Here is a 56,957-nt window from a genome sequence, read left to right on the forward strand (position 1 = left end):
CGTCGACGGCTCGTTCAAGGGCATCTATATCCAGGGCGAGGATATCCTCCAATCCGATCCCGATACGAAGCATGTTGCGGCCGGGCTTGCGGCCATGGAATGTGTCGTGGTGCAGGATCTCTTCCTCAACGAGACAGCGAACTACGCTCATGTCTTCCTGCCGGGCTCGACCTTCCTTGAGAAGGACGGCACTTTCACCAATGCCGAACGGCGTATCAACCGCGTGCGCAAGGTGATGTCGCCGCGCAACGGCTATGGCGATTGGGAGGTAACGCAGAAGCTTGCCCAGGCGATGGGGCTCGGCTGGAATTATAAGCATCCGTCCGAGATCATGGACGAGATCGCCGCGACCACGCCGAGTTTCGCGATGGTCTCCTACGACTATCTCGACAAGATGGGCTCCGTGCAGTGGCCCTGCAACGAAAAGAACCCGCTCGGCTCGCCGATCATGCATGTCAACGGTTTCGTGCGCGGGAAAGGCAAGTTCATCCGCACCGAATATGTGGCGACCGACGAACGCACCGGCCCACGTTTCCCGCTGCTGCTCACCACCGGCCGAATCCTCAGCCAGTACAATGTCGGGGCGCAGACGCGGCGGACGGAGAATGTCGCCTGGCATGCCGAGGACCGGCTGGAAATCCATGCGCACGATGCGGAGCAGCGCGGCATTCGCGACGGCGACTGGGTGAAGCTCGTCAGCCGTTCCGGCGATACGACGCTGAGGGCACTGATTACCGATCGCGTCGCGCCCGGTGTCGTCTATACGACCTTCCATCATCCCTCCACACAGGCGAACGTCATCACCACCGACTTCTCCGACTGGGCGACGAACTGTCCGGAATACAAGGTGACAGCGGTGCAGGTGTCGCCTTCCAACGGGCCGAGCGAGTGGCAGCTCGAATATGACGAGCAGGCACGGCAATCGCGCCGCATCGCCGGCAAACTCGAAGCGGCGGAGTGACGATGCGGGGGTGGCTTGGGATTGTCGATGAGCGATTCACTTCTCCCCGCCGGGGGGAAGAGGAGCGTGCAGCATGACTTTCGCCACCACCGCGCGTGCCTCCGAAACCGCCCGCCGCAACGGCATTTTGCACAACGGTTCGCGCATCGTGCCGGAGGAAGTGCCGATCGCCTTTTCGTACGGCGGCAGTTCGCATGCAGTGATGATGGCGACACCCGCGGATCTTGAAGATTTTGCCGTCGGCTTCAGCCTGACCGAAGGGATCATTGCCGATCAGGCGGAGATATCAGGCATCGAGATCGTCGAGGGCGAGCAGGGCATCGACGTGCAGGTCAGCCTTGCCGACGACGTCGCCGATCGGCTGAGGGCACGACGCCGCAGCATGGCCGGGCCGGTCGGCTGCGGGCTCTGCGGCATCGAATCGATCGACCAGGCGGTGCGGCCGGTGCCAGACGTGACGACAGCGGCGCTGGCGCTATCGCATGCGGATATCGTTCGGGCGGTCTCGCTTCTGAACGAAGCGCAGCCCCTGCATCGGGAGACGCGGGCGGTGCATGGTGCCGGGTTTTATCTTCCGGCCAGGGGATTGGTTACCGTGCGCGAAGATGTCGGCCGGCACAATGCGCTGGACAAGCTCTGCGGCGCCGTCATCCGCGCCGGCGAAAGGGGCGGGAACGGCGCTGTCGTCGTCACCAGCCGGCTGTCGGTCGAGATGGTGCAGAAGGCGGCGATCCTCGGCAGCCCCGTGCTCATCGCCATTTCAGCGCCGACAGCTCTTGCCATCCGCACGGCCGAAGAGGCCGGCATGACGCTCGTCGCGCTGGTGCGCGGCGAAGATTTCGAAATTTTCACCCACCCGCACCGCATCTCGCCCGAAAGCATTGCCGATGTCGCATGATACCAAAAGCAAGCTCGTTTACATGGCAAATCAGATTGCAACCTTCTTCAAGAGCCAGCCGGCAGACGAGGCCGTTCAGGGCGTCGCCACGCACATCAATAAATTCTGGGAGCCGCGCATGCGGCGGCAATTGTTTGAAATTCTCGAGAAGGAGGAAAACGGCCTGGATGCTCTCGTACTTCAGGCCGCTCCCATGATCCGCAAGCCGGAGGCGGAGGTAAACCAGGTCCGGTAATCCAACGTGGCGTCTGTCGGAGGGGAGGCAGCAGCAAACTGCCTGCGCATGCGCCAATGCATACATCATGAAATCTAATCGATTTAAATAGATTAAGTTCGAATGTTACATCGTCCTTTGCGCGTCTGAACAACGGCGACGCGACAATCACAGCAAGGTCTGAAACAAGGAGGAGTTGTTCATGACTGCAGCGGAATCACGTACAGACGGAGCGTTGGCGGGCTCGGGCCTTCTTGATCGCGAAAGGATTATCGCAAGGCCCGGCTTCAACAGGTGGCTGGTGCCGCCGGCGGCTCTTGCGATCCACCTCTGCATCGGCATGGCTTATGGTTTCAGCGTGTTCTGGCTGCCGCTTTCAAAATCGCTCGGTGTCACGGCCCCGACCGCCTGCCCCGATCTGACGCTTGCCTCGGCGCTCTTCACCACGACTTGCGACTGGCGCGTCGCCGATCTCGGCTGGATCTATACGCTTTTCTTCGTTCTGCTCGGCTCGTCCGCCGCCATCTGGGGCGGCTGGCTGGAGCGGGCCGGTCCGCGCAAGGCGGGCGTCGTTTCCGCCTGCTGCTGGTGCGGCGGCATCGTGCTTGCCGCCGTCGGCGTCATCACCCATCAGCTCTGGTTGATGTGGCTCGGCGCCGGTGTCATCGGCGGCATTGGTCTCGGCCTCGGTTACATCTCGCCGGTCTCGACGCTGATCAAGTGGTTTCCCGACCGGCGCGGCATGGCAACCGGCATGGCGATCATGGGCTTCGGCGGCGGCGCGATGATCGGTGCTCCGCTTGCCAACCTGCTGATGAATGCCTTCAAGACCGATACCTCGGTCGGCGTCTGGCAGACCTTCATCGTCATGGCGGCGATCTATTTCGTCTTCATGATGGGCGGCGCCTTCGGCTACCGCATTCCGCCGGCCGGCTGGCGCCCGGAAGGCTGGACGCCGCCGGCGGCCAAGAGCACGATGATCACCACCAGGCACGTGCACCTGCGCAACGCCCATAAAACCAAGCAGTTCTGGCTCATCTGGGCCGTGCTGTGCCTCAACGTCTCGGCCGGTATCGGCGTCATCCGCATGGCCTCGCCGATGCTGCAGGAGATTTTCGCCGGTTCGCTGATCGGCCTGCCCGATGTCGGTTTCGCTCAGCTGGATGCCGGACAGAAGGCATCGATCGCCACGATCGCCGCCGGTTTCGCCGGCCTGCTGTCGCTCTTCAATATCGGCGGACGGTTCTTCTGGGCGTCGCTCTCCGACAAGATCGGCCGCAAGAACACCTATTATAGCTTCTTCATCATCGGCATCGCGCTCTATGCGCTGGCGCCGACCTTCGCCGGCATGGGTAACAAGGCGCTGTTCGTTCTCGCCTTCGGCGTCATCCTCTCGATGTATGGCGGCGGCTTCGCGACGATCCCGGCCTATCTTGCCGATATCTTCGGCACGCAGTTCGTCGGCGCCATCCATGGCCGGCTGCTGACGGCCTGGGCAACGGCCGGCATCGTCGGCCCCGTTGTCGTCAACTATATCCGCGAAGCGCAGATCGCCGCCGGCGTCGCACCAGGCCCGGCCCTCTATACCGGTACCATGTATATCCTCGCCGGCATGCTGGCGCTCGGGCTCGTCGCCAACGCGCTGGTCCGGCCGCTTCCGGACAAGTGGTTCATGGGAGATGACGAGGTCGCGGCGCTGCAGGCGAAGTCGGCGACCGTCAATGCCGGGCCGACCGGCTCCTTCGGCATTGGCACCGGCGGGCTGGACGCCAAGGCAATGCTCGCCTGGGCCGTCGTCGGCATTCCGTTGCTCTGGGGCGTCTGGGTGACGCTGAAGGCGACCTTCGCCCTCTTCGGGTAAACGAAAAGCGCGTCGCCCGGGCTCGGGGCGGCGCGCTCTATTTCCGAACGTCCAGCGGCAGGAAATCAGAATTCTTCCCAGCTCTGAGCATTTGCTGCTGCCGCGCCATGGGCTTTTGCGACGCGCGCAACGAGGTGCAGTGCCGGTGTAACTGTCTGCCTTGCCTCTGGTCTGCCGAGGGTCTGGGTCTGGCCCGGGAGGCGGAATTTCGCCAGCAGGACACGCAGCGTTTCGGCTTCCCTGGCAAGGCTGTGGCTGGCGGCGGTGCTCTCCTCGACCATCGCCGCATTCTGCTGCGTCGCCTGGTCCATGGTATTGACCGCCTGGTTTATTTCCTTGAGGCCGACGGCCTGTTCCTTCGATGCCTTGACGATCGCCTCGACATTGCCATCGATATCGCCGACCTGCGCGACGATCCTTTCGAGCGCCTGACCGGTCTCGCCGACGAGGCCGACGCCGTTCCTGACGAGCTCGCTCGACGCGTTGATCAGCGCCTTGATCTCCTTGGCGGCCTTGGCCGAGCGTTGCGCGAGCTCGCGAACCTCCTGGGCCACGACCGCGAAGCCCTTGCCGGCGTCGCCGGCCCGTGCCGCCTCGACGCCGGCATTCAGCGCCAGGAGATTGGTCTGGAAGGCGATGTCGTCGATGACGCCGATGATATTGTTGATCTCGCGAGAGGACTGTTCGATCTGGTCCATCGCCGCAACGGCGTTGCGGACCACGAAGCCGGATTGTTCGGCGCCTTGCTTGGTCTTGGCGACGAGCCGGCCGGCTTCGTCGGCGCGACGACTGGAATCATTGACGGTGGTGGTGATCTCCTCCAGCGCGGCAGCCGTCTCCTCGATCGATGCGGCTTGCTGTTCCGTCCGCTTCGAGAAGGTGTCGGCCGATGCGCCGATTTCGCGGGAGCCGGCGGCGATCGCACTGGCGTTTTCACCGATCGTCTTCATGGTTTGGGCGAGGTCGCCGATCGCGCTGTTGAAATCCTGGCGTAGCTGTTCCATCGACGGAACGAAAGGCGTGTCCACTGTCCGCGTCAGGTTGCCTTGTGAGAGATCGCGAAGCGCAGTGCCGAGCGCGGAGATGGCGCTCATGCGTTCCGTGACGTCGGTCGCGAATTTTACGACCTTGTAGACATTGCCGTTGACATCGACGATTGGGTTATAGGCTGCCTGTATCCAGATTTGCCGGCCGCCCTTGCCGAATCGGACAAATTCATTGGCGATGAATTCGCCCCGCGCCAGCCGCTTCCAGAAATTGGCATAGTCCCCGGTCTTGGCGTAGGCAGGATCGCAGAACATGCTGTGGTGCTTGCCAGCGATTTCCGCGAGCGAATATCCCATTGCGTCGCAGAAATTGTCGTTGGCTGTCAGGATCTCGCCCGTAGGGGTGAATTCGATCACCGCCTGCGAGCGCGAGATCGCCTCCAGCTTACCGGCATCTTCGACTGCCTTCCTTTTCGCGGCCGTGATATCGGCCGCGAATTTTACCACCTTGAAGGGTTTGCCGCCCTTGAACACCGGATTATAGGAAGCCTGGATCCATATTTCCCGGTTGCCCCTGGCAAAGCGTTTGTAGGGGCCGGCATCATATTCGCCGCGCCCAAGCCGCGCCCAGAATTCGCGGTAGTCCTGGGTTGCCGTATAGGCCGGCTCGCAGAACATGCTGTGATGCTTCCCGAGGATCTCGCTCAGGCTATAGCCAAGCGCGCGGCAGAAATTCTCGTTCGCCGCCAGGATGTTCCCTTTGAGATCGAATTCGATGATCGCCTGCGATTTGGAGATGGCGTCGAGTATGTATTTGGAATCGGCGGTCAGACCAAACATTACTGTCCCTTTGAGATGCACAGCTTCTGCTGTTTCAGCTGGAGAAGCGAGGGGCGGGTGAGATGTGCCGGGTAAAGGAGGAACCGGAACCCGGTTATCATTCCCTTGTGCCGGAGATTTATCATCCGATGCTTCACGATCATGCTGAGGGAACGTGATTAATATTGTGTATAAGCGGTATTACTAATATTTTAGGATCGAAATAAATCGCGGAGACTTGCTTGCCTCGGCAAGAAAAAGCCGCCCGAAGCGGACGGCTTTCCAATATAGGAATGAAGCCGGCCAGCTTAGGCCGCCAGTTCATCCGTCTCATTTTCCTTGAACATCTTGGCGAGGTTCAGGAAGCAGATCATGCCATTTTCCGAAGCGATAATGCCTTCGCAATAGGCGCGGTCGAAGGAAGCGGTTACCTCAGGCACAGGCTGGACCTGGCTGGACGAGATGGTGAGAATGTCCGAGACGCGGTCGACGAGCATGCCGATGACCATGCTGTGAACTTCGGCGACGACGATGGCGCTGCGTTCGTTGGCGACCGTGCTCTTCATGCCGAGCTTATAGGCGAGATCGATAATCGGGATGACCGAGCCGCGCAGGTTCATGACGCCGATGACATCGGCCGGTGCATGGGGGATCGGCGTCGAAGGCGCCCAGCCGCGGATTTCGCGAATGGTCGTGGTCTTGACGCAAAATTCCTGATCATGCAGGCGGAAGGCAATGATCTCGAGCGTATCGCCGCTGAAGCTAGTGGAATTGATCGTGGCCATTAGAATTCTTCCCAACTGTCGTAAGCCAAGGCAGAAGCGGGGCACCACCATTGGCGCGGACGAGCTTTGCCTTCACACCACGCGATGGCTTTGCGCGCGGCGAAGCATCGTTACGGTTTCGACCACATTAGCCGAAGAGTGTTGCCCAAATCTAAATCGGGAATGGCATTGCGAAGCTTTCAGTCGCGATCTACTTCAGCCGATCGTCTTTTCAATCTGCGAAACCGCCCAATCCACCTGTTCCCTTGTTATCACAAGTGGCGGAGCGAGGCGGATCGTGTGGTCATGGGTGTCCTTGGCGAGGAGCCCCCGCTCTTTCAGCGCATGACAATATTGCCGCGCGCCGCCGGCTTCGGGCTCCAGCTCGATGGCCACCATCAGGCCGCGGCCACGCACTTCCCTGACGATGTTCGAGCGGATCGACCTCAGGCCCTCGAGGAAATAATCGCCCATCGCGGCGGCATTCTCGATCATGCGCTCCTCCACGAGCACCTTGAGGGCGGTGCGCGCCACCGCACAGGCGAGTGGATTGCCGCCGAAGGTCGAGCCGTGCTGGCCGGGCTTCAGCACGCCCAGCACCTCGGAATTGGAAAGTACGGCTGAGACGGGATAGAAGCCGCCGGACAGCGCCTTGCCGATCAGCGTCACATCGGCCTCAATGCCTTCATGTTCCTCGGCCAGCAACTTGCCGGTGCGGCCGAGGCCGGTCTGGATCTCGTCGAGGATCAGGGTGACGTTGTTATCAGTGCAGAGTTCGCGGATGCGGGTGAAGTACCCGGCGGGCGGGATGATGACGCCGGCCTCCCCCTGGATCGGCTCGATCAGAGCAGCCACCGTATTGTCATTGATTGCGGCGGCGAAAGCCTCGGCATCGCCGAAGGGGATGATGCGGAAGCCCGGCGTGTAGGGACCGAAGCCGGTGCGGGCGTCGGGATCGGTGGAGAAACTGACAATGCTCAGCGTCCGGCCGTGAAAATTGTCGGCGCAGACGATGATTTCCGCCTTGCCTTCAGGCACACCCTTGACCTCGTATCCCCACTTGCGCACCGCCTTGATCGCCGTCTCCACAGCTTCCGCGCCGGAGTTCATCGGCAGGATCTTGTGCGAGCCCGTCAGCGCCGCAAGCTCCTCGTAGAGATAGGCGAGCTGGTCGTTGCGGAAGGCGCGGGAGGTGAGCGTCAGCCTGCCCGCCTGCTCGACCATGGCGGCGAGGATCTTCGGGTGGCAATGGCCCTGATTGACGGCGGAATAGGCAGAGAGGCAATCGAGATAACGGTTGCCGTCGGTATCCCAGACATAAACGCCTTCGCCGCGCGTCAGCACCACGTCAAGCGGCTTGTAATTGTCGGCGCCGAGCCGCTGTTCCGTGGCGATCAGTTTTTCCGAAGTGTTCATGGCGCTTCTCCCCCAGTTTTGTCTATGCAGCACGTGTCGGACGATCGAAGATGCGGCGGCCGAAGAGGCTTGCCGTCAGTTCCACCAGGATGCGGGCGCTCTTGCCGCGATCATCAAGAAACGGATTGAGCTCGACGAGATCGAGCGACGAGACGAGGCCGCTGTCCGAAAGCATTTCCATGACAAGATGCGCCTCACGGAAGGTCGCGCCGCCGGGCACCGTCGTGCCGACACCGGGGGCGATCTCGGGGTCGAGGAAATCGAGATCGAGGCTGACATGCAGCAGGCCGTTCGCCTTGGCGACGACTTCCAGAATATGGCGCATGATGGCGCCGATGCCTTGCTCATCGATCGCGCGCATATCGAAAACGTTGACGCCGTGTTCATGAATTTCCTCGCGCTCGCGCGCGTCGACGGAACGGATGCCGACCTGGAAGACATTCTTCGGGTCGACGAAGGAGCGATCTTTCGGCAGGATTTCGGCGAACTCCGCTTCGCCGCAGAAGAAGGCGACGGGCATGCCGTGAATATTGCCGGAGGGCGACGTCGCCGGAGAGTTGAAATCGGCATGGGCATCGAGCCACAGCACGAAAAGCGGGCGCCCTTTGCTGGCGGCATAACGCGCCATGCCGGAGACGCTGCCCATCGACAGGCTGTGATCGCCGCCGAGGATCAGAGGGAAGCGGCCGGAGGCGGCGACGTCATGGACGCTGCTTTCCAGCGCGCGCGTGAAGGCGCCGACGATCCTGAGATTATGCGCCTTCGTATGATTCGGCAGATCCATCGCAGGCACGATGGAGAGATCGCCGTTATCGGCGACATCATGGCCGAGATCGATCAGCGTCTGGTCGACACCGGCAATGCGCAGTGCCGCGGGACCCATGGCGGCGCCTCTGCGGCCGGAACCTTCTTCCAAGGGGGCGCCAATGAGGGTGACAGATCGCGTTTGGACATTCATTCGAGGGCTCCGTGGTGAGGCCTGTTTCGGCCGATAGTGGGATAAAGGGCTGGCAGCAAAAAGATGGAAAAAAGCCAGAAATGAATTATGATTGCGCAGATTGATAAAGCTATTTTGACAAAGTGATCAGCGTGGACGATCTCGACACCGAACTTCTGAGCGCCCTTCGTCACAATGCCCGGGTTTCCGTTTCGTCCCTCGCGGCATTGACGGGTGCATCGCGGGCAACCGTCGCCTCTCGTATCGACCGGCTGGTCGCCAGCGGCACCATCGTCGGCTTCACTATACGCACCGGTCACGAGACGCGATCCGCCGGTGTGCGCGCCATCGTCATGATCGAGGTGCTCGGCAAGCTCGCCGACCGGGTGGCCGATCAGCTCCGGGGTCTGCCGCAGGTGCGCGCGCTCCACAGCACCAACGGTAAATGGGATTTCGTCGCCGAGTTGGAGGATCGTGATCTTGCCTCCTTCGACGAGACGCTACGCCGCATCCGGCTGATCAACGGCATCAATTCGACCGAGACCAATATTCTTCTCAAGACCAGCAAGACAGGTTTTTAAACCGGCTTAGAACGGTTCAGCCTTTCACGGAAGCGCAGAACCGCTCTAACCTTTGGACTAGTATTCACGTTCATAGACGATGCCTGCTTCGCCGGCGCCGTTGCCGCCGGCTGCTCCCCGCAGTTTGACGCCGCGGCCGACATCAAGATTGATGATCGCCTTGGCCCCGGCCGATCCGCCCTGCTGCAGTTCGAAATAGGTGCGGTCGTTGAGATAGCGGCCGACGCTGACGCTTGTCTGGCCTTTGGAATCGGTGCTGATGTCGAAATCGTCGACGCCGAGCTGGTTGCGCAGGCCTTCGAAAAGCGAGGTGGAGCGGTTGCCGGCCAACTGGCTGACGGCATCGGCTAGCTGGGCAATCTGCACCGGCGAGAGCTTCGACATCGATTGGCCGAAGATCAGTTGCGCCAGCACCTCGTCCTGCGGCAGCTGAGGCGAGGAGGAAAAGGTGATCGACGGATCGGTGGCAAGGCCTGCCACGTCGACTGTCAGGGTGGTCGTGCCGGAGGTCGAGGTCGCTTCCATATCAAGTGCCGGCGTCAGATCGCCGGCAAAGGTGATTCTGCTCTTGTCGGAGAAATTCAGGCGGCGGTTGAGAATGGTCAGTCGGCCGCGCCGCATGGTAAAACCGCCGGTGACGATGGGTGCCGCCGCCGTTCCGCGAACCGTCACGCGGCCTCCGAGTTCGGCATCGATGCCGCGGCCGCGCACGAAGATCTGCGAGGGCGCATCGATTTCAAGGTCAAGCGTGATGACGGAGGGTTTTTCGCCCGGCTTTTGCTCGCCGTCATCCCGCAGCTGCGCCAGCACCGCCCGCGGCGCATTCTTATGGCGGATGTCGATTTCGCGGAGCGAGGTCGGCAATTTTTCGGGAACGGTGATCGAGGTCTTGTCCAGCCGGAGTTTGCCGCTCAGGGTCGCGCTCATGATCGGGCCGCGCAGGCCCACTGTCCCATTGATTGTGGAGACAACAAGCGTTCCGTCGACATAGACGGCCTTGTCGAGCTTGATCGAAATGTCGGCGGGGAAGCCACCGGCCGGCTGGATGCCGATGGTGCCGCTTGCCGAAATCGTGCCGCCGCCACCAAGATTGCCGCTGAGGCGCGATATGACGGCTTGCTTGCCATTGAAGGTGACGGTGGCTGCGAGATTGTTGACGGCAAGATTGCGCCTGACGTCGACAAGCTTGGCGCCTGATGTCGAGACAGTGCCGTTGATTATCGATGCCGCGGCCGTTCCGCCAATCTCAAGATTGACGTTGGCGACGCCGTCGGCGACGAAGCCTTGCTGAGCCAGCGGGGCACCAAGCACGGCGAAGGGAACATTGCCGTTGAAGCGCATGTCGATGGCGCGGTTGCCCGATATCACCAGGCTACCGCCGCCCTTCAGCGACATGCCGGCGTCACCGGCAAGGTCGGTGTCGACCGTCAGCCTGTTGCCGGCAAGCTTGCCGGATGCGCCGACGCTGAATGGCGAAAGACCGGCGCCTTTCGTCTGGCTCGTCGCGGCATTCTTCCAGTCGACCTTGAAGTCGACTTCTGGCGAGGAAAGCGTGCCGGTTGCTTTGGCCGTCGCCGAGACCGTGCCTTCGGCTCCGATACCCGGAACAAAACCGTTGGCGATGGCGGCCGGAACATTGGCAGCGTTCGCTGTGACATCGATCGATCGGATCGTTGTGCCTGCAATGGAAAGATTACCGGCGGCTTTCAGCGAGATGCCACCGCTGCCGGTGAGGTCGGCATCGAAATCCAGCCGGTCGTCGGCATATTTTCCCGTCGCCGCCAAGGCAAGGCGGGAGAGGCCGGAGTCCTTGGTGTGACTGGTCGCGGCATCTTTCCAGTTCAGCTTGAAATCGACGATCGGGTCTGCCGGCGTTCCCGATGTCTGGGCGCTTGCCGACAGAGTGCCTTCGGCACCAAGGCCGGGAACAAAGGCATTGGCAATATTTGCCGGCAGCGCCGGAATATCGGCATTGACCGAGAGATCCCGGATGGCGTTTCCGGCAATCACGGCGCCGCCCGCCGCCTTGGCCAATACGCCGTCCTTGCCGGCAAGGCTTGCATCGAAGTCGACTCTGTCATTGGCGAACTTGCCGGAGGCCGTGGCACTCAGGCCCGACAAGCCGCTGCTTCTGGTCTGGGCGGTGGCTGCATTCTTCCAATCGAGCCTGAAATCGACGGCGGGTTTGGGAAGGGCTCCTGAGGCGGATGCCGTTCCCGACACCGTGCCCTCCGCGGCAAGGCCGGGGACAAAGCCATTGACAAGGCCCGCGGGCAGATTGGCGAGATCCGCCTTGACGTCAAGGTTGCGGAGAGAGGTGCCCGATATAGCAACATTGCCCACCGCATTCAGCGAGAGGCCGTCCTTGCCGCCGAGATTGGCGTCAAAAGCGAGCTTGTTGTCGGCGAGGTGACCCGATGCGGCAAGTGTCAGACCCGACAGATGGGCGCTTCGGGTGTGGCTGGTTGCGGCATCCGTCCAGGAGAGTTTGAAATCGGCCTGAGGTGCAGCGGGTGTTCCGGCTGCAGACGCAGTGCCTGATATCGTGCCACCGGCCGCAAGACCGGGGACGAAGGCGTTGGCGAGAGCAGCCGGTAGTTTGGCGACTTCGGCATCGACCACGCCGCCGATCGTCGTTCCGGCGACAGCGACATTGCCTATGGCCTTCAATGAGAGGCCTTGATCGCCACTGGCGGCCGCGTTGAAATCCAGCTTGTTATCGGCAAATTTCCCCGATGCGGTAACGCCGAGAGCGGCAAGGCCGGCACGTTTCGTGTGGCTCGTCTCAGCGTCGTTCCAATTGAGGTCGAAATTGGCGCTCGGCGCAGAAAGCGAACCCGCAGCCGAGATTTTCCCCGAGACTGCGCCTTCGGCGGCGAGATCGGCGACGAAGCTGTTTGCGAGGCTTGCCGGGACATTGGAGAGCGTCGCATCGACTGCGACATTACCGATCGTCGTGCCAGTAACGGCGACATTGCCGTTCGCCTTGAGCGACAGCCTGTCGGCGCCGGCGACCGTGGCGTCGAAATCAAGCTTGTTGTCGGCGAATTTTCCGGACGCGGTAATGCCAAGACCGGCAAGGCCGGCCCGCTTCGCATGGCTCGTCGCCGCGTCTTTCCAATTGAGGTCGAAATCGGCGCTCGGAGCTGCAAGCGACCCGCTGGCCGCGACCGTTCCGGAGAGAACGCCTTCCGCAGCGAGATCGGGGATGAAGCCGTTGGCGATACGTGCCGGGATATTGGTCAGCGTTGCGTCGACCTTGGCGCTACCGATCGTCGTCCCGGTGATATCCACCGTGCCGTTTGCCTTGAGCGAAAGGCTATCGGCCCCGCTGGCTGAGGCGTCGAAATCGAGCTTGTTGTCCGCGAATTTAGCGGTTGCGGTCACATCAACAGCCGTCAGGCCGGCGCGCTTCGTGTGGCTCGTCGCAGCACTTTTCCAGGCGAGATCAAAATTGGCGGTCGGAGCCTTGGGGGACCCGGAGGCGGTCACCTTTCCGGTGATTGCACCTTCGGCGGCGAGATCCGGAACAAAACCGTTGGCGACAGGCGCAGGCAGGTTGAGAATTTCGGCGTCAATATCGAACACCGGCGCCGTCGGATCAGCGAGCGCGACGTTGCCGCCGGCCCTGAGCGAGAGGCCGTCGGCCCCGCCAACCGTCGTGTCGAAATTGAGCTTCTTGTCGGCAAATCTGCCGCTGGCAGTGATGCCGAGCGGCGCCAGGCCCGCGCCCTTGATCTGCCCTGTCGTCGCATCCTTCCAGTCGAGTTTGAAATCGGCGAGGGGTGCTGCCGGCGTTCCCGTCACGGCAATCGTTCCCGAGATCGTGCCGCCGACCGAAAGATTAGGCACGAAAGCGTTGGCGAGTGCTGCCGGCAGCTCCTTGATAACGGCATCGAGCTTCAGAGTCTCGCCGGCCGAGCCGGTAACCGATACCGAGCCGGCGCCGGTCTTCAACGTCAGTTCGTTCAGATTGGCGACGCCGCCGGTGACCGTGACCCGCGTCGGCTTAGCGAGTTCGATCGGAATGTTGCGGGGGCTTGCCGAGAGCCTGTCGAGGTTGAGGCCAATGTTGCCAGCGGCCATCTCGATGCTGCCGTCCGCCATCACGGGATTGCCGTCATAGGCGGCAACGAGGTCGAAATTGGTGCGGTCTTGCTGTTTGGTAAAGCCCAGCGAAAGGCCGGCAAGCCTGTTGGTTCCAGCGCTCAACTCCTCGGCCCGCACGGTGCCGTTTGCCGCAAGGGTGCTGAGATCGCTGACCGTGACATCGATATCCGGCTTGGTGATCGCAAGCGTATCGCGGCGGATCGAGGCGCCTGATGCGACGAGCTTGAGCACAATCTTACCGCCGTCGCTCTCGATGCCGAGCGAACCCTTGAGATCTCCCTCAGCTTTCTGCCCCCCGAGCGCGGCCAGCAGGCCGACCCTGGGGAAATCGAAGGTCAAGGCGCCCGAGGGTGTGAAGGAGGGCGAGAGCTCCAGACTGCCGGTCAGTCGGTTGCCGCCGACATCGGCGGTCAAGGCAGGAATGCTCGTCCTGCCGTTCTCGGATCGGATGTCGCCGCTGATGCCGAGCGGCTGGCCGTCGATCGTGCCGGTAGCGGCAAACTTCCCCTGTGGCGCCTTGGGATCGGCGACACCCGACAAATCGATATTGAGGTTGGCGAGCACCCGATCTGCCATCTCGAGGCTGGGAGCCTTGATATTGGCCATCACCGAGATCGCCGGCAGTTCGCCTTCGATCCTCAGGGCATAACCTGCTCCGCCGCTCGCGCCGGTCATCAGCTTGCCGATATCGGGCAACCGACCTGAGAGATCGGCGTTCAACATGGGGCCATCGAGCGCGACATTGCCGGCGGCTTCGAGCGTGCTGGATTTGAGGACGAGGTTGGACAGCGCGAATTTCGACGGGATGGTACCTGTAACCTGGCTTTCGAGCGAGATCGACTGATCGAACCTGCTCGTCGCCGCGGCCGGCAGGGCTGCCGGTTCGATGTCCAGCTTGACGTTGCCGGTCAGCGCGCGGTCCGCCAGCCGATAGGAGCCATTGAGGCTGCCGTTGATATTGGCGCTTTCGACGGTGGTGCCGTTGAAACCGATACTGCCGGCCGAAATCTGGAGCGGCGAGGCGATCGTGATAGGGCCTTGGACTGCACGGTTGAGATTCGGCTCGGCAAAGGTTGCGTCGCCGGCAACGAGGCGCAGCTGGACGCTGCCGGAGCGGGCGGCAAGATTGAAGGCGTCGCTCTTTGCCGTCAGCTTGACGTTGCCGATATCGGCCTGGGGAAGAGTTGCGGTGTCGAGCGAGCCGCTGACGCTCAGTCGGGCCGCCCGCGCGTCGCCGGTCAGAGCCAGGTTGAGGCCCGATATCAGGAAGCGCGCTTCGCCTTCGGCGAGCGGCCAGCGGAAATCCACAGGCCCGGATGTGCCGAGCAGGTTGGCGTTCAGGCTGTTGTTGCCGGCCGGATCGAGCGCGCCCGATGCGGCGATGACGACACTGCCGGTGGCGATATTGCCGGTCTGGATATCGATCTTGCCATGGTCGTCGAAGGTGGCGGCAAGGTCGATATTGGTCTGGCCGGCGAAAAGCGGCCGGAATGCCGCGGGAAGAAGCGAGCTCAGGTCACCGCCACCCCTGAGATCGAGATGGTGCAGCCCGTCTGCGGCAATTGCATGCCGCCCCTCGATTGCGGCGCGCTGCTGTCCGTCGAGCGCGGCCTGCAGTTTACCGGTCCAATCGGATATCGGCCCCTGGCCATCGAGGTCGATTTTGACCGCAGGGTCTCCCGGCAGGCCGAGAAGTCCTGCAAGCAATCCTCCCTTCGGCTCGGAAAGCGCGGCTTTTAGCTGCAGCCGGTTTTCAGCCGGCGCATAGGCGACGTCGGCAGTAAGCCTGGCATCCGGGACGGCGTGGCGGCTGACGTTGATGACGCCCTCGCCGCCGTCGGCGTTCGCCGAGAGGCTGCCTTCGGCGGCAAGGGAGAAGGCGCGCCCGGCGAAAGGTTCGGCAAGTTTGATATCGGGAAGGGCCACGCGCTCGACATCGATCTTGAGCGGAAGAGCGAAGCCGCCGGAATTCTCGGTGCTGGGCCGCGAGGGCAGGGTGCGCACCGGCTTGCGCAGCACGTTGATCGTCTCGATCTGGAAGCGTTCGGCGTGGAATGTTCCCGTCAGCAGCGCCAACGGATTCCAGTCGATCGCCACACCGTGGATTTCCGCAAAAACGCCCCTCGTGTCGGACAGGTAGATTTCGGCGGCGCGAAGCCCGCCGGTCAAAAGCCCTTCCGGCTCGCGCACCTCGATCGTCATGTCGCGGTTGGAGAGGGTGGAGGCGATCCTTTCCGTGACGATGCGGGCGCCAAAGGAGGTGAAGCCAAAGATCGCAAGCGCCGCGACAGCGAGAATCAAAATGGCGCCTACGGCAACGCCGGTCACCCGCACGATCCAATTGACGATTTTTGCCAGCGTTTGCATCGGCGCGGACTACCCCGTTTTCATGCGGCCATCGATCGGAAGCTAACCGGTATCTGCAATCCTAAAAGGATTGGCCGATGCCGGCATAAATTCCATAATCTGTGCCATCTTCGTACTTGTTCAGCGGCACGGCAAAATCAAGCCGCAGCGGGCCGAAAGGTGTGGCATATCGTATTCCGGCGCCGGCGCCGGCGCGGATATCGGAAAAACCCGGGAAGGTGCTGTCCGATACGGTGCCGACATCGATGAAGGGCACGAGGCCGATCGTGTCGGTAATTTTGATACGGGCCTCCAGCGAGCCGGTCACATAGGAACGGCCGCCGGTGGCTTCGCCATTGTCGTTGTAAGGCGAGATTTCCTGATAGCTGTAGCCGCGTACTGAACCGCCGCCACCGGCGAAAAAGCGTTGCGTGGCAGGAATGTCCTCGATCCCGCCGCCGCCGATCAGCACCCCGGCGGCGACTTTGCCGGCAAGCACCAGGCGATCCTCGGCGCCGAACGGCAGGTAGCCGGAGATCGAGCCCTCGAACGCCGCATAGGGTGTGGCGTTGAAGATCTCGTAGCCGGGCTTTGCCGAGACTGTCGCGCGATAGCCTTCCGTCGGGTTGAACTTGTCGTCGCGTGCGTCACGATCATATTGCAGCGGCAGGGCGATCGTCAGGTAGTCATTGGTGCCGAAGGCGTCGTCGTCGCGCTCCCAGCTGACCTCCCCACTCCCTGACACCGTATCCTGGTCGGTCAATTCATAGGAAAGGCCGAGTGAGGCGGTGACCAGCGTCGCGTTATAAGCGTCCGGATTCTGGGTCTTGGCGACGATGCCGGCCTTCAATGTGGCGGCTGGGAAGAGGGCGCCGGGCTTGGTGAAAAGGATGCCGGCGGAGTAGTCGAGGCTGCCGACATCGGTCGTTTCGCCGAGCCGCGAGACCGAGCCCTCGATCCTCAACGTCTCGGCTTCACCGAAGAGGTTTCGGTGGCCCCAATAGCCCTGGATGCCGAAGCCGTCGGTGGTGGAATATTGCGCACCGACGCCGAAATAACGCCTTTTGCCTTCGGAAACCTCGATCGTCATCGGCAGCGTACCATCAGGCGCCAGCGCATCGCCCTCATGAATGGTGACACTCGAAAAAACGCCGAGGGCACGCAGGCGCTCGCCGGCCTTTTTCAGCGTTTCCGGGGAATAGGCTTCGCCCTTGTTCAACCGGGAATAACGCTGGATAAAACCGGGTCTGACGGTCTTTTCGCCGGTCACTCCGACCTCGCCGATCGGGGCGACAGGCCCTCCTTCGGCAGCAAGCACGATGTCGACCGTGTCGCTCCTGTGATCGGCGACGACCTTGCGTTCCGTCAATTTGGCGAAGGGCCGGCCTTCGCTTTTCAACTGCTCGACTATTTTGTCGCCGGCTTTGATGATGGCGAGCGAACCGGCCGCCGCGCCCGGGGCGAGGTCGTAATCGGCGGGATTGTGGTTTGCAGCGTCGCCGCCGAACTGCACCTCTCTGACCCTGAAGACAGGACCGGGTGCTATATCGACGGTGACCGGGATGGGCCCGGAGCGGTCGAATGTCGGATTGGGCGGCAGGTCATCGATGTCTCTTCCATCGATGGTGATCGTCACCACGCCGCCGTAGCGGGCCTTCTCGTACAAGGCGGCAATCAGCCGCTCGCGGTCATCGCGCGCCTTGACGACGATGCCGAGATCGCCGGAGACGGGCTGCTTCTGGTCGCTGACGAGGCGGGAGCTGTTTTCCAGTGCTTCCCTGAGATCGGGGTCGGCGGTGTCGGCCTTGAGCTCGACGTGATAGCGCACGGGATCGGGCACCTGTTCGCCCTCGTCCTCATCCTTGCCGAAGATGGTGATGCCGAAAAGCTTGAAGGCGTAAGCGTCGCCGATCAGGACCGGTGAGAGAGCAGCTGTCGCTGCGATCACCATCATGGTGCCTGTTCGCCGATACGCAGTACCTGTTTTCGGGCCTGTCCCTCTAATCCGCATCCGCTGCTTTTGGTTTACGCCTACATGAAGCTTCGTTGCCCAGCCGTGAACAGCTTAGCGGCAAAATCGCACAGGGTGTACCATTTTAACTTGCCCACGCGCTAATTCAGTACAAAAAATCCCGGATGTGTGTCCGGGATTTCCTGTTTTTGCCGCTGGTGAGCGCTCTCAGCGCGGGCAAGTGTCGATGTAACGGCGGCCATAGCGGTCGCGATAGTAGCACTGGCCGGGCTGTTCGGCGACGCTGCCGATCAGAGCGCCCGACACGCCGCCGATGGCGGCACCGACCGCCGCACCACGGACATTGCCGGTGACCGCACCGCCGATCACGGCGCCGGATGCCGCGCCGATGCCGGCGCCCTGCTGGGTCGGTGTGCAGCTTGCGACCGACAGGCCGATCAATGCGAGTATGACAGCTTTTTTCATCTCTTTTCTCCTGGGTTGTCGCCCAATGGGCATAGGCCGTCCCTATTGTTTTTTATCAGGCTAGCTCAAAAACTATGTCGGAAGAAAGGGTTGTCCACTCCTGGACCGATTTTTTTGCGTTACGGGCGTTCTCGCGGGCCGTGCGGTTTTCTGATTCCCGGGCATTTCGGCGCATCGATCCCCTTGATCGCGACGCACGCGTTTTTTTGTCTGGAATCATTCAAAAAACTGGGCCTTTTGCCGCAGTTGATGTTAAATCAGAAGGTAAGCATTGACGCGCGGACGTCCGGTCGGCAAGAACGGCCGCGCGATACTGGAGCAAATGATGGATTTCGAAGCGTTTTTCAAAAACGAACTGGACGGGCTTCATGCCGAGGGCCGTTACCGCGTTTTTGCCGATCTCGAACGTCACCGCGGCAATTTTCCCCGCGCGACGCGTCACACCGCGGATGGCGAGAAGGAAGTCACCGTCTGGTGCTCCAACGACTATCTCGGCATGGGCCAGAACCCGAAAGTGATCGAGGCGATGAAGAACGCCATCGACCACTGTGGCGCGGGTGCGGGAGGCACCCGGAATATTTCTGGCACCAACCACTATCACGTCCTGCTCGAGCGGGAGCTTGCCGATCTGCACGGCAAGGAAGCAGCGCTGATCTTCACCTCGGGCTATGTCTCCAACTGGGCAGCCCTCGGCACGCTCGGCGCCAAGATTCCCGGCCTGATCATCTTTTCCGATGCGCTCAACCATGCCTCGATGATCGAGGGTATCCGTCATTCCAAATGCGACAAGGTGATCTGGAAACACAATGACGTCGCCGATCTCGAGGCCAAGCTCAAGGCCGCCGATCCGAGGGCGCCGAAGCTGATCGCCTTCGAGAGCGTCTATTCGATGGATGGCGATATCGCCCCGATCAAGGAAATCTGCGACCTTGCCGACAAATACGGCGCGATGACCTATCTCGACGAGGTGCATGCGGTCGGCATGTACGGCCCGCGCGGCGGCGGCATCGCCGAGCGCGAAGGGCTGATGGACCGGCTGACGGTCATCGAGGGCACGCTCGGCAAGGCCTTCGGGGTGATGGGCGGCTATATCGCTGCTTCCGCGGCGCTGTGCGATTTCATCCGCTCGTTTGCCTCCGGCTTCATCTTCACCACGGCGCTGCCGCCCGCATTGGCCGCCGGTGCGGTCGCCTCGATCCAGCACCTGAAGGTCAGCCAGTTCGAGCGCGCTCGCCATCAGGACCGGGTGCGCAAGCTGCGCTCGCTGCTAGACCAGAATGGCATTCCGCATATGCACAATCCCAGCCATATCGTGCCGGTGATGGTCGGCGATGCGGCGAAATGCAAGTGGATCTCCGACCTGCTGCTCGACAATTGCGGCGTCTACGTCCAGCCGATCAACTATCCCACCGTGCCGAAGAAGACCGAGCGGCTGCGCATCACGCCGACGCCGCTGCATTCCGACGCCGATATCGCCCATCTCGTCGACGCCCTGCATTCGCTCTGGTCGCGCTGCGCGCTGGCAAGGCACGTCGCCTGACCGTTCGATAATTGCTTGGATCGAAGCCGCGAATCAGAACCTTGCCGGAGGTTCTGATTACGACCGGCTTGTTCGGCAGGTCGTCAGCCAGCCCCCGTCGCTTTTAATAACATTATCCGCCGCCGTTGATTTCGAATCAACCGCCATCGACCGGCCGCGCATATTTCCCCACCATGCCGCCGCAAGCCGTGAGTCTGGGTTTGTATGAGAAAACCTTTTCTCACTTGACATGGAGGTTGGTAAAAGCTTTTCTCAGGTCAATTCAGGAGGAGGATGGTCTGAACATATCGGGAGGAAAAAGGGGCAGGATCACCATCCACGAGGTGGCGTCTGCTGCCGGGGTGAGCATTTCGACGGCGTCGAAGGCGCTCAACGACACCGGCCGTATGGGAGCGGAAACGCGCGAGCGGGTGAAGCGGATTGCCGGTGAAATCGGATATCGGCCGAATGCGCTGGCGAGGGGTCTTCTCAGCAAACGCAGCTTCACCATCGGACTGCTGACGAATGATACTTACGGCCGTTTTACGCTGCCTGTGATGGCCGGCATTTCGGACGCTCTCGTCGATCACGGCGTTTCGGTTTTCCTCTGCGCCATTGAGGACGATCCGGCGCTCGCCCAGACCCATGTGGACGCGATGCTGGACAAGCAGGTGGACGGCATTATCGCGACCGGCAAGCGGCTGGACAGGCGTCTGCCTGTCGACCTGTCGAATTTGCACGTGCCTGTCGTCTACGCCTTCACGGAGGGGACGCAGAACAGCGTTACGTTTCGTTCGGATGACGAACAAGGTGCGAGGCTGGCGGTCGAGTGGCTTGCGAAGATCGGGCGGCGGCGGATTGCGCATATCACCGGGCCGAAGGACTTCTTCTCGGTGCGGGAGCGGGCGGGCGCCTATCGTGAGGTGGCGGGTCACCGCGAGCCGGTGCTCTATGGCGTCTGGTCCGAAAGCTGGGGTCATGAGGCGGTCGAGCAGCTTTGGAAGAGGCCTGGAGAAAAGCCGGATGCGCTCTTCTGCGGCAACGACCAGATCGCCCGGGGTGCCACGGATGCGTTGCGCGAGCGCGGCGTCAAGGTGCCGCAGGACGTTTCGGTGATCGGCTTCGACAATTGGGAGATTGTCGCGGCCCAGACACGGCCGCCGCTGACGACGGTGGACATGGAGTTGAAGGAGCTCGGGCGGCAGGCCGGATTGACGGTGCTCGCGCTTGCGGAAGGGCGGCCTGTCGAGCCGGGAGTGAGGAAATTGCCCTGCCGGCTCGTCGTCCGGCAGTCATGCGGGGGCAAGGCTCCCGAGGAATGAAATCAGGGAAATGAGCAAAGGCGCGAGGAGATGCGCCATATTGGGAGGAATGTCATGATCAAGCGTCTATTGGCGGCGACCGGCATCGCTACCTTGTGCCTAGTGTCGGCTGCATCGGCCGAAAACGTCGAAATGTGGGTTCGCTCGGGGATCGGCGACGCGTTCAAGAAGGTTGTCGAAGCCTATAATTCGAGCCATGAGAACAAGGTCGTGATGACCGAAGTGCCGTTCTCCGAGCTGGTGCAGAAGTATGCGACGGCGATTGCCGGCGGACAGGCGCCCGACGCGCTTTCGATGGATCTCATCTATAACCCTGCCTTTGCCGCCGCCGGCCAGTTGGAAGACCTGACGGACTGGGCAAAGTCGCTGCCCTATTTCAACTCGCTTTCGCCATCGCATGTCCGCCTCGGCACATACGAGGACAAGATTTATGGCCTGCCGCTTTCGGTCGAGACCTCAGTCTTCGCCTGGAACAAGGATCTCTACAAGAAGGCCGGTCTCGACCCGGAAAAGGCGCCGGTGAGCTGGGACGAAATCACCGCCAATGCGGAGAAGATCCGGGCATTGGGTGAAGACACATACGGCTTCTACTTCTCCGGCGGAGGCTGCGGCGGCTGCATGATCTTCACCTTCACGCCGCTCGTCTGGGGTGCGGGCGCCGATATCCTGTCGTCCGACAGCAAGACGGCGACGCTCGATACACCACAGATGCGCAAGGCCGTCGACATCTACCGCAACATGGTCAAGAAGGACCTCGTACCGGCGGGTGCGGCCAGCGACAACGGCACGAACTTCCTGACCTTCACAAATGGCAAGATCGGCCAGCAAAGCCTCGGCGCCTTCGCCACCGGCACGCTGGTGACCCAGCATCCCGAGATCAATTTCGGCGTGACCCTCATCCCCGGGGTCGACGGCAAGCCGTCGTCCTTTGCCGGCGGCGACAACTTCGTCATCACCAAGGGCACGAAGAAGATCGATGCGGTGAAGGACTTCCTCGGCTATATCTACTCGGAAGACGGCCAGAAGGTCATGGCTAAATATGGTAGCCTGCCGACGCGCGGCGATATCGCAGATAGGGTGCTCGAGGGCCTCGATCCACGCATGCAGGTTGGCCTCAAGGCGATCAGTGTGGCCAAGACGCCCTATACGCTTCAGTTCAACGACCTGATCAACAGCGCCAACGGCCCATGGGCGACGTTCACCAACGCCGCGATCTTCGGCGACGACGTCGACGGTGCGTTCTCGAGCGCCCAGTCGGAAATGCAGTCGATCATCGATAGCGGCCAATAACTCTCCCAAGGCCGCGGCCGGGGAGCGGTGGCAGCTTCCCGGCCAACTTCATTGACAGATGCGGAGCGTTTCGATGACCGGTTCCGGTTCGAATACCCTATTGCCTCGGCGAAAGCGGCGGCGCAAATCAAACTGGCGCGGCCCTCTCTACATCGCGCCCGCCATGGCGCTCGTCATCGTCTTCTTCGTCATGCCGGTTCTCTTTACGGGATGGATGAGCCTTCACAACTGGCCGCTGATGGGGGCATCGCGCTGGATCGGCTTCAACAACTATTTCCGCATGGTCAACGACACCCGCTTCATGGCGGCGCTGAATTTCACGGCCTATTATACCGTGATCGTCACCATCGCGATCTTCGCCGTTGCCTTTCCGCTGGCAATCTTCGTCGAGAAGGAACGGCAGTTCGTCAGCACCTATCGCACCATCATCTTCCTGCCCGTCGTCGTCGGCCTTGCCACAGCCTCGCTGCTCTGGGTGTGGCTCGCCAATGTCGATAGCGGTTTCATCGGCCCGGCCTTGGAAGCGCTCGGTCTTCTGGAAAAGAGCCCCAACCTGCTTGCGACTTTCGACACCGCCTTCCTGACTGTCGTGGTGATGGTCGTCTGGAAGATCGCCGGCTTCACCATGATCATTCTACTGACCGGGCTGCAGGCCATTCCGTCCGAGCTGACGGAAGCCGCCCGCATAGACGGCGCCGGCCGCTGGCAGCGTTTCAGGCATCTCACGCTGCCGCTGATGCGCAAGACGATCGCGCTGGCGCTGATCGTCTCCGTCACCGGCTCGATCCTGGCTTTCGACCAGTTCTACATCATGACGGCGGGTGGCCCGCAGAACAAGATGATCTCGGTGGTCTATTACATCTTCAACCAGTCCTTCGTGTCGTTCAACCTCGGTTATGGCGCAGCGCTCTCGATCGCGCTTCTCGCCATCCTGGTCGCCATCAGCATCGTGCAGCTCTGGCTGCTTCGCGTCGGGGAGGAGCGCCCATGAGCACGTCAAGGGAGCGCCGCGCGCGCAAGGCCATCCGTACGAAGTCGGCCTATCATCTCACAGGCATCGCGATCTCGGTCTTCTTTCTCGCCCCCTTCGTGATCACGCTTCTCGCATCCTTCCGGCCGGGCACCGAATCCAGCCTGCCGCCGTTGCCGCCATGGCCGACATCGGGCGTCAGCTTCGATGCCTATGCGCTGCTCGATACGTTCGGCGCCGGCATCTGGCGGCACATGATCAATTCGCTATTCGTTTCGGTCGCCACGGTGGTGCTCACCGTCCTCGTCAGCCTGCTCGCCGGCTACGGGTTTTCGCGTTACCGTTTCCCGATGAAGAATGTGCTCTTCGTGCTGATCATCGCCACGCTGATGATCCCGTTCCAGTCGATTCTGACGCCGCTCTTCATCATCCTGGCAAAACTCGGTCTCAACAATTCGCTGCTCGGGCTGACGCTCGTCTATGTGACGCTGCAGCTGCCCTTCTCCGTCTTCATGATGCGCAACGCCTTCGACGCGGTGCCGAAGGAAATCGAAGAGGCCGCCCGCATCGACGGCGCGCGCGATCTGAGGCTCTTGGCGCGCGTTCTGCTCCCGCTGGTGCTGCCCGGTGTCGCGACGGTGGCGATCTTTGCCTTCCTCAATGCCTGGAACGAGTTTCTCGCCGCGCTCGTGCTGCTTTCCAGCAATGAGAAATACACCCTGCCGGTGCTGATGACGGCGGTTCGCGCCGGACGGCTCGGCGCCATCAACTGGGGAGCGGTGCAGGCCGGTGTCGTTGTCATGACGATCCCCTGCCTGATCGTCTTCCTGCTCCTGCAACGCTACTACATGCGCGGGCTGATGGCCGGCGCGGTGAAATGATCCCAAGAAGGTAGAGCCCATGACCAACTCAAGCAATGACCGCCAATTCCGCCCTGTCGCCGTTCCCGATGTCGAACTCGGCGGGTTCTGGGGCAAATGGCAGGATGCAGTCTGCAATTCGACCGCCGAGACCCTGCTCGACCGCTGCGTCGAGGCCGGCATGCTGAAGGCGATCGACGTCAGCCAGCCGAGCCCCGGCGTCGTCATTCCCATTCAGCCATGGGGAGGGACGACACAGATGTTCTGGGATTCCGACCTCGGCAAGTCGATCGAGACGATCGCCTATTCGCTCTATCGCCGGCCGAACCGGCAGCTCGAAGCGCGCGCCGACGAGATCATCGACATGTATGAGAAGATGCAGGACAAGGACGGCTATCTGAACGCCTGGTTTCAGCGTGTGGAGCCATCCCGCCGCTGGACCAACCTGCGCGACCATCACGAGCTCTATTGCGCCGGCCATCTGATGGAAGCCGCGGTCGCCTATTATCAGGCGACTGGAAAGCGCAAGCTGCTCGACATCATGTGCCGTTACGCCGATTACATGATCAAGGTTTTCGGCCACGGTGAGGGACAGATCCCCGGCTATTGCGGCCATGAGGAAATCGAACTGGCGCTGGTCAAGCTCGCCCGCGTGACCGGCGAGAACAAATACCTCGACCTTTCGAAATTCTTCATCGATGAACGCGGCACCGAGCCGCATTTCTTCACGGCCGAGGCTGCTCGCGACGGCCGCAGCGCTGCCGACTTCCATCAGAAAACCTATGAATATGGCCAGGCGCACCTGCCGGTACGCGAACAGACGAAGGTCGTCGGCCACGCAGTGCGCGCGATGTATCTCTATTCCGGCATGGCCGACATCGCCACCGAATACAAGGACGACAGCCTGACGGCAGCGCTCGAAACGCTCTGGGACGATCTGACGACCAAGCAGATGTACATCACCGGCGGTATCGGCCCGGCCGCATCCAATGAAGGTTTTACCGACTATTACGACCTGCCCAATGATACGGCTTATGCGGAGACCTGCGCCTCAGTCGGCCTGGTCTTCTGGGCGAGCCGCATGCTCGGGCGCGGGCCGGACCGGCGTTATGCCGACGTCATGGAACAGGCGCTCTATAACGGCGCGCTGCCCGGCCTTTCCACAGACGGCAAGACCTTCTTCTATGACAATCCGCTCGAAAGCGCGGGCAAGCACCACCGCTGGAAATGGCACCATTGCCCATGCTGCCCGCCGAACATCGCCCGTCTGGTGACGTCGATCGGCTCATACATGTATGCCGTTGCCGATGACGAGATCGCTGTGCATCTCTATGGCGAAAGCACCGCCCGGCTGAGGCTTGCCAACGGCGCCGAGGTGGAGCTGGAGCAGGCCACCAATTATCCGTGGGACGGCGCCGTCGCCTTCACCACAAGGTTGGTGAAGCCGGCTCGATTCGCGCTGTCACTACGCATTCCGGATTGGGCGGAGGGCGCAACGCTCAGCGTCAACGGGGCGATGCTCGACCTCGGCGCCGATGTTCGCGACGGATATGCGAGGATCGACCGCGAGTGGGCGGATGGGGACCGCGTCGCCCTTTACCTGCCGCTGGCGCTTCGGCCGCAATATGCCAATCCGAAAGTGCGCCAGGATGCCGGCCGCGTCGCCTTGATGCGCGGCCCGCTCGTCTACTGCGTCGAAACAACGGACAATGGCGATGATCTCAACACCATCGTCCTGCCCCGCGAACTCCCGGCCGCCGAAACCGTCGTGCTGAAGGAGCTCAACGATGCCGTCGCCCTCGATCTCAAGGTCGAGCGCGAGGAAACCTCAGGCTGGGGCACGCCGCTCTATCGCAAGAGGCCGGCCGAAAGGCAGGTCGCCACGGCACGTTTCGTGCCCTATCATCTCTGGGACAATCGTGCGCCCGGAGAGATGCTCGTCTGGGTCCAGTCGGGCAAATAGGTCGCTTGGGGATGATGAACGGTATGGGTAACAAGAGCGTCGTGCTCCAGGACGTGCGGAAAAGCTATGGCAGTCTGCCCGTGGTCCACGGAATCGACCTGACAATCGCGGAAGGCGAATTCGTCGTCTTCGTCGGTCCTTCCGGCTGCGGAAAATCGACGCTGCTTCGCATGATCGCCGGCTTGGAGGACGTCACCGACGGCGAGATCGAGATCAAGGGGCGCCTCGTCACCGATCTCGATCCGTCCGAGCGCGGCATCGCCATGGTCTTCCAGTCCTACGCGCTCTATCCGCATATGAGCGTGCGCGACAATCTGGCCTTCGGCTTGAAGATGGCGCGTACAAATGGCGCCGAGATCGAGACGCGCGTCAAGGCTGCTTCCGCGATCCTGAAGATCGACCACCTGCTCGACCGGCGGCCAGGGCAGCTTTCCGGCGGCCAGCGCCAGCGTGTGGCGATCGGCCGGGCGATCGTGCGCAAGCCCGACGTCTTCCTGTTCGACGAGCCGCTCTCCAATCTCGATGCTGAATTGCGGGTGTCCATGCGCATCGAGATCGCCCGCCTTCACCGCGAGCTCGGCAACACGATGATCTATGTCACACACGATCAGACCGAGGCGATGACGCTCGCCGACAAGATCGTCGTGCTGCGCGACGGCCGCGTCGAGCAGGCCGGAACGCCGCGGGAAATCTACGAGGATCCAGCCAATACATTCGTCGCGGGCTTTATCGGCTCGCCGAGGATGAATCTCCTGAACGCCCGATGGGGCGAAGGCGGCCTGGTCGACGTCGCCGGCGGGCGCATCGAAAGCGGCCTGCCACCGGCAGACAGGCCGGCCGGTGCGGCCGTGACGCTCGGCCTGCGGCCGGAGCACCTGCAGGTGGCATCCGAGCTCACAGGTAGCCTGACGGCAAGGGTCGATTTTTCGGAATATCTCGGCGGAACACAGTATCTCTATTGCCAGCTCGGCGATGGCCAGTCGCTCACCGTCGAGCACCGGTCGCCGACCAGCATTGCGGCCGGTGAGCAGATCAGCCTGCAGTTCGAGCCGTCGAATTGCCGATTGTTCGGCGAGGGCGGCAAGCGGCTGAGATAACTGCAGCCGGCCGAGCCCTTATCCAACGAGATCAAGCTTCATCAGCTCCGCCGCCCGCTGCCGGGCTTTCCTGTCGGCGCTGAAGACATCGTCCATGCCGGCAGCCGGCGGCAAGCCGGCAAGGTCGTCCATGACCCTTTCGGTGACCTCCGCCATGGCGAGGAAGGACAGACGCCCTTCAATGAAGGCTTCCAAGGCCACTTCCTTGGCGCCGTTCAAAACCGCGCCCTGAACGCCGCCGCGCGTCATCGCCAGGCGCGCCAGCCGCAAGGCGGGGAACCGCACCTCATCGGGCGCTTCGAAATCCAGTCTCGCGAGCCTGGCGAAATCCAGCCGCTCGACCGGCAGGTGCGGCCGGCGCGGAAAGGACAGCGCATAGCCGATGGCAGTGCGCATGTCAGGCGCGCCGAGCTGCGCCAGTACCGAACCGTCGGTATAACCGACCATGGAATGAATGATCGATTGCGGATGGAAGATCACTTCGATCTGTTCGGGCTTCAGCCCGAACAGATGGCGGGCTTCGATCATTTCCAGCGCCTTGTTGAACATAGAGGCGCTGTCGATCGAGATTTTCAAGCCCATCGACCAGTTCGGATGGGCGCGCGCGGTTTCCACCGTCACATCGGCCATCTCCTTCAACGAGGCGGTACGGAAGGGGCCGCCCGACGCGGTCAGGATGACACGCTCGATGGCATGGCGCTGGTTCTCTTCCAGCACCTGGAAAATCGCATTGTGCTCGCTGTCGACGGGAAGCAGCCTGCCGCCCCCTTCGTTTATCGCCTTGATGAAGAGATCGCCCGCCGAGACCAGGCATTCCTTGTTGGCAAGGGCGATGTCGGCTCCGCGGCGAGCAGCGGCAAGCGTCGGCGCCAGACCCGCCGTGCCGACGATTGCTGCCATCACCCAGTCGGCTTCGCTGTCGGCCGCTTCCATGAGACCGGATTTTCCCGACGCGACCGCGATGCCGCTGCCGGAAAGTTCGCTTTTCAGCGCTTCATAATGCCGGTCGTTTGCCGTTACCGCCAGTCGCGCGCCGAAGGATCTGGCCTGCCGAGCGAGCAGCTCGACATTGCCGCTGCCCGTCAGAACGGAAATTTCGAAATTCTCCCGCCCGCCTAGATGTTCGACGACATTGAGGGTATTGCGGCCGATCGACCCGGTCGAGCCGAAGATGCTGAGGCGCCGCGGCGCGCTTTTGCCGGTCATCATTTGTATTTCGCGAAAAATTTCTCTCGTAGGCTCAGGCTCTACTAGGGTTTGGAGGGAGCGGCAAGTGTGCGGTGCAGCAGATATCAGCCCTTCAGGGGTTTACAGAGCGGCGGCGGGATGTGATCCTTATAACATTCCGGAAGGGATGTGATTCCCCTGCGGCCTCTAATAGGCGCATGGGTAATCGGGGCGCTGCGGCGGCCATTGAAAAACGGGCACTTGGCTGCCCTCGGCTTTTTCGGCCAAACATTAAAATCGGAAGACGACATCGGGATGAACGGCTTGGCCGTGCTGCCCGTCCGTGTTCGCGGCAAGCACTTTGGTGCGGTATCGTGCCATTCGATGAGCTAGCACGTGTCAGGTCAAAACGATCGGATCACATGACGATATTCAGAGTTGCCATCATTCTTTTCGCCATCTTCCCTTCGCTCACTGCGGCTGCAAAGGCGGACGACCTGCTGATCTGGTCGCCTGCGAAGGTGTCGGATCGGTCGTACAAGGCGACGATGGGCTTTCGTCTGCCGGCGGAATGGGAAACGAGCGCCGGCGCCGACCTCGCATTGACCGCGACAAAAGGCGGCGCGCCACTGCCCGATTCCGAACAGGCCATGCTCTGGGGCAGGATCAGCAAGACGAGCGTTACGCCGGCAGGTCAATCGCAGCAGGGCGCCAGGGTCAGCGTCGATACGCTACGCGGCAGTGGCGCGCTGACGCTCAGCCGCTCGCGCAGCTGGATCCTGTCGGATTCGCTCGATATGCAATCGAGCCGCTCCGTCAGCGTCCGTTACGACCCGGTCGATGCCAAGCAGTCCTCAGTGACGGCATCGCAGGCGCTGAAATTGATCCATCCCTGGACGGGAACCTCGCTTTCAGCGAGCGCAGGCGTCAGCAATGCCAGCGGCGACTTTTCGAGCACGGTGGCGGTCAACCAGGCCATCCTGCCGAACCTCAACCTCGATGCCTCGGTCAGCAATCCGTTTTCGCCCGATGAGGCCGGAAGCGTCAATCTCCGCTATCGCCTGCAGTGGTAGCGGCACGAAACCAAACGGGGCCGATGGCGTTTCTTCCTCAGGTTTTACGGAGGAACGGGACATGGTTTTCAAAGAGCCGACATTTCACGGGCTTGCGCCTGAGATTGAAGCGGAGATTGCCAATCGCGCATCCCTCGAGGCTGGTGTCGCCAATGCATTGGCGATCGCCGGCGGCATCGATGCGTCGGATGTCGAGGTGACGATGGAGGAAGACCAGGTTGTGTTGACCGGCACCGTCGGCACGGTGGGCGAAATCGAACGGGCAACCGCTGTCGCCAGGGCAGTGGAAGGCGTGACTGCTGTGCAGAACCGAATCCTGCTCAGCGGGTCTGCAGTCGGCGATCCGCATTGATATTATCGAAACCTGTCTCGCTTGCGAACGCCGGTCGTGCCGGCGGTCGCGCGCTGTTATGCCAGCGCTTGGCCGCTCAACCGGCGAAGCGCTCGACGAGGAAGGATGAGCCATCCAGGCGATCGGTCTTCGCTGCGGTCACCGGCCCCTGCGGCTGATAGGCGATGGCGAGCAGCAGAGCGCTGACGGCGACATAGGCGATCACCAAAAGAGTCATCTTGATGCGCATGATGGGTGCTCCCGTTTTCGCGATAAACGCGGCCAATGCTGTGAAGTTCCGCACGGCGAAATCAGATGAAAAACCTCCGGGCTGAAGGATCGGGCGGGGCTGTTCATGCCAGGGATAAAGCTATCGGCAGATCCGGGTTTCCTTGACGACGGTACGGCCGTGACGGCGGATCTTTTCCGTCCTGGTGAAGCAGTCGCGTGCTACGCGCTGCGACATATGATGGCGATAGTAGGGACGATGGCGGTAATAGGGGCGTTCGGAATAGCCGTAATTGGGACGGGCGTTGTCCGTCGTGATGGTGACGCTGGCGCCTCAGAGGGAACGGCGGAAAAGACGGGTGCTGCCGCGAGTGTAAAGAGGAGGATTAGCTGTTTCGCGACGGAGGCTCTCTTTCTGAGTTGGTCACGCGGTCAACGCGCCGGAAGCGCCGCCGGTTCAATCACATAGAGTAACCGTTTGTGTCGTAGGCAGAAACCTTTGCGGCTGCGGATCGTTAGCGCAGGGACAGCCGGAGTCATCGCTTATGGGATCGATTGCAAGGATCATCGCCATCGTCGCCGGACTTGCCGGCGGCACGGTGTTTTCGCAAGCGCCCGAATTTGCGCAGCAGTATCGCCAGCGGATCGGCGGGGCGGTCGACGAGCTGCGCGTCATCGTCGAGGACTTCCACCGCCAGGCCGCCCAGCACCAGCTCGACCGCCAGCAGGCGCTGAACGCCTATGCGCAATCCGCCGACGATTTCCTGCGCGACCGCGGCATCTCCATGCAGAGCACGATCGCGCGTTACGAAAGGCTGCTGTCGCAGCAACTGAAACTCGCCACCGCCGCCCCCGTCGCCAAGCCCTTCGTGCTGCTGCGGGAACCGGACGACGTCGTTTTCGCCAATACCTGGCGCGATTTCGTGCCGGGTGTTCCCGTCAGTTTCGCGGGCCTTGTATGGGGCGCGATTGGTTTTGCCTGTGGGTGGGTCGTGACGGCGCTGCTGGGATTGGGGGCACGACGCGTTTGGCGCCGACGAGGAGCCTATCGTCAGATGCCGTGAGCCAATAGGGGAGGCCAGGCGCCCTGCTGCCCATCTTCAAGGCGAGATCGGTCATTCCATTCCTCCCGCAGCATGCAGGGAAGCAGACGACTTTAAGCCCGCGGCAAAAATGCTCTGCCTAACTCAATGAAGAACGGCGACGGTCGTTACGCCAGCTTCATCCGCGGCGCGAATAATCGCAGCCCTCAGTTGCTCGGGCTTGGCGTTACCGTTCACGACGTCCAGACAGATTTCAATCGCAGCAAGGAATTCCTTTCCGTCGTCGCAAGGGAACTCGTTCATCAGCGCGTTGGCGGCTCCCACGGCCGTCCTGACGGAAAAAAACCGTTCGGGGTTGTCAAAGACAAGGATGACGGGATCGAATTCGACCGAGATGTCCCACTCCATTACACAATACTCCTGATGGGATGGCATATTGTTAACGGTGCAAGGGGCGTGCCACCGCACGTGGCGGTTTGTTCAAAAACAGGCATGGCATCGGAAGGCAATAAATTGCCACCGCGGAAGACGGGACAAAGCAGTCGTGAAACCGGGGCATGCTCCCGCCGAGTCGACGCGATCGTTGAAGGCACGAAGCGATTGGCGGATAAATCCGATGTCAGTCGTGCATCAATGCCCGGCGCATGGATGATGTCGAGCGGGTAGAGAAGGTGAAAACCAGCGTCGTGTCACTGCAGGCCGATGTGACGGAATGAAGCAGGTTACCGAAGTGCGTCGGTGGACGCTCATGATATTGGTGATCCCGACGCGATTCGAACGCGTGACCCCCAGATTAGGAATCTGGTGCTCTATCCTGCTGAGCTACGGGACCACTTGGATGCCATGCATACAAAAGGCTTGGCGCGAAGCCAAGCCTTAATTCTTGTCAGAGGCCAAGGCGCTGTTCGGCAAGGCGGACCCAGTAGGAGATGCCGTGAGCGATGGCCTCGTCGTTGAAGTCGTAGGCGGGGTTGTGCAGGCCGGCGCTGTCGCCGTTGCCGATGAAGATGAAGGCGCCGGGGCGGGCGTTCAGCATGTAGGAAAAATCCTCGCCACCCATCATCGGATCGATTTCGGCGTTGACGTTTGCTTCGCCGGCAACGGCGTTGGCGGTAGCGACGGCGTGCTCGGTCTCATCGGGGTGGTTGACGGTGACGGGATAGTTCCGGTTGAAGCTGATCTCGGCTTCGGCGCCATGAGCTGCGACCACGCCTTCGACGATCTGCCGGAAGCGTGTTTCGGCGAGGGTGCGCATCTCGTCGTCCAGAGTGCGGACCGTGCCCGCGAAGGTCGCGTCATTGGGGATGACGTTATGGGCGAAGCCGGCATTGAACTTGGTCACCGAGACGACGACGGAACTTATCGGATCGGCGGTGCGCGAGGCGATCATCTGCAGGTTGGCGACGATCTGGGCGCCGATCGCGATCGGGTCGATCGTCCGGTGCGGCTGAGCGGCGTGGCCGCCGCGGCCCTTGATGGTGACGGTGAATTCGTCGGTTGCCGCCATGATCGCGCCCTTGCGGGTGGCAAACTGGCCGACGGGGAGGCCCGGCAGATTGTGCATGCCGTAGACCTCTTCGATTTCGAAGCGCTCCATCATGCCGTCCCTCACCATAAGATTGCCGCCGCCGCCGCCTTCTTCGGCGGGCTGGAAGATGACGGCGACATTGCCGTTAAAGTTGCGGGTTTCGGCGAGATATTTCGCGGCGCCGAGCAGCATTGCGGTATGGCCGTCATGGCCGCAGGCGTGCATCTTGCCCGGCGTTTTCGATGCCCAGGGCTTGCCTGATATTTCGGTGAGCGGCAGGGCATCCATGTCAGCACGCAGGCCGATCGTGCGGCGGCCTTCACCCTTGCCCTTGATCAGCCCGACGACGCCGGTGCGGCCGATGCCGGTGACGACCTCGTCAACGCCGAATTCCTTGAGCTTTTCGGTGACGAAAGCGGCCGTGTTTTCCACCGCGAAAAGAAGCTCGGGCCGGGCATGAATATGGCGGCGCCACTCGGCGACTTCGTCCTGCAATTCGGCGGCTCTGTTCAAAATCGGCATATGGGCGTTCCTGTTATCAAACCGATAATCGTTCATCGCTTCACAAGGGCGTGATGCAAATTACTTCGTCAATGACCTTTGCCATGTCATAGCCATATAGGCTAGATAGGTGAAGGTTGCGAGATTTTCCGGACATCTGAAGGACGAACCGTGTCGACGAGCCACTTCCGTTTGTTTGCCGCCATGCGGCCGTTTCGTTTCATGGCCGCCGCGACTGCCGCTTTTCTCGCCTCGGTTTCGCTCGCTCAGGCCAATCCGCATATTCTCGTCGACGTGCAGACCGGCCGCGTACTCGAGCACGAAGAAGCTTTCCGCAAGTGGTATCCGGCCTCGCTCACCAAGCTGATGACCGTCTATACCGTCTTCGCTGCGATCCGCGCGGGCGAGATCAGCCTCGATACGCCCGTCGTCATGAGCAAACGCGCCGCCGCGCAACCGGCCGCCAAAATGTATTTCAAGCCGGGTCAGAAGCTGACGCTCGATAGCGCGCTCAAGATCCTGCTGGTGAAATCGGCAAACGACGTCTCCGTCGCGGTCGCGGAAGCCATCGGCGGCACGCAGGAAGGTTTCGTGAACCGGATGAACGCCGAGGCGCTGAAGCTCGGCATGACGGATTCTCATTTCGTCAATCCAAATGGCCTGCCGGGCAAGGGGCAGTATACGACGGCGCGCGACCTTGCCGTGCTGACGGTGGCGCTGCGCCGCGACTTTCCGCAATATGCCGGCTATTTTGCTCTCGAGGGCTTCACCACCGGCCAGCAGAACGTACCCAACCTCAACATGCTGATCGGCCGTTTTGCGGGCGCGGACGGCATGAAGACGGGCTTTATCTGTGCCTCGGGCTTCAATCAGATCGGTTCGGCGACGCGCAACGGCCGCACGATCATCTCCGTGGTGCTCGGCACCGACAGTCTGGCGGCGCGCGCCGATGCGACGGCAGATCTGTTGCAGAAAGGCTTCACCACGCAGTTTGCCGGCAACGACACAATTGGTTCGCTGAAGCCTTACGGGCCGGGACAAGACCAGGTGACCGACATTACCGCCGATATCTGCAGCGCCAAGGGCGCCAAGGTGCGCAGCGAAACACGCGATGAGGTCGGCCGCATGAAGGTGCGCTCGCCCTATATCCTGGAGATGGACCACGATCCGCGCTTCGTTTTTGCCGGCCTGATACCAGGTCAGGATCCGCAGCCGGCGGCGCAGCCAGAAAAGATGGCAAGGGGTGATACTGCGGGTGCGATCGCAAACGTGCCGGTCCCGATGCCACGCCCGACAACTTTTTAAGGCCCAACTAAATGAGCGTGCTCAACAACAGGATCCCGGTCACCATCCTGACCGGCTTTCTCGGCGCCGGCAAATCGACGCTGCTGAACCGCATCCTCAAAGACCCCGGAATGACGGACGCGGCCGTCATCATCAATGAGTTCGGCGACGTGGGCATCGATCATCTGCTGGTCGAAAGTTCCGGCGATTCGATCATCGAATTATCCGACGGCTGCCTCTGCTGCACCGTGCGCGGCGAGTTGGTCGACACGCTGGCGAACTTGATGGACGCCGTGCAGACGGGCCGGGTCAAGCCGGTGAAGCGCGTCGTCATCGAAACGACCGGTCTTGCCGATCCGGCACCGATCATGCAGGCGATCATGGGCAATCCCGTCATCGCCAACAATTTCGAGCTTGACGGCGTCGTCACGGTCGTCGATGCGGTCAACGGGTTGCAGACGCTCGACAATCACGAGGAAGCGCGCAAGCAGGCGGCCGTCGCCGACCGGCTGATCGTCTCGAAGACATCGATGGCCGGCGCAACGGCGGAGCTGGAACAGCGCCTGCGGACGCTCAATCCGCGCGCGGCGATGATGGATGCCGACGGCGCCGAGGCTGGCAGCGCTGCTGTGTTGGTGAATGGGCTCTATGATCCGGCGACGAAGATCGCCGATGTCGGCCGCTGGCTGCGGGACGAGGATGCGCACGAGGCGCATCATCACCATCATCACGATCATGATCACGTCGGACATGACCATCATCATCACGGCCACGGACATCAGCATGCGCACGACGTCAACCGCCACGACGCCTCGATCCGATCCTTCTCCATCGTCGAGGAGAAGCCGATCGATCCGCTGGCGCTCGACATGTTCATCGATCTCCTGCGATCGGCCCACGGTGACAAATTGCTGAGGATGAAGGCCATCGTTTCCGTTTCGGACCGTCCGGATCGGCCGCTGGTGCTGCACGGCGTGCAAAGCATCTTCCATCCGCCGGTGCGGCTTCCTGCCTGGCCTGACCCGAACGACAGGCGCACGCGCATGGTGTTGATCACCAGGGACCTGCCCGAAGCCTTCGTGAAAGATCTCTTCGACGCTTTCCTCGGCAAGCCGCGCATCGACACGCCCGACCGTGCGGCGCTCTCCGACAACCCGCTCGCCATTCCCGGCATGCGGATTTAAGGCGTCTTGACTATTTGTCCTACGCGATCTTCTTCAGGCTTTGCGTTTAGGGGTGCCTGAAAGCCATCTGGCTTGCTGACCGCTCAGCAGGGTGCGGTAGCGCTCCTGGCTGGCGGTCAGGTGGGCGCGCATGGCGGCGCGGGCGGCTTCCGGGTCGCCGGCAGAAATCGCCGTCAGAATGGCCAGATGCTCGCGCTGCAGCCCTTGCTGATAGTCGCGCGACAGCGTGCTGTCCGTACCCCAGGGAGAGGCGATGTCGCAGGGAATCGCCCGCATGCCGAGCGCATCGAGAACTTCAACATAATAGGAATTGTTGGTGGCAGCCGCAATTTCCCGGTGGAAAGCAAAGTCGCTCTTGCCCGTTGCTTCGCCGCGCTCGAGCAGCCGGTCGAACTCGAAGAAGGCTTCCTGGATCTGCGCCTCCTGGGCCGCATTGCGCCGGAGCGCAGCGAGCCCGGCGCTTTCGATCTCGAGGCCCATGCGCACCTCGATGACGTTGAGTGCATGGGAAATCTTGTTGCCGACATCGACGCTGATCGCGCCGAAGGTGATCGTCGGATGATTCTTGACGAAAACGCCGGCACCCTGGCGCGCCTCGACGAGGCCGTCGGCGGCGAGGGTTGCAATCGCCTCGCGGACGACAGTGCGGCTGACCCCGAAAAGCTCGCCCATCCGGGTCTCCGTCGGCAGCTTCTGGCCGGGCGCGTAATCTCCGGACAAGACCTGCGTGCGGATGGCCGAAACCACGCTTTCGGAAAGTTTCGGTCTTCGCTCGATCCTGAAATCAACGGCTGTATCGGCCATGTCGATCTCCTATTTGAACACGGCCGGCAGCCACAGCGAAATTGCCGGGATGTATGTCACCAGCCCGAGGACGACGAGGCCTGCACCATAGAACGGCCAGATCGAACGCATTGCTTCCCAGACTGAAATCTTGCCCACTGCGCAAGCGACGAACTGCACCGCGCCGACGGGAGGCGTGTTCAACCCGATACCGAAATTGAGGATCATGATCACGCCAAAATGCACCGGATCGACGCCATAGGCTTGCGCCACCGGCAGGAAAATCGGCGTGCAGATGATGATGGTCGGCCCCATGTCCATGAAGGTACCGAGCACAAGCATGAGGACATTGAGCAGGAGCAGCACCGTCAACGGGTCGTCGGCGACGGATTTCATCCAGATAACCAGCGAGGCCGGCACCTTTAGAAAGGCCATCAGCCAGGAGAAGGCGGCAGCCGTGCCGATAATCAAGAGGACCATCGCTGTCGTACGCACGGCGCCGTGCGTGGCATGGACAAAGTCTTTCCAGCTCATCTGCCGGTAGACGAAGAGAGTTATCAACAGCGCGTAGATGACAGCGATGCACGAGCTTTCCGTCGCCGTGAAGATGCCGGACCTCACGCCGCCGAAGATGATGGCGATCAGCAGCAGCCCGGGCACTGCGACGGCGAGCAAATGCGCCACCACGGCAAAGCCGGGGAACGACTCCGTCGGATAGCCGCGCGAGCGCGCAACGATATAGGCGGTCACCATGAGCGCAGCCGCGAGCAGCAGACCGGGCAGCACGCCGGCGGTGAACAGGTCGGCGATCGATATCTTGCCGCCGGCAGAGATCGAATAGATGATCATGTTGTGGGACGGCGGCAGAAGCAGCGCGATCAGCGCCGCCATCGACGTGACGTTGACCGCATAATCGGCGCCATAGCCGCGTTGCTTCATCTGCGGGATCATCAGGCCGCCGACGGCTGCGGCTTCGGCCACCGCCGAACCGGAAATGCCGCCGAACAGCGTCGCGGTGACGATGTTGACCTGGCCAAGGCCGCCACGGACATGACCGACAAGCGACGCGGCGAAGGCGACGATACGGCTCGCGATGCCGCCGCGCACCATGAGATCGCCGGCATAGATGAAAAAGGGGATGGCAAGCAGCGAAAAGACGCTCATGCCGGAATTCAGCCGCTGGAAGACCACCAGCGGCGGCAGGCCCATGTAGAGAACCGTGGCGAAGCTGGCAACGCCGAGGCAGAAGGCGATGGGCGTACCTATCAGCATCAGGGTGGTGAAAACACCGAACAGGATCCAGAGTTCCATCGCGCTACACTTTCAATTTGACGTTGGGGTCGGCATTGATGTTCTCCATCTCGACGGCGATTTCCGTCGGCAGGGCCTCATCCAGCACATCGTCAATCGGTTCGCCGGCGAGACGCAGCACAATGCGCTCCAGGGAGAAGATCACGGCAAGCACGCCACCGGCGCAAAGCGGCAGATAGTCGAAGGCGCCTGAGATGCCGAGCGACGGCAAGGTAGTGCTCCAGGTCAGGCTCACGAGCGCGCCGCCGTACCAGATCATGCCAGCGCCGAAGGCGAAAATGACGACGTCCGAGATCATGCGCAGAACGCGCTTGCCTGATTTCGGCAGCACATAGAGCAGCACGTCGAACCCGAGATGGTTGTTCTCCCGGATGCCGACGGCGGCGCCGAGAAAGATGAACCAGCTCATCAGCATGACCGAGCCAGGCTCGGTCCAGCTTGGCGAGTCGTTCAGCACGTAGCGGCAAAAAACCTGCCAGGCTACGAAGACGGTCATCAGTACAAGACCGACGCCGGCGAGCCATAGTGCGGCGTTGCTCAGCCGCGTCATGAAATTGGCGGCGCGTGTTAGATTATTCGACATAGGGGCCTCGTCGAAATTGGGCGCTCACGCGCCCCTATCGGACGGATCGAGATAGGTAAATACGGCGGAGAACCGGGGTGGAGTATCTCCACCCCGATAGCTTACTCCGCTCTCCGCACGAGAAAGCAGGCTGTGGCTACTGCACAGCCTTTACATCCTCGACCATCTTCTTCAGCACGTCGTCCTTGACGTGCTTTTCGTAAACCGGAGCCATGGCGTCGATGAAGCCCTGCTTTTCCGGCGTGGTGATCTGCGCGCCGAGCTTTTCGACATTGGCGCGCGATTCAGCGACCTTGGCCGCCCAGAGTTCGCGCTGCTTGGCGACGCTGTCCTTGGCTGCCTGCTTGAAGAGCTCCTGATCCTCCGGCGTCAGCTTGTCGAAGGCAGCCTTGTTCATGACGAACACCTCCGGCAGGATCGTGTGCTCGTCCAGCGCGTAATTCTTCGCCACTTCTGCGTGCTTGGCCGTGTCGTAGCTCGGGAAGTTGTTTTCCGCGCCGTCGATGACGCCGGTCTCGATTCCCGAATAAACCTCGCCGTAGGGCATGGGCGTGGCATTGGCGCCGAGGGCCGCCACCATGTCGACGAAGATATCGGACTGGATAACCCGGAACTTCAGGCCCTTCATGTCGGCAACCGAGTTGATCGGCTTGGTCTTGTTATAGAACGAGCGGGCGCCGGCATCGTAGAATGCCAGCACGACCAGGCCGGCCGGTTCGAACGCCTTCTTGATCTGGTCGCCGACCGCACCGTCCATGACCTTGTGCATATGCTCTTCGGAACGGAAGATATAGGGCAGGGCGGGAACGATCGATTCCTTCACCGTGCCGTTGAAGGGCGCCATCGACACACGGTTCAGCTCGATCACGCCGGAGCGCACCTGCTCGATCGTGTCCTTCTCCTCGCCGAGCTGAGCGGAATGATACACCTCGACCGAATAGCGGCCCTGCGTGCGCTCCTTCACCAGCTCGCCGAAATATTTGACCCCCTCAACGGTTGGATAACCGTCGGGATGAGTGTCGGACGACTTCAACACCGTTTGAGCGCTGGCGGCGCTGCCCATGAACGCGGCAGCAACCATAAAACCGGCCGCCAGTTTAACGAAATTCTTCATGCTATCCTCCCGTATTGCATGACAATTACTTCACAGATGGCACGCCAGCTTTGCGAATCTCAGAAAAGATCCCCTGCACGGTCGCCTTCGTTAGGCATATTCCAAAATCAGGCGCTGGCGGTTGATACGATCGGGAAGCAGTGCGGATGAGAAGAGACTCAGCGACGTCATACCGACGGTTCGACGTGACCATCGGACCCGATGGCGCGGTCGCTGACATCAGCACGCGGGCGCATGCGCTCTTTCCGTGAAAACAGAAGGCTTGGTTGATCAGCCTCCTCATCCTTGCCGCTCCTCCAACCGGCTTACTATGGCTAAAACCAGCAAGGCATAATGTCAACATACAAAACCTGCACAGTTGTATGATGAATTTCGGCCGTTGAGTCCGCGGCGATGGTCGATCGAAAGAGCAGGACGGGGACTGGAGGGCGTGGCGGCGGTAGCCGCCTATTTGATCCGGAGTGGATTATCTAGCGCTTACGGATCAGGAAGCGATGGCCGTTTTCGGTCTTTTCCGTTTCGACCAGCTCGTGGCCGTCCTCATTGCAGAAATGCGGCATGTCGATCACCGCCAGCGGATCGCTGGTGTCGACAAGGATAAGCGTGCCGCTTGCCATGGCGGCAAGCTTCCTGCGTGTCTTCATCACCGGGAGTGGGCATTTCAGGCCACGAAGATCGTAGAGAACGGGGGGCAAGCCGTTGTCAGTTCCGTGACCAGAATTTCCAGAACGGCTTCTTTGCCGTGGCGTCCGCCGTTTCCTGCGGTTCGGGCGCGGTATAGGCGAGCGGGTTCTGCATCGGCACCGGCACGGCCGCAGGTGTCGCGGCGGCGACGGCGGTCGTCTGCGGCTGGACAGAGATCGCCTGAGGCTGCGCCGACGCGACAGGTGTAGCGCCCGTGGCGGTCTGCGCGGTGAGGCTCTGGGCGGTGCGCTTGGCCATCAGGTCTTCGAGTTCGGAAACCTTGACCATGCGGCCGGCTTCGAGCGAGGTGCCGGTCGGCGCGAAGGCGAGTTCACGGCCCTTGCGCAGCTTGGCGACCACGGCCTTGCGCTCGGCTTCGGACGGATCGTACCAGGCCATGCCGTCATATTTGCTCATCGCCTTGGCATAATCGGCATCATATGTCTTGCCGTAGGAGGCAAGCGCGGCAGTCAGTGCCGGCGGCGTCGACATGGCGGGGCACTTGCCGGCGGCGTTGAAGGCGCCGCCATCGGTCGCCTGCTGGTTGAAGACGTATTTCTTCTCGCAGACGTTCACTTCGGGCGGACGCTTCGTCACTTCGAAATTATCGTAGCCGACCTTCAGCATCTTCCAGAAGTCGTAGTTCGGGTCGAGGCGGTGCTTGACCATGTTTTCCGCCGTCATGCGGAAAGGGAAGGCCTGAAGCTGCACGGTCGCCTGCCCCCCCTTGAAGGCGTCGCGGGCAAAGGCATAGATCTCCAGCACCTGCTGGTCGGTCATCGAATAGCAGCCGGAGGAAGAGCAGGCGCCATGGATCATCAGATCCGAGCCGGTGCGGCCGTTGGCTGCGTCGTAGCGGTTCGGGAAGCCGGTGTTGATCGCCAGATAATATTTCGAATTGGGGTTCAAGTTGGCGCGCGTCAGCTCGTAAAAGCCTTCCGGCGCCTGCCGGTCGCCGGTCTTTACCTTCGGGCCGAGACGGCCGGACCAGGCGCAGATTTTGTAGTCGGCGATCTTGTCGAAACGGTTGTCGGTCTTCGCCTTCCAGATCTCCATGGCACCTTCTTCCTTGAAGATACGGATCATGATCGGCGAATTGCGGTCCATGCCCTTGGCGGCCATGGCGGTGAGGATATGAGAGGGAAGCGGCTGCTCGACCTTGTTCTTGACTTTGGAGAGATCGACCTGCGCGGTTTCCAACGCGTCATTGCAGCCGGTCAGAGCCAGCGCCATGAGGGAAACATAGGCAAAATAACGTATGCGCATCCAAACTAGCCCATAAAGATAATGCGACCCGGTCCGCCTATGGAGTTCGGGCATCAGACGGAATCATAGGCGGCTTATACTTTACAAATCCTTACCAGCCTATGACGTGCCCTGAACATCCCCGCAAGCGCGAATGTTACAGATAATATCAATGTGGCCAAGATTTGGCCCCAATCCCTGAAAGCCGAACTTGTCTTAGAGATTGCGGCCCATATTGAGGAATTTCTGACGTCGCTCATTGCGCAGCTGCTCGCCGGAACGAGACGCCATTTCGCCGAGCGCATTGGCAATCATATCGCCGGTCGCGGCGATGACGCTGTCCGGATCGCGATGGGCGCCGCCGAGCGGTTCGGAAATGATGCCGTCGATGACGCCGAGCGATTTCAGGTCTTCGGCGGTGATCTTCATGTTGGTCGCCGCTTCCCTGGCGCGGGTCGAATCGCGCCAGAGGATGGAGGCCGCCCCTTCCGGTGAGATGACGCTGTAGATCGAATGCTCGAGCATGTAGACCCGGTTGCCGGTGGCAATCGCGATGGCGCCGCCCGAGCCGCCTTCGCCAATGACGACGGAAACGAGGGGAACCTTGACGCCGAGGCACATTTCGGTCGAACGGGCGATTGCCTCGGCCTGGCCGCGCTCTTCGGCGCCGACGCCGGGATAGGCGCCTGCCGTATCCACCAGCGAAATGACGGGCAGACCGAAACGATCGGCCATTTCAAGAATGCGGATCGCCTTGCGGTAGCCTTCGGGGCGAGGGCTGCCGAAATTGTGCTTCAGGCGCGTCTTGGTGTCGTTGCCCTTTTCCTGGCCGATGACGGCGACGGGCTGGCCACGGAAGCGGGCAAGGCCAGCCTGGATTGCGGCGTCCTCGGAAAATTTGCGGTCGCCGGCAAGCGGCGTGAATTCCTGAAACAGCATCCTGGCATAATCGACGAAATGCGGGCGCTGCGGGTGGCGAGCCACTTGCGTCTTCTGCCAGGGATTGAGCTTGGAATAGATTTCGACGATCGCCTCACGGACGCGAACTTCCAGCCTGCCGATCTCATCGGTGGTGTCGATGCTCTCGTCTTCCATTGCGAGCTTCTTCAGCTCGATGATCTTGCCTTCGAGGTCGGAGATCGGCTTTTCGAAGTCGAGATAATTGTGCATGAGGTGCGTTTCCGTTCCTTGTGCCCGGGGCGTTTTCCTGGCTCCGCCCCTTGTCGCCGGTCCTATTCGTGCTTTTTCGCCTGTTTGGCAAGGGGGTGATGCGTCTGGACGAGCTGCTGCAGCCGCTCTTCGAGGACATGTGTGTAGATCTGTGTGGTCGAAATGTCCGAATGGCCGAGGAGTTCCTGCACGACGCGCAGATCGGCGCCGTTGGCAAGCAGGTGGCTGGCAAAGGCGTGGCGCATGACGTGCGGTGAGATCAGCGAGGGCGTCAGGCCGGCGCGGATCGCCAGGTTCTTGAGGTCGCGGGCGAAGACCTGGCGCGGCAGATATCCGTCCCTGGAGGCGGCAGGGAAGAGCCAGGGGCTTTCCTGCGGCGCCTTCGCCGCGGCGTTTTCGGCCGCGAGCAACCGCCCATACGACTTCAGGGCTGATATGGCCGAGTGCGACAGTGGCACCAGCCGTTCCTTGTTGCCTTTGCCGCGGATCATCAGGAAGCGGCCCTCCTGGTCGAGCACGCGGGCGGGAAGCGAGACGAGTTCGCTGACGCGCATGCCGGTGGCATAGAGCAGTTCCAGCAGCGCCAGCATGCGCAGGCGCTGCAACTGCCCCGGGGCCGGGTCGTTGGCCTCCGTCTCAGCCTGGGACAGCAGCCTGCCGACCTCCTCGACTCCCATCGTCTTCGGCAGCGGACGCCCCTTCTTCGGTGCGTCGAGAACGCCGGTGGGATCGTCGGTCCGCAGGCCCTCGGCATAGAGGAATTTGAAGAATTGCCGCATGGCCGCCAGCCGGCGCGCCTGCGAGGAGGGCTTGAAGCCCTGGCGGGCAAGCGAGGCGAGATAGGCGGAAAGATCGGCGGAGACGGCTTCGGTCAGGCGTATGCTGCGCCCGTTCAGAAAGGAACGCAGATCATCGAGGTCGCGCTCATAGGATTGCAGCGTATTGGCGGCCGCGCCACGTTCGGCGCTCATCATCTCCAGGAAGGATTCTAAGTGGACGCGGCTGAGATCCATGATCTCACTCACTTCCCGGTCGTGTCGATCGTGCCCGTCGCAGGCGGGTTCACTCGCTCGGAGGGGATGCGGATCGTCACGTCGCGCTGCTGCGGCTCCACGAAGGTCACGAGCGCCAGCATCGCTCCGTAAACCGTCCCGGCGAGAATCGCGCAGACGAACAGGAAACGGAACAGGGTCGGCATTCGGCAACTCCTTCATGCTCTGCTTCTGTTATAAGAAGCGTATTCGCAAGTGCAAGAAGCGCTCTTCAAGCCATGATTCCCTTGTCCGCGACTTGACGCTCCACATGCATTTGTCGATACGGTTTGCAAACAAAGTGTGAATGGACCGATGAGTGAACCACTGCTGACCGTTGCTGACAGCCTGAAAGACAGAGCTCGCGCTGCGCTCGGTTCACGCAATCTGATCCTCGTCGGCTTAATGGGCGCAGGAAAATCCTCGGTCGGGCGCATCGTCGCCAGCCAACTTGGCATTCCCTTCATCGATAGCGATCACGAAATCGAGCGGGTGTCGCGCATGACGATTGCCGAACTTTTCGCCGCCTATGGTGAGGAAGAGTTCCGGGCTCTGGAAACGCGGGTGATGAAGCGGCTTTTGAGGAGCGGGCCTCGCGTCGTTTCCACCGGCGGCGGCGCCTTCGTCAACGAGCGCACGCGCAAACATATCAAGAAGGGCGGCATTTCCGTCTGGCTGAAGGCGGATCTCGACGTGCTCTGGGAGCGGGTCAACAAGCGCGACACGCGGCCGCTGCTCAAAACCGAAAATCCGAAACAGACCCTCGAAAACCTGATGAACGCGCGTTATCCGATCTACGCGCAGGCTGATATCACCGTACTCTCGCGTGATGTGCGTAAGGAAATCATGGCAGACGAGGTGTTGAACGCCGTGGTCGAAGCCCAGAAGGAAAGTGCAGCGTCATGAATGCGATAACCTCCGCCCCCGCGGTTCAGACGGTGCATGTGCCGCTCGCCGAGCGCGCCTACGACATCCTGATCGGGCCGGGGCTGATTGCGCGCGCTGGCGCTGAGATCGCCTCGCGCCTCAAGGGCCGCAAGGCGGCTGTCGTCACCGACGAAAATGTCGCGCCGCTCTATCTCGAAGCGCTCGCTGCCAGCCTCGATGCTGCGGGCATCGTCTCGGCCGAGGTCGTTCTGCCCGCCGGCGAGAAGACCAAGAGCTTCGAACATCTGATGACGGTCTGCGACAGGGTGCTCGAAGCCCGCGTCGAGCGCAACGACTGCGTCATCGCGCTCGGCGGCGGCGTCATCGGCGACCTCTCCGGCTTTGCGGCCGGCATCGTCAGGCGCGGGGTGCGCTTCGTGCAGGTGCCGACCTCGCTGCTGGCGCAGGTCGATTCCTCCGTCGGCGGCAAGACAGGCATCAATTCCCGCCACGGCAAGAACCTGATTGGCGTTTTCCATCAGCCGGACCTGGTTCTCGCCGATACGGATGTGCTGAATACGCTGAGCGAGCGAGAATTCCGTGCCGGTTATGCCGAGGTCGCAAAATATGGCCTGATCGACAAACCTGACTTTTTCACCTGGCTGGAAACGAACTGGAAGTCGGTTTTTACAGGCGGCTTCGCCCGCATCGAGGCGATCGCTGCCAGCTGCCAGGCGAAAGCCGATGTCGTCGTTGCCGACGAGCGCGAGACCGGCCAGCGGGCGCTGCTCAACCTCGGCCATACGTTCGGCCATGCGCTGGAAGCGGCGACCGCCTATGACAGCCGCCGTCTGGTGCATGGCGAGGGCGTGTCGATCGGCATGGTGCTGGCGCACGAGTTTTCGGCACGAATGAACCTTGCGAGCCCGGACGATGCGCGCCGCGTCGAACGGCACTTGAAGGAGGTCGGCCTGCCGACCCGCATGTCGGACATTCCGGGCGAGCTGCCGCCGGCCGAAACGCTGATGGAGGCGATTGCCCAGGACAAGAAGGTCAAGAGCGGCAAGCTCACCTTCATCCTGACACGCGGCATCGGTCAGTCCTTCGTCGCTGACGACGTTCCGGCCTCCGAAGTCATCAGCTTTCTCAGGGAAAAACACGCCTGATGACGATCGAAGGCGCTCTGGAATTTCTCGCGGCATATTGGCCGGAGATTGTTTCGATCGCTGCGCTCGTGCTCCTGTCCGCCTTCTTTTCCGGCTCGGAAACAGCACTGACTGCGGTATCGCGCAGCCGCATCCATACGCTCGAAGCGAACGGCGACGAACGCGCCGGCCTCGTCCGGCAGCTGATCGAACGGCGCGACCGGCTGATCGGCGCATTGCTGATCGGCAACAATCTCACCAACATTCTTTCCTCCTCGATCGCCACCAGCCTCTTTCTCGGCCTGTTCGGTAGCTCCGGCGTGGCGCTGGCGACGCTCGCCATGACCATCATCCTCGTCATTTTCGCGGAAGTGCTGCCGAAGAGCTGGGCGATTTCGACGCCGGAACGCTTCGCGCTGGCCGTCGCCCTTCCGGCAAGGCTCTTCGTTGCCGTCGTCGGTCCGGTGTCCTCTTTCGTCAATGCGGTGGTTCGGCGAATTCTCTCGCTGTTCGGCATCAATCTGTCGCGGGAAGTATCGATGCTGACGGCGCATGAGGAACTGCGTGGCGCCGTTGATCTCCTGCACCGCGAAGGATCGGTTGTTAAGGCCGACCGCGACCGCCTCGGCGGCGTGCTCGACCTCAGCCAGCTGGAACTATCCGACATCATGGTCCATCGCACCAAGATGCGGGCGATCAATGCCGACGATCCGCCGGAGGCGGTGGTGCGGGGCATCCTCGAAAGCCCCTATACGCGCATGCCGCTGTGGCGCGGCACGATCGACAACATCATCGGCGTCGTCCATGCCAAGGATCTCCTGCGGGCGCTCGCCGAGCCGAACATGGAGCCGCAGAACCTCGATATCGTCAAGATCGCGCAGAAGCCGTGGTTCGTGCCCGACAGCACCAATCTCGAAGACCAGCTCAACGCCTTCCTCAGGCGCAAACAGCATTTCGCCGTCGTCGTCGACGAATATGGCGAGGTGCAGGGCATCGTCACGCTGGAGGATATTCTCGAAGAAATCGTCGGCGACATTTCCGACGAACACGATATCGACATCCAAGGCGTGCGGCAGGAGGCCGACGGTTCGGTCGTCGTCGACGGCGGCGTGCCGATCCGCGATCTTAACCGGGCGCTCGACTGGAATCTGCCCGATGAGGAGGCGACGACGATTGCCGGCCTCGTCATCCATGAATCGATGACCATCCCGGAAGAGCGCCAGGCCTTCACCTTCTACGGCAAACGTTTCGTCGTCATGAAACGGGAGAAGAACCGGATCACCAAGCTGCGCATCCGCCCGGCCGAGGGGGACGGCGCGAAATCCATCTGACCCGGCTTGGCACCAAGGCAACCAGTCCCCATATAGGCTGCGGCTCTACCAGCGTGTCGGTTCGCCCGGTGCCGCCGGCTCGACGGCCAGCGCATGCAGGCCGGCATTGAGCTCCGGTTTCAGGAGCTCGGTGATCGCCCGGTGGCGTGCGAGCCGGGAGAGGCCGGCAAATTTCGCCGAAACGATCCTCACGCGCATGTGGGTTTCACCGGTGCCTGTGATGTCAGGCTGGTGGCCGGCATGCAGATGGCTTTCGTCGATGACGCTCAGGCGTTCGGGCGCGAAGGCTTCGACAAGTTTTTCTTCGATGCGGGTTCGCAGGCTCATCTCTCTGTCTTGTGCTTCGCGAAAAGGGTTCCCACCAAGCCAGCAACATTCGCGTTTGTCAATTCTTGTTGTCGCTTCGCGACAGCCCCATAATTAGCGCCGTCATGAGACTTGATTCCAAATATTTCGATCGCATCCGGACACGCCGCAAACGCGAGCAGGAGACAGAGCAGGCACCGCCTACCTGTCAGTGGGACGGCTGCGACAAGAAAGGTTCGCATCGCGCTCCCGTCGGACGCAACGCGGAAGGCCAGTTCTTTTTGTTCTGCTTCGAGCACGTCAAGGAATACAACAAGGGCTACAATTATTTCTCCGGTCTGTCGGACGGCGAGATCGCGCGCTACCAGAAAGAGGCGATCACCGGCCATCGTCCGACATGGACAGTCGGCGTCAACAAGTCGGCCAAGGACAGTCCGCTGCATTCGGAAGTCCGCTCCGGCGCTTACTCGCGGGTTCGCGATCCCTTCGGCTTCGTCAAGGAAGGCGGCAAGAGCAGCGGTCCGCGCTTCCCCCAGGCGCGCAAGCTGAAATCGCTCGAGAGCAAAGCCTTCGATACGATGGGCCTCAATGCCAATGCGACCTCGGCAGAAATTAAAAGCCGCTACAAGGAACTGGTCAAGAAGCACCATCCGGATGCCAATGGCGGCGACCGCGGCTCGGAAGAGCGTTTCCGCGCGGTCATCCAGGCCTATCAATTGTTGAAGCAGAACGGTTTTTGTTAATTCCCGTCCTTGCTCTTGGGCTTCAATCGGGTATGGTCCAAATCGGCTGAGGCCGCAGGCAAACGCGGCTCCTATCTGCGTGTTTTCCCGACATCGCCTCGGCCGACCTTCCGGACGCGGCGTTTCTTGTCCGGGACTCTTTCAAGAATGCTCGCACGCGGTCATCATCCCGCCGAGGTTTCGTTTCAGTCCCGGAGAAGTATCGCCGACGTTCCGACCTGGACGGGCGCGGAATAGAATCGCGGCGTCACGGTTGCGACATGGCCTGAGACAGTTTGGCCGGGTGGCTTCACCCGCCTTGGAGACATGATGAGCAAGATCGACCTCGATATTTCAGAACTGCCCGATACCACCGTTTCGGTCCGCGAGACCTTCGGTATCGATTCCGACATCCGCGTTCCCGCCTACAGCAAGGGCGACGCCTATGTGCCGGATCTCGATACGGATTACCTGTTCGACCGCGAGACGACGCTCGCCATTCTCGCAGGCTTCGCGCATAACCGCCGCGTGATGATCTCCGGCTACCACGGCACGGGCAAATCCTCGCATATCGAGCAGGTGGCGGCGCGCCTCAACTGGCCCTGCGTGCGCATCAACCTCGACAGCCATGTGAGCCGTATCGATCTCGTCGGCAAGGACGCAATCGTCGTCAAGGACGGGTTGCAGGTCACCGAGTTCAAGGACGGCATCCTGCCCTGGGCCTATCAGCACAATGTCGCGCTCGTCTTCGACGAATATGATGCCGGCCGCCCCGACGTGATGTTCGTCATCCAGCGCGTGCTGGAATCTTCCGGCCGCCTGACGCTGCTCGACCAGAGCCGCGTCATCCGGCCGCACCCGGCCTTCCGCCTTTTTGCGACCGCCAATACGATCGGCCTCGGCGACACCACGGGCCTCTATCACGGCACGCAGCAGATCAACCAGGCGCAGATGGACCGCTGGTCGATCGTGACGACGCTGAACTACCTGCCGCATGATCACGAAGTGAATATCGTCGCCGCCAAGGTGAAGAGCTTCGGCAAGGACAGGGACGGGCGCGACACCGTCTCGAAGATGGTGCGGGTCGCCGACCTGACGCGCGCCGCCTTCATGAATGGCGATCTCTCGACCGTCATGAGCCCGCGTACTGTCATCACCTGGGCCGAGAATGCCGAAATCTTCGGCGACCTCGCCTTCGCCTTCCGCGTCACCTTCCTCAACAAGTGTGACGAGCTGGAGCGCCCGCTGGTGGCCGAGCACTATCAGCGCGCCTTCGGCATCGAGCTGAAGGAAAGTGCCGCCAACATCGTTCTCGGAGCCTGAGGCCCGACCGATCATGGCAGCTCGCGGTGACAATTCGAAAGCAAAGCCCGGCGCCCCCGTTGACGTCGAGCCATTGCGCCGGGCGATATCCGGCTGCGTGCGCTCGATTGCCGGCGACGGTGATGTCGAGGTGACCTTCGCCAACGAACGGCCTGGAATGACAGGCGAGCGCATCCGGCTGCCGGAGCTTTCCAAGCGGCCGACGGCGCATGAGCTCGCGGTCACTCGTGGGCTCGGCGATTCCATGGCGTTGCGCCTCGCCTGCCATGACGAGAAGGTGCATACGACGATGGCGCCGCAGGGCTCGGACGCCCGGGCGATCTTCGATGCGGTCGAGCAGGCGCGTGTCGAATCGATCGGCACGCTGCGCATGGAGGGCGTGGCGGCTAACCTGCGCTCCATGACGGAAGAGAAATATTCCAAGGCGAATTTCACCGGCATCGAGCGCCAGGAAGATGCACCGATCGGCGAAGCCGTCGCCATGATGGTGCGCGAGAAGCTTACCGGTCAGCGCCCGCCGGCCTCCGCCGGCAAGGTGCTCGACCTCTGGCGCGGCTTCATCGAGGACAAGGCAGGCTCCGAGCTCGACAACCTGTCGGAAGCGATCAACGACCAGCAGGCTTTCGCCAAGGTCATCCGCAATATGCTGTCGGCCATGGAAATGGCCGAGGAGTATGGCGATGACGACAGTGAGGCCGACAATGACGATCAGTCGGAGCAGGAAGACCAGCCGAGTGGCGACGAGCAGGACCAGGACGAAGTCGATGAGGATGCCGGCACCGATGCCGCCCCGGTCGAGGACAGCGAGGTCGCCGACGAGCAAATGGAGGATGGTGAGACCGAAGGCGCCGAAATCTCCGACGACGACATGATGGAGGAGGGCGAGGACGATTCGGAAACGCCGGGCGAGACCCGACGTCCGAACACGCCGTTTGCCGACTTCAACGAGAAGGTCGATTATCACGTCTATACCGAAGAATTCGACGAGATCATCACCGCCGAGGAACTCTGCGATGCCGCCGAGCTGGAGCGCCTGCGTGCCTTCCTCGACAAGCAGCTGGCGCATCTGCAGGGCGCGGTCGGGCGTCTGGCCAACCGGCTGCAGCGCCGGCTGATGGCGCAGCAGAACCGCTCCTGGGATTTTGACCTGGAAGAGGGTTATCTCGATCCGGCCAGGCTGCAGCGCATCATTATCGATCCGATGCAGGCGCTTTCCTTCAAGATGGAGCGCGACACGCAGTTCCGCGACACCGTCGTCACCCTGCTGATCGACAATTCCGGCTCGATGCGCGGCCGGCCGATCACGGTTGCCGCCACCTGCGCCGATATTCTCGCCCGCACGCTGGAGCGCTGCGGCGTCAAGGTCGAGATCCTCGGCTTCACCACGAAGGCCTGGAAAGGCGGGCAAGCACGCGAAACCTGGCTTGCCGGCGGCAAGCCGCAGACGCCGGGGCGCCTCAACGACCTGCGCCACATCATCTACAAATCCGCTGACGCGCCGTGGCGGCGGGCGCGCGCCAATCTCGGGCTGATGATGCGCGAGGGCCTGCTCAAGGAAAATATCGACGGCGAGGCGCTGATCTGGGCGCATAATCGCCTGCTCGCGCGCCGCGAGCAGCGCCGCATCCTGATGATGATCTCGGACGGGGCGCCGGTCGACGATTCGACGCTGTCGGTCAATCCGGGCAATTATCTCGAGCGGCATCTGCGCGCTGTGATCGAGCGGATCGAGACGCGTTCGCCGGTGGAATTGTTGGCGATCGGCATCGGTCACGACGTGACGCGCTACTATCGCCGCGCCGTGACGATCGTCGATGCGGACGAACTGGCCGGCGCGATGACCGAGCAACTCGCCTCGCTCTTTGAAGATCAATCCGCCCAGCCGCACGGCGGCCGGTTACACCGTGCCGGCTGACGCCGCTGGAAGGAAACGCGTGGAATGATGCTTAAACGCCTCTGCCGCGCGGCATCGATTGCGTTCTGCCTCGCAGGGGGCGCTTCCCCGTCGTTGGCTGGTGATGAGATACCGGTCATTAGCCGGCAAATTACCGATTTCAGGATCGGGTCATCGGAGACGAAGTTCGGCTCGCTGGAATTTCTCGGCGGGCTGGAGATGGTTTCCAGCCGCGCGCTGTTCGGCTCGCTTTCCTCCATCCGGTTCCGGGAGGACCAGAAACACTTCATCGTCGTGCTCGATACCGGCCAGTGGCTGACCGGCAGCATCGAGCGCGATGCCAAGGGCGGGCTTTCGGGCCTTTCTGGTGTCGAAATCATTCCGATGAAGAACCGCGCCGGCCGTAGGCTTGAGGGCAAGGGCCATATGGATGCGGAGGGCCTGGCGCTCGACGGCGACCGGATATTGGTCTCTTTCGAGCAGGCTCATCGCGTCGACGTCTATCCCGATCCCGGCTTTGCCGAATCGCGCGCGATCGCCACCCTGCCGATCCTCATCCCGCGCAAGATGCTGGACGACAATCGTGGTATCGAAACCATCACCGTCGCGCCTGCCTCCAGCCCGCTGAGGGGCGGCGTGGTCGTCGTCTCCGAGCGCGGTCTCGACAGCGAGGGCAACCGGATGGCGGCTATTCTCAGCGGGCCGCTGAAAGGGCTGTTCGCGCTCGCACGCGACGGCAGCTTCGACGTCACCGACGGCGCCTTCCTGCCGGACGGCGACCTGCTGCTCCTCGAGCGGCGATTCAATATGGCCGAAGGCATCGGCATGCGGCTCCGACGCATCAAGGGCGCCGATATCCGGCCCGGTGCCGTCGTTACCGGCGAATTGCTGCTCGAAGGCAATTTCAATTCGCAGATCGACAATATGGAAGGCCTTGACGCTTTCCAGGCCGCGGACGGCACGACCCATATCATTCTGGTGTCGGACGACAATCATTCGATCCTGCAGCGCAATCTGATGCTGGAATTCCGGCTCTCCGATAGCCGCATGCTGAGGGCGGCGTCAGATTGACGTCACATGCCTCGGCTATCCCATTACCGCATCGAGAGCAGCCTCGGAGGACGGTCATGGTGCATCATATCCACGTCATTGGGGCAGCCGGCTCCGGCACGACATCACTCGGCCTTGCGCTGGCCGGCAGGCTAGATATCGCCCATCTCGATACCGACGATTTCTTTTGGCTGCCGACCGATCCTCCATTCACGACGCCGCGGGACGCCGACGAGCGCATTCGGCTGCTGCTTGCAGAAGCGGCGCGGCATGACGGCTGGGTCCTCTCCGGATCGGCGCTGAAATGGGCCAGGCAGATCGAGCCGTTCTATGATCTGATCGTGTTCCTCAGGATCGAGCCGGAGCTCCGAATGAGGCGGATCCGTGCGCGGGAGATCGCCCGTTACGGAGACCGGATCGGGCCCGGCGGCGATATGGAAACCAAAAGCGGGGAATTCATGGAATGGGCGGCAAGTTACGACACGGCCGGTCCGGAACGCCGCAGCCTCGCGGCGCATGAGCAATGGCTGGAAACGCAGACGGCGCCGGTCCTGCGGCTCGATTCGTCACGAGATATCGATGATCTCGTTGCAGAGGTTCTGCTACATCCTGCAATCGCCGCCGGCGCCGTCCGGCAGCGTCGCTAAAAGACTTCAGCTGACGCGTGCGGGCTGCATCGGCCGCAGCACGTTCATCAGCGCGCCATAGGGCAGCAGCATGACGAGGCCGACGATCATCTTGACTGCGAAATCGCCGATCGCCCAGGAAATCCAGCGCGGGGCTTCAGCGGCGAAGACGCCGAGCACAGGTGCCGTTTCCAGCGCAAAGGGCTCGTTCGGGCCGAGGAAGACGAAAAAGGCGGCAAAGGACAATGAGAAGAACATCACCGTGTCGAGCGCCGAGCCGATCAGCGAGCCCAAAAGTGGCGCGCGCCACCAGGCCTGGCGGCGCAGGCGGTTGAAGACGGCGATATCGAGCAGCTGTCCCGCGAGGTAGGCCGATCCGGAGGCGATGGCGATCCGCGGCACTGAAGTAAAGAAGGACAGCGTTACGCCGACGACAAAGCCGGCAAGGACAACCTTGCGAGCTGCCTGCGGGCCGAACTGGCGGTTGGTCAGATCGGTGATCAGGAAGGCGACCGGATAGGAAAAGGCGCCCCAAGTCAGGATGTCGGCCAAGTTGATGCCGGCGACTTCGGCGTTCAGCGGAAACTGGACGAGGAAGTTGGAGGCGACGACGACCAGCGTCATCAGTGCGACATAGGCAACGGTATAGCGCGTCGTCAGCATTTTTTTATCCTGGGTGATGCCACCAGTTGGAGAGACGGACCGACAAAGCAAAAGGCTTGACCGGTATTACCCGTGCAAGCCTTTTGAAGCCGTATGAAAGAAGTGCAGAAGCTTACGCAGCAGCGGCTTCGGCGGTCTTCTTGACGATCTGACGGCGCAGCAGGCGCGCGCGCATCGACAGTTCGTTTTCGCTTGCCTTGATCAGGAAGGCATCGAGGCCGCCACGATGTTCGACGGAGCGAAGAGCCGCAGCCGAAACGCGAAGACGATAACGCTGATTGAGAGCGTCGGAGATCAGCGTAACCTGGCACAGGTTCGGCAGGAACCGGCGCTTGGTCTTGTTGTTGGCATGGCTGACATTGTTACCAGTCAGGACGGCCTTGCCGGTCAATTCGCACACGCGGGACATGGAACACCTATTCTTGTTTTCTCGGGCCATCGAATTGCCATCCCCGGCAAAACCGGGCTCGCAATCCAACAGGCATGATTGGAAAGTTGCGGTTCTATAGTCAGAGAGGCTGCGCGCGTCAAGCCAATCCTTGGCCTTTCCCGCAATTCTGTCAAAAAGCTGCTGTTTTCTTCCCTTTGCGGCAGGAGTATAGATCGCTCGGCAGCGCTGCCGTCGCGCGGCAAGACAAGGCTTCACTCATGGCTCATTCGGGCAGACGCATTTTCATCTCGGCTATCGCCGCACTCCTTGCCATACCGGCATCGGCGGCCGAGGTCCAGCATCAGACGGTATACCGGGTGACGCTGGCCGGCCTGCCGATCGCGCGCGCCGCGTTTCTGACTGAGATCGAGGACGATCACAGCTACAAGATCGCGGGCGATATCAAATCCGCCGGCCTTGCTGATCTCATCAAGACAATCTCGGCAAAGACCAGCGTCACCGGCGTCGTCCGCAATGATCGGCTGCAGGCGCTGAAGTATTCGCTCTATTACAAGAGCGGCAAGAAGGCCCGCGTCTACGAGGTCAGCTACCGCAACGGCAACATCATTTCGGCGACGACGACGCCGCCGCCGAAGCGGCCGAAGAACTGGATCGACGTCACGCCTGGCGACATGCGTTCGGTGCTCGATCCGATCTCCGGCCTGGTCTTCACCGGAGATACCAAGGTCTGCTCGCAGACGCTGCCGATTTTCGACGGTGAGACGCGCATGGATCTGGTGCTTTCGCCGAAGGGCGACGAGGATTTCAAGACCGACGGCTTCAAGGGCAAGGCGCTGGTCTGCAGCGTGCGCTTCATTCCGAGGTCCGGCTATAAGAAAGGGCGCAAGGATATCGACTATCTCAGCAAGAGCGACCGAATGGAAATCTGGTTTGCCAAGTCGGACGCGGCAAATGTATACGCTCCTGTCTATGTGCGGATTCCAACCGAATATGGAATGGTGACGATTACTGCCGTCAAATACGGCAGCGTCTGACGGAGCTTTGGTCTCCGTGAAGGGGGACAGGTGAAGCTTCGTGCGACGGCGATCGGTTTTACGGCGATCCTTATGTGGTCGTTCCTGGCGTTGCTCACGGCCGGCTCCGGAAAAATGCCGCCGTTCCAGCTTTCGGCCGTGTGCTTTGCGATCGGCAGCATTCCCGGCATTGTCGTGCTTGTTCTCGACCCGTCACGGCTTGCGTTGCTGAAGCAGCCGGCCAAAGTCTGGTTGACGGGCATTGCGGGGCTATTCGGCTATCATTTCCTCTATTTCACCGCGCTCAGGAACGCGCCGGCGGTGGAGGCCGGGCTGATCGCCTATCTCTGGCCGCTATTGATCGTCGTCGGCTCGGCGCTGCTGCCCGGCGAACGGTTGCGCTGGTATCACGTCGCGGGCGCAGTTGCCGGGCTTGGCGGCACCTTCCTGATCGTCGGCCGCAATGGCATCGATTTCGATGGCGCCTACGCGGTCGGCTATGGGGCGGCCTTCCTCTGCGCCTTCACATGGTCGGGCTATTCGCTGCTGACCAGGCGTTTCGAAGCCGTTTCCACCGATGTCGTTACCGGCTTTTGTCTCGTCACTTCCGTCCTGTCGCTCTTCTGCCATCTTGGCCTCGAGGTGACCGTCTGGCCGGCAACGATGTTCGAATGGATCGCCGTCATCGGGCTCGGGTTCTTGCCTGTCGGGGCTGCCTTCTACGCCTGGGACTATGGCGTCAAGAACGGTGATATCCAGATCCTCGGTGCGGCAAGCTATGCGGCGCCGTTGCTTTCGACGCTTATCCTGACGCTGTTCGGCTTTGCCGAGCCGAGTTGGCGCATCGCTCTCGCCTGCCTGCTCGTCACCGGCGGGGCGGTGCTGGCGGCTCAGGAAATGTTTCGCCGCAAAAGCCAGACACGGCCCGCAGCAGCGCAGTAAGCCTCAGCCACCGGGCTTCCAGTCCGCCGGCGCCATTTCGAAGCTCGAAAATTCGAAGCCGGGCGAGACGGTGCAGCCGACCAGGGTAAAATCGCCGAGCGTCTCGGCCGATTGCCACCAATTGGCGGGAATGATCGCCTGCGGTCGTTCACCGGCAGGAAGGTTGGTTCCGAGCGTCAGGGTCTCGGCTGCCATTCCGTGCTGCGAGCGGTGCAGCGCCAGCGGCGCACCGGCGTAATAATGCCAGACCTCGACCGCGTCATGGACGCGATGCCAATGCGAACGCTGTCCTTTTGTCAGCAGATAATAGATCGCCGTCGAATGGCCGCGCCCTCCGCCCGCCGTGTCGCGGAATGTCTCAACGTACCAGCCACCTTCGGGATGCGGCTGCATGCCGAGTTCGCGGATAATCTCCTCAGGCGACATCAGAAATTGTCCTTGCGCCTGCGGATTTCAGCAAACACTTCCTCGTTCGTCTTGCCTTCCATGATCAGATTGCGGCGGATCGCCGGATCGGCGGCGCGCAGAAACGGATTGGTTTCCTTCTCCAGCCCCAGCGTCGTTGGAGCTGTGAATTTGCCATCGCCGCGCAAGGCCTCGATTTCGGTGAGGCGGCTCTTCAGTCGTTCGTTGTCCGGGTCTACAGTCAGTGCGAAGCGGGCGTTGGACAAGGTATATTCGTGGCCGAAATAGACGGCGGTCTCGTCCGGCAGCACCGCGAGCTTCTGCAGAGAATGCCACATGTCGGCGGCGGGGCGTTCCAACAGACGGCCGCAACCGAGCGCGAACAGGGTATCAGCGGCAAAGAGCAGCTTATCGTCGACGAAGTGATAGCAGATGTGACCGGCGGTGTGGCCGGGGGTCTCGATGACCTCCACCGCGTGATCGCCGAACAGGAAGCTGTCGCCATCGGCCATCGTCCGGTCGAGACCGGGAATGGCGATGGCCTCGTTGATCGGGCCGATGATCTCGCAACCGAACTGCTGCTTCAGCGCCAGGTTGGCGGCGACGTGATCGGTGTGGTGATGGGTGGTGAAGATGTGGGTGATCTTCCATCCGCGCCGTCTCGCCGC

Annotated in this window: 52 protein-coding genes, 1 tRNA gene and 1 pseudogene (2 of these 54 only partly in view); 27 read left to right on the forward strand and 27 right to left on the reverse strand. The window is 61.7% G+C overall.

All coding sequences use genetic code 11. The features are described from left to right. The 4 genes from fdhF to GA0061105_RS21445 form a co-directional block, all read left to right on the forward strand. Positions 1–961: the end of a formate dehydrogenase subunit alpha gene (gene fdhF, locus GA0061105_RS21430; protein WP_064696507.1), read on the forward strand. The gene continues 1,919 nt to the left of window position 1, outside the view; 961 of the gene's 2,880 nt are visible here — the last part of the coding sequence; its start codon lies beyond the left edge, outside the window; its stop codon occupies positions 959–961. A gap of 73 nt (positions 962–1,034) precedes the next feature. Further along, positions 1,035–1,859 carry a formate dehydrogenase accessory sulfurtransferase FdhD gene (gene fdhD, locus GA0061105_RS21435; RefSeq protein ID WP_064696506.1) on the forward strand — a complete coding sequence of 275 codons (825 nt, stop codon included), beginning with the start codon at positions 1,035–1,037 and terminating at the stop codon, positions 1,857–1,859. Next, positions 1,849–2,094, forward strand: a complete 246-nt coding sequence (locus tag GA0061105_RS21440; protein WP_064696505.1) for a formate dehydrogenase subunit delta — start codon at positions 1,849–1,851, stop codon at positions 2,092–2,094. Before fdhD ends, GA0061105_RS21440 begins: the two co-directional genes overlap by 11 nt. Before the next feature lie 181 nt (positions 2,095–2,275). Further along, on the forward strand, positions 2,276–3,934 hold the full coding sequence (locus tag GA0061105_RS21445; protein ID WP_092752687.1) for an OFA family MFS transporter: 1,659 nt from the start codon (positions 2,276–2,278) through the stop codon (positions 3,932–3,934). Between the two features lie 65 nt (positions 3,935–3,999). Here GA0061105_RS21445 and GA0061105_RS21450 read toward each other — a convergent pair whose 3' ends face one another. From GA0061105_RS21450 to rocF, 4 genes are all read right to left on the reverse strand, one after another. Continuing rightward, positions 4,000–5,760 carry a methyl-accepting chemotaxis protein gene (locus tag GA0061105_RS21450; protein WP_092752689.1) on the reverse strand — a complete coding sequence of 587 codons (1,761 nt, stop codon included), beginning with the start codon at positions 5,758–5,760 and terminating at the stop codon, positions 4,000–4,002. A 287-nt stretch (positions 5,761–6,047) separates the two neighbouring features. After that, positions 6,048–6,524 carry a chemotaxis protein CheW gene (locus GA0061105_RS21455; protein WP_007632607.1) on the reverse strand — a complete coding sequence of 159 codons (477 nt, stop codon included), beginning with the start codon at positions 6,522–6,524 and terminating at the stop codon, positions 6,048–6,050. 195 nt (positions 6,525–6,719) lie between these two features. Next, positions 6,720–7,919, reverse strand: a complete 1,200-nt coding sequence (rocD, locus tag GA0061105_RS21460; RefSeq protein WP_092752691.1) for an ornithine--oxo-acid transaminase — start codon at positions 7,917–7,919, stop codon at positions 6,720–6,722. Positions 7,920–7,941: 22 nt separating this feature from the next. Further along, complete coding sequence (gene rocF, locus GA0061105_RS21465) at positions 7,942–8,877, reverse strand: arginase (RefSeq protein ID WP_064696501.1); 936 nt, start codon at positions 8,875–8,877, stop codon at positions 7,942–7,944. A 122-nt stretch (positions 8,878–8,999) separates the two neighbouring features. Between rocF and GA0061105_RS21470 the strand changes: the two genes are divergently transcribed. Continuing rightward, the gene (locus GA0061105_RS21470; RefSeq protein ID WP_208601677.1) at positions 9,000–9,437 is read left to right on the forward strand and encodes an Lrp/AsnC family transcriptional regulator; all 438 of its coding nucleotides are present in this window, start codon (positions 9,000–9,002) and stop codon (positions 9,435–9,437) included. A 57-nt stretch (positions 9,438–9,494) separates the two neighbouring features. On the opposite strand, the gene GA0061105_RS21475 is transcribed toward GA0061105_RS21470, so the two are convergent. The 3 genes from GA0061105_RS21475 to GA0061105_RS21485 form a co-directional block, all read right to left on the reverse strand. Then, positions 9,495–15,914 carry a translocation/assembly module TamB domain-containing protein gene (locus GA0061105_RS21475; protein WP_092752693.1) on the reverse strand — a complete coding sequence of 2,140 codons (6,420 nt, stop codon included), beginning with the start codon at positions 15,912–15,914 and terminating at the stop codon, positions 9,495–9,497. A 61-nt stretch (positions 15,915–15,975) separates the two neighbouring features. Then, positions 15,976–17,904 (reverse strand): autotransporter assembly complex protein TamA, encoded by a 1,929-nt coding sequence (locus GA0061105_RS21480; RefSeq protein ID WP_208601678.1) that lies wholly within the window; start codon positions 17,902–17,904, stop codon positions 15,976–15,978. A 168-nt stretch (positions 17,905–18,072) separates the two neighbouring features. Continuing rightward, positions 18,073–18,330 carry a YMGG-like glycine zipper-containing protein gene (locus tag GA0061105_RS21485; RefSeq protein WP_049733496.1) on the reverse strand — a complete coding sequence of 86 codons (258 nt, stop codon included), beginning with the start codon at positions 18,328–18,330 and terminating at the stop codon, positions 18,073–18,075. Between the two features lie 325 nt (positions 18,331–18,655). Here GA0061105_RS21485 and hemA point away from each other — a divergent pair, with 325 nt between their 5' ends. From hemA to GA0061105_RS21520, 7 genes are all read left to right on the forward strand, one after another. Continuing rightward, on the forward strand, positions 18,656–19,870 hold the full coding sequence (hemA, locus tag GA0061105_RS21490) for a 5-aminolevulinate synthase (RefSeq protein WP_092752779.1): 1,215 nt from the start codon (positions 18,656–18,658) through the stop codon (positions 19,868–19,870). A gap of 323 nt (positions 19,871–20,193) precedes the next feature. After that, positions 20,194–21,171: a LacI family DNA-binding transcriptional regulator gene (locus tag GA0061105_RS21495; RefSeq protein WP_064697507.1), complete on the forward strand. Its 978-nt coding sequence runs from the start codon at positions 20,194–20,196 to the stop codon at positions 21,169–21,171. A gap of 54 nt (positions 21,172–21,225) precedes the next feature. Then, entirely contained in the window at positions 21,226–22,461 is a 1,236-nt protein-coding gene (locus tag GA0061105_RS21500; protein WP_092752695.1) for an ABC transporter substrate-binding protein, read from the forward strand. A gap of 73 nt (positions 22,462–22,534) precedes the next feature. After that, positions 22,535–23,452, forward strand: coding sequence for a carbohydrate ABC transporter permease (locus tag GA0061105_RS21505; RefSeq protein ID WP_092752697.1), 918 nt, complete (start codon positions 22,535–22,537; stop codon positions 23,450–23,452). Then, positions 23,449–24,312: a carbohydrate ABC transporter permease gene (locus tag GA0061105_RS21510; protein ID WP_092752699.1), complete on the forward strand. Its 864-nt coding sequence runs from the start codon at positions 23,449–23,451 to the stop codon at positions 24,310–24,312. Before GA0061105_RS21505 ends, GA0061105_RS21510 begins: the two co-directional genes overlap by 4 nt. 19 nt (positions 24,313–24,331) lie before the next feature. Next, a complete protein-coding gene (locus tag GA0061105_RS21515; RefSeq protein ID WP_092752701.1) occupies positions 24,332–26,254 on the forward strand; it encodes a glycoside hydrolase family 127 protein in 1,923 nt (640 codons plus the stop codon). 11 nt (positions 26,255–26,265) lie between these two features. Continuing rightward, positions 26,266–27,351 (forward strand): ABC transporter ATP-binding protein, encoded by a 1,086-nt coding sequence (locus tag GA0061105_RS21520; protein WP_092752703.1) that lies wholly within the window; start codon positions 26,266–26,268, stop codon positions 27,349–27,351. Positions 27,352–27,369: 18 nt separating this feature from the next. Here the strand turns inward: GA0061105_RS21520 and dxr are convergent, their stop codons facing one another. Then, complete coding sequence (gene dxr, locus GA0061105_RS21525) at positions 27,370–28,560, reverse strand: 1-deoxy-D-xylulose-5-phosphate reductoisomerase (protein ID WP_092752705.1); 1,191 nt, start codon at positions 28,558–28,560, stop codon at positions 27,370–27,372. A 380-nt stretch (positions 28,561–28,940) separates the two neighbouring features. On the opposite strand from dxr, the gene GA0061105_RS21530 reads away from it, so the two are divergent. After that, on the forward strand, positions 28,941–29,591 hold the full coding sequence (locus tag GA0061105_RS21530; RefSeq protein WP_092752707.1) for a hypothetical protein: 651 nt from the start codon (positions 28,941–28,943) through the stop codon (positions 29,589–29,591). Between the two features lie 61 nt (positions 29,592–29,652). Then, entirely contained in the window at positions 29,653–29,943 is a 291-nt protein-coding gene (locus GA0061105_RS21535; protein WP_092752709.1) for a BON domain-containing protein, read from the forward strand. 76 nt (positions 29,944–30,019) lie between these two features. Here the strand turns inward: GA0061105_RS21535 and GA0061105_RS32920 are convergent, their stop codons facing one another. Beyond that, positions 30,020–30,172: a hypothetical protein gene (locus tag GA0061105_RS32920; protein WP_167358573.1), complete on the reverse strand. Its 153-nt coding sequence runs from the start codon at positions 30,170–30,172 to the stop codon at positions 30,020–30,022. Positions 30,173–30,292: 120 nt separating this feature from the next. After that, positions 30,293–30,537: pseudogene (locus GA0061105_RS33430) on the reverse strand (hypothetical protein). A 158-nt stretch (positions 30,538–30,695) separates the two neighbouring features. Here GA0061105_RS33430 and GA0061105_RS21545 point away from each other — a divergent pair. Further along, entirely contained in the window at positions 30,696–31,214 is a 519-nt protein-coding gene (locus GA0061105_RS21545) for a DUF2937 family protein (RefSeq protein WP_064697517.1), read from the forward strand. 123 nt (positions 31,215–31,337) lie between these two features. Here GA0061105_RS21545 and GA0061105_RS21550 read toward each other — a convergent pair whose 3' ends face one another. The 3 genes from GA0061105_RS21550 to GA0061105_RS21560 all read right to left on the reverse strand — a co-directional run bounded on the left by GA0061105_RS21550 (position 31,338) and on the right by GA0061105_RS21560 (position 33,243). Beyond that, positions 31,338–31,601, reverse strand: a complete 264-nt coding sequence (locus tag GA0061105_RS21550) for a DUF982 domain-containing protein (protein WP_092752711.1) — start codon at positions 31,599–31,601, stop codon at positions 31,338–31,340. A 347-nt stretch (positions 31,602–31,948) separates the two neighbouring features. Continuing rightward, positions 31,949–32,025, reverse strand: a tRNA-Arg gene (locus GA0061105_RS21555). Positions 32,026–32,079: 54 nt separating this feature from the next. After that, positions 32,080–33,243: a M20 aminoacylase family protein gene (locus GA0061105_RS21560; protein WP_092752713.1), complete on the reverse strand. Its 1,164-nt coding sequence runs from the start codon at positions 33,241–33,243 to the stop codon at positions 32,080–32,082. A gap of 150 nt (positions 33,244–33,393) precedes the next feature. Here GA0061105_RS21560 and GA0061105_RS21565 point away from each other — a divergent pair, with 150 nt between their 5' ends. Next, a complete protein-coding gene (locus GA0061105_RS21565) occupies positions 33,394–34,527 on the forward strand; it encodes a D-alanyl-D-alanine carboxypeptidase family protein (protein WP_092752715.1) in 1,134 nt (377 codons plus the stop codon). An 11-nt stretch (positions 34,528–34,538) separates the two neighbouring features. Further along, positions 34,539–35,690, forward strand: coding sequence for a CobW family GTP-binding protein (locus tag GA0061105_RS21570; RefSeq protein WP_092752717.1), 1,152 nt, complete (start codon positions 34,539–34,541; stop codon positions 35,688–35,690). Positions 35,691–35,723: 33 nt separating this feature from the next. Here GA0061105_RS21570 and GA0061105_RS21575 read toward each other — a convergent pair whose 3' ends face one another. From GA0061105_RS21575 to GA0061105_RS32925, 9 genes are all read right to left on the reverse strand, one after another. Next, positions 35,724–36,494, reverse strand: a complete 771-nt coding sequence (locus GA0061105_RS21575) for a FadR/GntR family transcriptional regulator (RefSeq protein ID WP_064697522.1) — start codon at positions 36,492–36,494, stop codon at positions 35,724–35,726. Between the two features lie 9 nt (positions 36,495–36,503). Next, positions 36,504–37,784 carry a TRAP transporter large permease gene (locus GA0061105_RS21580; RefSeq protein WP_064697523.1) on the reverse strand — a complete coding sequence of 427 codons (1,281 nt, stop codon included), beginning with the start codon at positions 37,782–37,784 and terminating at the stop codon, positions 36,504–36,506. 4 nt (positions 37,785–37,788) lie between these two features. Continuing rightward, the gene (locus tag GA0061105_RS21585; RefSeq protein WP_064697524.1) at positions 37,789–38,367 is read right to left on the reverse strand and encodes a TRAP transporter small permease; all 579 of its coding nucleotides are present in this window, start codon (positions 38,365–38,367) and stop codon (positions 37,789–37,791) included. Between the two features lie 136 nt (positions 38,368–38,503). Then, on the reverse strand, positions 38,504–39,481 hold the full coding sequence (locus tag GA0061105_RS21590) for a TRAP transporter substrate-binding protein (protein ID WP_064697525.1): 978 nt from the start codon (positions 39,479–39,481) through the stop codon (positions 38,504–38,506). A 470-nt stretch (positions 39,482–39,951) separates the two neighbouring features. Next, a complete protein-coding gene (locus GA0061105_RS21595; protein WP_064697526.1) occupies positions 39,952–40,176 on the reverse strand; it encodes a sulfurtransferase TusA family protein in 225 nt (74 codons plus the stop codon). A gap of 7 nt (positions 40,177–40,183) precedes the next feature. Continuing rightward, positions 40,184–41,431, reverse strand: coding sequence for a L,D-transpeptidase family protein (locus GA0061105_RS21600; RefSeq protein ID WP_092752719.1), 1,248 nt, complete (start codon positions 41,429–41,431; stop codon positions 40,184–40,186). A gap of 195 nt (positions 41,432–41,626) precedes the next feature. Next, positions 41,627–42,580, reverse strand: coding sequence for an acetyl-CoA carboxylase carboxyltransferase subunit alpha (locus GA0061105_RS21605; protein ID WP_092752721.1), 954 nt, complete (start codon positions 42,578–42,580; stop codon positions 41,627–41,629). Between the two features lie 62 nt (positions 42,581–42,642). Beyond that, a complete protein-coding gene (xerD, locus tag GA0061105_RS21610; protein WP_092752781.1) occupies positions 42,643–43,596 on the reverse strand; it encodes a site-specific tyrosine recombinase XerD in 954 nt (317 codons plus the stop codon). Positions 43,597–43,601: 5 nt separating this feature from the next. Continuing rightward, positions 43,602–43,778 (reverse strand): hypothetical protein, encoded by a 177-nt coding sequence (locus tag GA0061105_RS32925; protein ID WP_092752723.1) that lies wholly within the window; start codon positions 43,776–43,778, stop codon positions 43,602–43,604. Between the two features lie 148 nt (positions 43,779–43,926). On the opposite strand from GA0061105_RS32925, the gene GA0061105_RS21620 reads away from it, so the two are divergent. The 3 genes from GA0061105_RS21620 to GA0061105_RS21630 are packed head-to-tail and all read left to right on the forward strand — an operon-like array spanning position 43,927 to position 46,954. Then, positions 43,927–44,517 carry a shikimate kinase gene (locus GA0061105_RS21620; protein WP_064697529.1) on the forward strand — a complete coding sequence of 197 codons (591 nt, stop codon included), beginning with the start codon at positions 43,927–43,929 and terminating at the stop codon, positions 44,515–44,517. Next, positions 44,514–45,644, forward strand: coding sequence for a 3-dehydroquinate synthase (aroB, locus tag GA0061105_RS21625; protein WP_064697530.1), 1,131 nt, complete (start codon positions 44,514–44,516; stop codon positions 45,642–45,644). Before GA0061105_RS21620 ends, aroB begins: the two co-directional genes overlap by 4 nt. Continuing rightward, complete coding sequence (locus GA0061105_RS21630; RefSeq protein WP_092752725.1) at positions 45,644–46,954, forward strand: HlyC/CorC family transporter; 1,311 nt, start codon at positions 45,644–45,646, stop codon at positions 46,952–46,954. Before aroB ends, GA0061105_RS21630 begins: the two co-directional genes overlap by 1 nt. A 45-nt stretch (positions 46,955–46,999) precedes the next feature. Here the strand turns inward: GA0061105_RS21630 and GA0061105_RS21635 are convergent, their stop codons facing one another. Further along, positions 47,000–47,281 carry a BolA family protein gene (locus tag GA0061105_RS21635; protein WP_092752727.1) on the reverse strand — a complete coding sequence of 94 codons (282 nt, stop codon included), beginning with the start codon at positions 47,279–47,281 and terminating at the stop codon, positions 47,000–47,002. A gap of 104 nt (positions 47,282–47,385) precedes the next feature. Here GA0061105_RS21635 and GA0061105_RS21640 point away from each other — a divergent pair, with 104 nt between their 5' ends. The 5 genes from GA0061105_RS21640 (at position 47,386) to GA0061105_RS21660 (ending at position 52,896) form a co-directional block, all read left to right on the forward strand. After that, on the forward strand, positions 47,386–48,003 hold the full coding sequence (locus tag GA0061105_RS21640; protein WP_064697533.1) for a J domain-containing protein: 618 nt from the start codon (positions 47,386–47,388) through the stop codon (positions 48,001–48,003). A 309-nt stretch (positions 48,004–48,312) separates the two neighbouring features. Beyond that, positions 48,313–49,305, forward strand: a complete 993-nt coding sequence (gene cobS, locus GA0061105_RS21645; protein ID WP_064697534.1) for a cobaltochelatase subunit CobS — start codon at positions 48,313–48,315, stop codon at positions 49,303–49,305. 13 nt (positions 49,306–49,318) lie between these two features. Then, positions 49,319–51,220, forward strand: coding sequence for a cobaltochelatase subunit CobT (gene cobT / locus GA0061105_RS21650; RefSeq protein ID WP_092752729.1), 1,902 nt, complete (start codon positions 49,319–49,321; stop codon positions 51,218–51,220). A gap of 24 nt (positions 51,221–51,244) precedes the next feature. Continuing rightward, positions 51,245–52,270: an esterase-like activity of phytase family protein gene (locus GA0061105_RS21655; protein WP_092752731.1), complete on the forward strand. Its 1,026-nt coding sequence runs from the start codon at positions 51,245–51,247 to the stop codon at positions 52,268–52,270. A 59-nt stretch (positions 52,271–52,329) separates the two neighbouring features. After that, positions 52,330–52,896 carry an ATP-binding protein gene (locus GA0061105_RS21660; RefSeq protein ID WP_092752783.1) on the forward strand — a complete coding sequence of 189 codons (567 nt, stop codon included), beginning with the start codon at positions 52,330–52,332 and terminating at the stop codon, positions 52,894–52,896. 6 nt (positions 52,897–52,902) lie between these two features. Here the strand turns inward: GA0061105_RS21660 and GA0061105_RS21665 are convergent, their stop codons facing one another. Next, positions 52,903–53,538: a VUT family protein gene (locus GA0061105_RS21665; RefSeq protein WP_092752733.1), complete on the reverse strand. Its 636-nt coding sequence runs from the start codon at positions 53,536–53,538 to the stop codon at positions 52,903–52,905. A 112-nt stretch (positions 53,539–53,650) separates the two neighbouring features. Continuing rightward, entirely contained in the window at positions 53,651–53,947 is a 297-nt protein-coding gene (gene rpmB, locus GA0061105_RS21670; protein ID WP_008527777.1) for a 50S ribosomal protein L28, read from the reverse strand. A gap of 239 nt (positions 53,948–54,186) precedes the next feature. On the opposite strand from rpmB, the gene GA0061105_RS21675 reads away from it, so the two are divergent. Together GA0061105_RS21675 and yddG are read left to right on the forward strand one after the other, a co-directional pair. Continuing rightward, positions 54,187–54,963, forward strand: a complete 777-nt coding sequence (locus GA0061105_RS21675; protein WP_092752735.1) for a DUF3108 domain-containing protein — start codon at positions 54,187–54,189, stop codon at positions 54,961–54,963. Positions 54,964–54,993: 30 nt separating this feature from the next. Then, positions 54,994–55,884: an aromatic amino acid exporter YddG gene (yddG, locus tag GA0061105_RS21680; protein WP_092752737.1), complete on the forward strand. Its 891-nt coding sequence runs from the start codon at positions 54,994–54,996 to the stop codon at positions 55,882–55,884. A gap of 3 nt (positions 55,885–55,887) precedes the next feature. On the opposite strand, the gene GA0061105_RS21685 is transcribed toward yddG, so the two are convergent. Together GA0061105_RS21685 and gloB are read right to left on the reverse strand one after the other, a co-directional pair. Beyond that, positions 55,888–56,310, reverse strand: coding sequence for a cupin domain-containing protein (locus tag GA0061105_RS21685; RefSeq protein ID WP_092752739.1), 423 nt, complete (start codon positions 56,308–56,310; stop codon positions 55,888–55,890). Then, positions 56,310–56,957: the 3' portion of a hydroxyacylglutathione hydrolase gene (gene gloB / locus GA0061105_RS21690; RefSeq protein WP_092752741.1), read on the reverse strand. The gene runs 123 nt beyond the window's last position; 648 of the gene's 771 nt are visible here — the last part of the coding sequence; its start codon lies beyond the right edge, outside the window; the stop codon is at positions 56,310–56,312. The genes GA0061105_RS21685 and gloB overlap by 1 nt, the downstream gene beginning before the upstream one ends.

The organism is Rhizobium aethiopicum (assembly GCF_900094625.1).
GTDB classification, from domain to species: domain Bacteria; phylum Pseudomonadota; class Alphaproteobacteria; order Rhizobiales; family Rhizobiaceae; genus Rhizobium; species Rhizobium aethiopicum.

Excerpts from the sequence above, each read along its gene's own strand:
- fdhD (WP_064696506.1), top strand. The coding sequence starts at position 1,035 with ATGACTTTCGCCACCACCGCGCGTGCCTCCGAAACCGCCCGCCGCAAC.
- GA0061105_RS21440 (WP_064696505.1), top strand. The coding sequence starts at position 1,849 with ATGTCGCATGATACCAAAAGCAAGCTCGTTTACATGGCAAATCAGATT.
- GA0061105_RS21445 (WP_092752687.1), top strand. The coding sequence starts at position 2,276 with ATGACTGCAGCGGAATCACGTACAGACGGAGCGTTGGCGGGCTCGGGC.
- GA0061105_RS21450 (WP_092752689.1), bottom strand. The coding sequence starts at position 5,760 with ATGTTTGGTCTGACCGCCGATTCCAAATACATACTCGACGCCATCTCC.
- GA0061105_RS21455 (WP_007632607.1), bottom strand. The coding sequence starts at position 6,524 with ATGGCCACGATCAATTCCACTAGCTTCAGCGGCGATACGCTCGAGATC.
- rocD (WP_092752691.1), bottom strand. The coding sequence starts at position 7,919 with ATGAACACTTCGGAAAAACTGATCGCCACGGAACAGCGGCTCGGCGCC.
- rocF (WP_064696501.1), bottom strand. The coding sequence starts at position 8,877 with ATGAATGTCCAAACGCGATCTGTCACCCTCATTGGCGCCCCCTTGGAA.
- GA0061105_RS21475 (WP_092752693.1), bottom strand. The coding sequence starts at position 15,914 with ATGCAAACGCTGGCAAAAATCGTCAATTGGATCGTGCGGGTGACCGGC.
- GA0061105_RS21480 (WP_208601678.1), bottom strand. The coding sequence starts at position 17,904 with ATGCGGATTAGAGGGACAGGCCCGAAAACAGGTACTGCGTATCGGCGA.
- GA0061105_RS21485 (WP_049733496.1), bottom strand. The coding sequence starts at position 18,330 with ATGAAAAAAGCTGTCATACTCGCATTGATCGGCCTGTCGGTCGCAAGC.
- hemA (WP_092752779.1), top strand. The coding sequence starts at position 18,656 with ATGGATTTCGAAGCGTTTTTCAAAAACGAACTGGACGGGCTTCATGCC.
- GA0061105_RS21500 (WP_092752695.1), top strand. The coding sequence starts at position 21,226 with ATGATCAAGCGTCTATTGGCGGCGACCGGCATCGCTACCTTGTGCCTA.
- GA0061105_RS21505 (WP_092752697.1), top strand. The coding sequence starts at position 22,535 with ATGACCGGTTCCGGTTCGAATACCCTATTGCCTCGGCGAAAGCGGCGG.
- GA0061105_RS21510 (WP_092752699.1), top strand. The coding sequence starts at position 23,449 with ATGAGCACGTCAAGGGAGCGCCGCGCGCGCAAGGCCATCCGTACGAAG.
- GA0061105_RS21515 (WP_092752701.1), top strand. The coding sequence starts at position 24,332 with ATGACCAACTCAAGCAATGACCGCCAATTCCGCCCTGTCGCCGTTCCC.
- GA0061105_RS21520 (WP_092752703.1), top strand. The coding sequence starts at position 26,266 with ATGATGAACGGTATGGGTAACAAGAGCGTCGTGCTCCAGGACGTGCGG.
- dxr (WP_092752705.1), bottom strand. The coding sequence starts at position 28,560 with ATGATGACCGGCAAAAGCGCGCCGCGGCGCCTCAGCATCTTCGGCTCG.
- GA0061105_RS21530 (WP_092752707.1), top strand. The coding sequence starts at position 28,941 with ATGACGATATTCAGAGTTGCCATCATTCTTTTCGCCATCTTCCCTTCG.
- GA0061105_RS21535 (WP_092752709.1), top strand. The coding sequence starts at position 29,653 with ATGGTTTTCAAAGAGCCGACATTTCACGGGCTTGCGCCTGAGATTGAA.
- GA0061105_RS32920 (WP_167358573.1), bottom strand. The coding sequence starts at position 30,172 with ATGCGCATCAAGATGACTCTTTTGGTGATCGCCTATGTCGCCGTCAGC.
- GA0061105_RS21545 (WP_064697517.1), top strand. The coding sequence starts at position 30,696 with ATGGGATCGATTGCAAGGATCATCGCCATCGTCGCCGGACTTGCCGGC.
- GA0061105_RS21550 (WP_092752711.1), bottom strand. The coding sequence starts at position 31,601 with ATGGAGTGGGACATCTCGGTCGAATTCGATCCCGTCATCCTTGTCTTT.
- GA0061105_RS21560 (WP_092752713.1), bottom strand. The coding sequence starts at position 33,243 with ATGCCGATTTTGAACAGAGCCGCCGAATTGCAGGACGAAGTCGCCGAG.
- GA0061105_RS21570 (WP_092752717.1), top strand. The coding sequence starts at position 34,539 with ATGAGCGTGCTCAACAACAGGATCCCGGTCACCATCCTGACCGGCTTT.
- GA0061105_RS21575 (WP_064697522.1), bottom strand. The coding sequence starts at position 36,494 with ATGGCCGATACAGCCGTTGATTTCAGGATCGAGCGAAGACCGAAACTT.
- GA0061105_RS21580 (WP_064697523.1), bottom strand. The coding sequence starts at position 37,784 with ATGGAACTCTGGATCCTGTTCGGTGTTTTCACCACCCTGATGCTGATA.
- GA0061105_RS21585 (WP_064697524.1), bottom strand. The coding sequence starts at position 38,367 with ATGTCGAATAATCTAACACGCGCCGCCAATTTCATGACGCGGCTGAGC.
- GA0061105_RS21590 (WP_064697525.1), bottom strand. The coding sequence starts at position 39,481 with ATGAAGAATTTCGTTAAACTGGCGGCCGGTTTTATGGTTGCTGCCGCG.
- GA0061105_RS21600 (WP_092752719.1), bottom strand. The coding sequence starts at position 41,431 with ATGCGCATACGTTATTTTGCCTATGTTTCCCTCATGGCGCTGGCTCTG.
- GA0061105_RS21605 (WP_092752721.1), bottom strand. The coding sequence starts at position 42,580 with ATGCACAATTATCTCGACTTCGAAAAGCCGATCTCCGACCTCGAAGGC.
- GA0061105_RS32925 (WP_092752723.1), bottom strand. The coding sequence starts at position 43,778 with ATGCCGACCCTGTTCCGTTTCCTGTTCGTCTGCGCGATTCTCGCCGGG.
- GA0061105_RS21620 (WP_064697529.1), top strand. The coding sequence starts at position 43,927 with ATGAGTGAACCACTGCTGACCGTTGCTGACAGCCTGAAAGACAGAGCT.
- aroB (WP_064697530.1), top strand. The coding sequence starts at position 44,514 with ATGAATGCGATAACCTCCGCCCCCGCGGTTCAGACGGTGCATGTGCCG.
- GA0061105_RS21630 (WP_092752725.1), top strand. The coding sequence starts at position 45,644 with ATGACGATCGAAGGCGCTCTGGAATTTCTCGCGGCATATTGGCCGGAG.
- GA0061105_RS21635 (WP_092752727.1), bottom strand. The coding sequence starts at position 47,281 with ATGAGCCTGCGAACCCGCATCGAAGAAAAACTTGTCGAAGCCTTCGCG.
- GA0061105_RS21640 (WP_064697533.1), top strand. The coding sequence starts at position 47,386 with ATGAGACTTGATTCCAAATATTTCGATCGCATCCGGACACGCCGCAAA.
- cobS (WP_064697534.1), top strand. The coding sequence starts at position 48,313 with ATGAGCAAGATCGACCTCGATATTTCAGAACTGCCCGATACCACCGTT.
- cobT (WP_092752729.1), top strand. The coding sequence starts at position 49,319 with ATGGCAGCTCGCGGTGACAATTCGAAAGCAAAGCCCGGCGCCCCCGTT.
- GA0061105_RS21655 (WP_092752731.1), top strand. The coding sequence starts at position 51,245 with ATGATGCTTAAACGCCTCTGCCGCGCGGCATCGATTGCGTTCTGCCTC.
- GA0061105_RS21665 (WP_092752733.1), bottom strand. The coding sequence starts at position 53,538 with ATGCTGACGACGCGCTATACCGTTGCCTATGTCGCACTGATGACGCTG.
- rpmB (WP_008527777.1), bottom strand. The coding sequence starts at position 53,947 with ATGTCCCGCGTGTGCGAATTGACCGGCAAGGCCGTCCTGACTGGTAAC.
- GA0061105_RS21675 (WP_092752735.1), top strand. The coding sequence starts at position 54,187 with ATGGCTCATTCGGGCAGACGCATTTTCATCTCGGCTATCGCCGCACTC.
- GA0061105_RS21685 (WP_092752739.1), bottom strand. The coding sequence starts at position 56,310 with ATGTCGCCTGAGGAGATTATCCGCGAACTCGGCATGCAGCCGCATCCC.